49 protein-coding genes and 1 tRNA gene (2 of these 50 running past the window's edge) are annotated in these 57019 nt (G+C 71.3%); 25 read left to right on the top strand and 25 right to left on the bottom strand.

The features are described 5' to 3' along the window. The 3 genes in view from ACFC1J_RS14315 to ACFC1J_RS14305 are tightly spaced (each overlapping or abutting the next) and all read right to left on the bottom strand, a layout consistent with a single transcriptional unit that may run on beyond the window. On the bottom strand, nt 1-753 hold the 5' portion of the coding sequence (locus tag ACFC1J_RS14315) for an Mrp/NBP35 family ATP-binding protein (protein WP_375907275.1). 375 nt of this gene lie to the left of the window's left edge; 753 of the gene's 1128 nt are visible here — the first part of the coding sequence; it begins with the start codon at nt 751-753; its stop codon lies off the left edge, out of view. Continuing rightward, nucleotides 750-1274 (bottom strand): DUF1003 domain-containing protein, encoded by a 525-nt coding sequence (locus ACFC1J_RS14310; protein ID WP_375907749.1) that lies wholly within the window; start codon nt 1272-1274, stop codon nt 750-752. The genes ACFC1J_RS14315 and ACFC1J_RS14310 overlap by 4 nt, the downstream gene beginning before the upstream one ends. Further along, nucleotides 1274-2560, bottom strand: a complete 1287-nt coding sequence (locus tag ACFC1J_RS14305) for a magnesium transporter (RefSeq protein WP_375907272.1) — start codon at nt 2558-2560, stop codon at nt 1274-1276. Before ACFC1J_RS14305 ends, ACFC1J_RS14310 begins: the two co-directional genes overlap by 1 nt. An 88-nt stretch (nt 2561-2648) precedes the next feature. On the opposite strand from ACFC1J_RS14305, the gene ACFC1J_RS14300 reads away from it, so the two are divergent. Genes ACFC1J_RS14300 through ACFC1J_RS14290 form a run of 3 tightly spaced genes read left to right on the top strand, consistent with a single transcriptional unit; the run spans nt 2649 to nt 5316 of the window. Then, nucleotides 2649-3389 (top strand): general stress protein, encoded by a 741-nt coding sequence (locus ACFC1J_RS14300; protein WP_375907270.1) that lies wholly within the window; start codon nt 2649-2651, stop codon nt 3387-3389. Then, a complete protein-coding gene (locus ACFC1J_RS14295) occupies nt 3386-4141 on the top strand; it encodes an alpha/beta family hydrolase (protein ID WP_375907267.1) in 756 nt (251 codons plus the stop codon). Before ACFC1J_RS14300 ends, ACFC1J_RS14295 begins: the two co-directional genes overlap by 4 nt. Beyond that, nucleotides 4138-5316 carry a MalY/PatB family protein gene (locus ACFC1J_RS14290; RefSeq protein ID WP_375907264.1) on the top strand — a complete coding sequence of 393 codons (1179 nt, stop codon included), beginning with the start codon at nt 4138-4140 and terminating at the stop codon, nt 5314-5316. The genes ACFC1J_RS14295 and ACFC1J_RS14290 overlap by 4 nt, the downstream gene beginning before the upstream one ends. 133 nt (nt 5317-5449) lie before the next feature. Here ACFC1J_RS14290 and ACFC1J_RS14285 read toward each other — a convergent pair whose 3' ends face one another. Beyond that, the gene (locus tag ACFC1J_RS14285; protein WP_375907261.1) at nt 5450-6880 is read right to left on the bottom strand and encodes an aminopeptidase P family protein; all 1431 of its coding nucleotides are present in this window, start codon (nt 6878-6880) and stop codon (nt 5450-5452) included. Nucleotides 6881-6990: 110 nt separating this feature from the next. Then, nucleotides 6991-8493 carry a S8 family serine peptidase gene (locus ACFC1J_RS14280; RefSeq protein WP_375907258.1) on the bottom strand — a complete coding sequence of 501 codons (1503 nt, stop codon included), beginning with the start codon at nt 8491-8493 and terminating at the stop codon, nt 6991-6993. A 187-nt stretch (nt 8494-8680) separates the two neighbouring features. On the opposite strand from ACFC1J_RS14280, the gene ACFC1J_RS14275 reads away from it, so the two are divergent. Continuing rightward, the gene (locus ACFC1J_RS14275; RefSeq protein ID WP_375907256.1) at nt 8681-9076 is read left to right on the top strand and encodes a DUF3054 domain-containing protein; all 396 of its coding nucleotides are present in this window, start codon (nt 8681-8683) and stop codon (nt 9074-9076) included. 34 nt (nt 9077-9110) lie between these two features. On the opposite strand, the gene ACFC1J_RS14270 is transcribed toward ACFC1J_RS14275, so the two are convergent. Then, entirely contained in the window at nt 9111-10145 is a 1035-nt protein-coding gene (locus ACFC1J_RS14270; protein WP_375907253.1) for an endonuclease/exonuclease/phosphatase family protein, read from the bottom strand. Between the two features lie 120 nt (nt 10146-10265). Between ACFC1J_RS14270 and ACFC1J_RS14265 the strand changes: the two genes are divergently transcribed. Next, nucleotides 10266-11156: a PHP domain-containing protein gene (locus tag ACFC1J_RS14265; protein ID WP_375907250.1), complete on the top strand. Its 891-nt coding sequence runs from the start codon at nt 10266-10268 to the stop codon at nt 11154-11156. Between the two features lie 117 nt (nt 11157-11273). On the opposite strand, the gene ACFC1J_RS14260 is transcribed toward ACFC1J_RS14265, so the two are convergent. Further along, a complete protein-coding gene (locus ACFC1J_RS14260; protein ID WP_375907247.1) occupies nt 11274-12797 on the bottom strand; it encodes a DEAD/DEAH box helicase in 1524 nt (507 codons plus the stop codon). Nucleotides 12798-13008: 211 nt separating this feature from the next. On the opposite strand from ACFC1J_RS14260, the gene ACFC1J_RS14255 reads away from it, so the two are divergent. After that, nucleotides 13009-13722 (top strand): ferritin-like fold-containing protein, encoded by a 714-nt coding sequence (locus tag ACFC1J_RS14255; protein ID WP_375907244.1) that lies wholly within the window; start codon nt 13009-13011, stop codon nt 13720-13722. Nucleotides 13723-13752: 30 nt separating this feature from the next. Here ACFC1J_RS14255 and ACFC1J_RS14250 read toward each other — a convergent pair whose 3' ends face one another. Beyond that, complete coding sequence (locus ACFC1J_RS14250) at nt 13753-15453, bottom strand: FAD-dependent oxidoreductase (protein ID WP_375907241.1); 1701 nt, start codon at nt 15451-15453, stop codon at nt 13753-13755. Next, nucleotides 15450-15635: a hypothetical protein gene (locus tag ACFC1J_RS14245; protein WP_375907238.1), complete on the bottom strand. Its 186-nt coding sequence runs from the start codon at nt 15633-15635 to the stop codon at nt 15450-15452. The genes ACFC1J_RS14250 and ACFC1J_RS14245 overlap by 4 nt, the downstream gene beginning before the upstream one ends. A 79-nt stretch (nt 15636-15714) precedes the next feature. On the opposite strand from ACFC1J_RS14245, the gene ACFC1J_RS14240 reads away from it, so the two are divergent. Then, nucleotides 15715-16029, top strand: coding sequence for a metal-sensitive transcriptional regulator (locus ACFC1J_RS14240; protein ID WP_375907235.1), 315 nt, complete (start codon nt 15715-15717; stop codon nt 16027-16029). Nucleotides 16030-16066: 37 nt separating this feature from the next. Here the strand turns inward: ACFC1J_RS14240 and ACFC1J_RS14235 are convergent, their stop codons facing one another. The 3 genes from ACFC1J_RS14235 to ACFC1J_RS14225 are packed head-to-tail and all read right to left on the bottom strand — an operon-like array spanning nt 16067 to nt 16732. Further along, a complete protein-coding gene (locus ACFC1J_RS14235) occupies nt 16067-16198 on the bottom strand; it encodes a hypothetical protein (RefSeq protein WP_375907232.1) in 132 nt (43 codons plus the stop codon). Between the two features lie 6 nt (nt 16199-16204). Next, nucleotides 16205-16492 carry a hypothetical protein gene (locus ACFC1J_RS14230; RefSeq protein ID WP_375907229.1) on the bottom strand — a complete coding sequence of 96 codons (288 nt, stop codon included), beginning with the start codon at nt 16490-16492 and terminating at the stop codon, nt 16205-16207. A 15-nt stretch (nt 16493-16507) separates the two neighbouring features. Continuing rightward, on the bottom strand, nt 16508-16732 hold the full coding sequence (locus ACFC1J_RS14225; protein ID WP_292723510.1) for a DUF3107 domain-containing protein: 225 nt from the start codon (nt 16730-16732) through the stop codon (nt 16508-16510). Nucleotides 16733-17045: 313 nt separating this feature from the next. On the opposite strand from ACFC1J_RS14225, the gene ACFC1J_RS14220 reads away from it, so the two are divergent. Next, on the top strand, nt 17046-20270 hold the full coding sequence (locus ACFC1J_RS14220; RefSeq protein WP_375907225.1) for an ATP-dependent helicase: 3225 nt from the start codon (nt 17046-17048) through the stop codon (nt 20268-20270). Further along, on the top strand, nt 20234-23830 hold the full coding sequence (locus tag ACFC1J_RS14215; protein ID WP_375907222.1) for an ATP-dependent DNA helicase: 3597 nt from the start codon (nt 20234-20236) through the stop codon (nt 23828-23830). Before ACFC1J_RS14220 ends, ACFC1J_RS14215 begins: the two co-directional genes overlap by 37 nt. On the opposite strand, the gene ACFC1J_RS14210 is transcribed toward ACFC1J_RS14215, so the two are convergent. Then, the gene (locus ACFC1J_RS14210) at nt 23776-25218 is read right to left on the bottom strand and encodes a phosphotransferase (RefSeq protein WP_375907219.1); all 1443 of its coding nucleotides are present in this window, start codon (nt 25216-25218) and stop codon (nt 23776-23778) included. The genes ACFC1J_RS14215 and ACFC1J_RS14210 overlap by 55 nt on opposite strands. Nucleotides 25219-25286: 68 nt before the next feature. Here ACFC1J_RS14210 and nudC point away from each other — a divergent pair, with 68 nt between their 5' ends. Continuing rightward, entirely contained in the window at nt 25287-26210 is a 924-nt protein-coding gene (nudC, locus tag ACFC1J_RS14205) for an NAD(+) diphosphatase (RefSeq protein WP_375907216.1), read from the top strand. Continuing rightward, nucleotides 26207-27934 carry an ATP-dependent helicase gene (locus ACFC1J_RS14200; RefSeq protein WP_375907213.1) on the top strand — a complete coding sequence of 576 codons (1728 nt, stop codon included), beginning with the start codon at nt 26207-26209 and terminating at the stop codon, nt 27932-27934. The genes nudC and ACFC1J_RS14200 overlap by 4 nt, the downstream gene beginning before the upstream one ends. Nucleotides 27935-28689: 755 nt before the next feature. Here ACFC1J_RS14200 and ACFC1J_RS14195 read toward each other — a convergent pair. After that, the gene (locus ACFC1J_RS14195; RefSeq protein WP_375907210.1) at nt 28690-30105 is read right to left on the bottom strand and encodes a zinc-dependent metalloprotease; all 1416 of its coding nucleotides are present in this window, start codon (nt 30103-30105) and stop codon (nt 28690-28692) included. A 139-nt stretch (nt 30106-30244) separates the two neighbouring features. Between ACFC1J_RS14195 and ACFC1J_RS14190 the strand changes: the two genes are divergently transcribed. The 3 genes from ACFC1J_RS14190 to ACFC1J_RS14180 all read left to right on the top strand — a co-directional run bounded on the left by ACFC1J_RS14190 (nt 30245) and on the right by ACFC1J_RS14180 (nt 34512). Continuing rightward, nucleotides 30245-31408 carry a PDZ domain-containing protein gene (locus tag ACFC1J_RS14190; protein WP_375907746.1) on the top strand — a complete coding sequence of 388 codons (1164 nt, stop codon included), beginning with the start codon at nt 30245-30247 and terminating at the stop codon, nt 31406-31408. Between the two features lie 75 nt (nt 31409-31483). Then, nucleotides 31484-34390, top strand: a complete 2907-nt coding sequence (locus ACFC1J_RS14185) for a UPF0182 family protein (RefSeq protein WP_375907207.1) — start codon at nt 31484-31486, stop codon at nt 34388-34390. A gap of 48 nt (nt 34391-34438) precedes the next feature. After that, nucleotides 34439-34512: transfer RNA gene (locus ACFC1J_RS14180), tRNA-Met, on the top strand. 111 nt (nt 34513-34623) lie between these two features. Here ACFC1J_RS14180 and ACFC1J_RS14175 read toward each other — a convergent pair. The 4 genes from ACFC1J_RS14175 to ACFC1J_RS14160 form a co-directional block, all read right to left on the bottom strand. Next, the gene (locus tag ACFC1J_RS14175; RefSeq protein ID WP_375907743.1) at nt 34624-35691 is read right to left on the bottom strand and encodes an IS1249 family transposase; all 1068 of its coding nucleotides are present in this window, start codon (nt 35689-35691) and stop codon (nt 34624-34626) included. 123 nt (nt 35692-35814) lie between these two features. Then, on the bottom strand, nt 35815-36258 hold the full coding sequence (locus tag ACFC1J_RS14170) for an SRPBCC family protein (protein ID WP_375907204.1): 444 nt from the start codon (nt 36256-36258) through the stop codon (nt 35815-35817). Between the two features lie 5 nt (nt 36259-36263). Beyond that, nucleotides 36264-36587: a YciI family protein gene (locus ACFC1J_RS14165; protein ID WP_375907201.1), complete on the bottom strand. Its 324-nt coding sequence runs from the start codon at nt 36585-36587 to the stop codon at nt 36264-36266. Between the two features lie 199 nt (nt 36588-36786). After that, nucleotides 36787-37575 carry an SPFH domain-containing protein gene (locus ACFC1J_RS14160; protein WP_375907198.1) on the bottom strand — a complete coding sequence of 263 codons (789 nt, stop codon included), beginning with the start codon at nt 37573-37575 and terminating at the stop codon, nt 36787-36789. 145 nt (nt 37576-37720) lie between these two features. Between ACFC1J_RS14160 and ACFC1J_RS14155 the strand changes: the two genes are divergently transcribed. Further along, on the top strand, nt 37721-38524 hold the full coding sequence (locus tag ACFC1J_RS14155) for a carbon-nitrogen hydrolase family protein (RefSeq protein WP_375907195.1): 804 nt from the start codon (nt 37721-37723) through the stop codon (nt 38522-38524). Nucleotides 38525-38530: 6 nt separating this feature from the next. Here the strand turns inward: ACFC1J_RS14155 and ACFC1J_RS14150 are convergent, their stop codons facing one another. Further along, nucleotides 38531-39739 (bottom strand): aminotransferase class I/II-fold pyridoxal phosphate-dependent enzyme, encoded by a 1209-nt coding sequence (locus tag ACFC1J_RS14150; RefSeq protein WP_375907192.1) that lies wholly within the window; start codon nt 39737-39739, stop codon nt 38531-38533. Between the two features lie 98 nt (nt 39740-39837). Between ACFC1J_RS14150 and ACFC1J_RS14145 the strand changes: the two genes are divergently transcribed. The 3 genes from ACFC1J_RS14145 to ACFC1J_RS14135 all read left to right on the top strand — a co-directional run bounded on the left by ACFC1J_RS14145 (nt 39838) and on the right by ACFC1J_RS14135 (nt 44159). Next, on the top strand, nt 39838-41316 hold the full coding sequence (locus ACFC1J_RS14145) for a S1C family serine protease (protein ID WP_375907189.1): 1479 nt from the start codon (nt 39838-39840) through the stop codon (nt 41314-41316). A gap of 108 nt (nt 41317-41424) precedes the next feature. Beyond that, a complete protein-coding gene (locus ACFC1J_RS14140; RefSeq protein WP_375907186.1) occupies nt 41425-42708 on the top strand; it encodes a CDP-glycerol glycerophosphotransferase family protein in 1284 nt (427 codons plus the stop codon). After that, on the top strand, nt 42705-44159 hold the full coding sequence (locus ACFC1J_RS14135) for a CDP-glycerol glycerophosphotransferase family protein (RefSeq protein WP_375907184.1): 1455 nt from the start codon (nt 42705-42707) through the stop codon (nt 44157-44159). The genes ACFC1J_RS14140 and ACFC1J_RS14135 overlap by 4 nt, the downstream gene beginning before the upstream one ends. Before the next feature lie 19 nt (nt 44160-44178). On the opposite strand, the gene ACFC1J_RS14130 is transcribed toward ACFC1J_RS14135, so the two are convergent. From ACFC1J_RS14130 to ACFC1J_RS14110, 5 genes are all read right to left on the bottom strand, one after another. Then, nucleotides 44179-45216 carry a glycosyltransferase gene (locus ACFC1J_RS14130; protein ID WP_375907740.1) on the bottom strand — a complete coding sequence of 346 codons (1038 nt, stop codon included), beginning with the start codon at nt 45214-45216 and terminating at the stop codon, nt 44179-44181. A gap of 130 nt (nt 45217-45346) precedes the next feature. Then, nucleotides 45347-46786 (bottom strand): sugar porter family MFS transporter, encoded by a 1440-nt coding sequence (locus tag ACFC1J_RS14125; protein ID WP_375907737.1) that lies wholly within the window; start codon nt 46784-46786, stop codon nt 45347-45349. A 7-nt stretch (nt 46787-46793) separates the two neighbouring features. Further along, nucleotides 46794-47099: a hypothetical protein gene (locus ACFC1J_RS14120; protein WP_375907181.1), complete on the bottom strand. Its 306-nt coding sequence runs from the start codon at nt 47097-47099 to the stop codon at nt 46794-46796. A gap of 102 nt (nt 47100-47201) precedes the next feature. Then, nucleotides 47202-48191, bottom strand: coding sequence for a hypothetical protein (locus ACFC1J_RS14115; protein ID WP_375907178.1), 990 nt, complete (start codon nt 48189-48191; stop codon nt 47202-47204). A gap of 101 nt (nt 48192-48292) precedes the next feature. After that, nucleotides 48293-48985 carry an NTP transferase domain-containing protein gene (locus ACFC1J_RS14110; RefSeq protein WP_375907175.1) on the bottom strand — a complete coding sequence of 231 codons (693 nt, stop codon included), beginning with the start codon at nt 48983-48985 and terminating at the stop codon, nt 48293-48295. A 240-nt stretch (nt 48986-49225) separates the two neighbouring features. On the opposite strand from ACFC1J_RS14110, the gene ACFC1J_RS14105 reads away from it, so the two are divergent. The 3 genes from ACFC1J_RS14105 to ACFC1J_RS14095 are packed head-to-tail and all read left to right on the top strand — an operon-like array spanning nt 49226 to nt 52857. Further along, nucleotides 49226-50992 carry an ABC transporter ATP-binding protein gene (locus tag ACFC1J_RS14105; protein WP_375907172.1) on the top strand — a complete coding sequence of 589 codons (1767 nt, stop codon included), beginning with the start codon at nt 49226-49228 and terminating at the stop codon, nt 50990-50992. After that, a complete protein-coding gene (locus tag ACFC1J_RS14100) occupies nt 50968-52536 on the top strand; it encodes a hypothetical protein (protein WP_375907169.1) in 1569 nt (522 codons plus the stop codon). The genes ACFC1J_RS14105 and ACFC1J_RS14100 overlap by 25 nt, the downstream gene beginning before the upstream one ends. Before the next feature lie 54 nt (nt 52537-52590). Beyond that, nucleotides 52591-52857 (top strand): DUF3039 domain-containing protein, encoded by a 267-nt coding sequence (locus ACFC1J_RS14095; RefSeq protein ID WP_045272272.1) that lies wholly within the window; start codon nt 52591-52593, stop codon nt 52855-52857. 87 nt (nt 52858-52944) lie between these two features. Here ACFC1J_RS14095 and ACFC1J_RS14090 read toward each other — a convergent pair whose 3' ends face one another. After that, nucleotides 52945-54267, bottom strand: a complete 1323-nt coding sequence (locus ACFC1J_RS14090; RefSeq protein WP_375907166.1) for a nicotinate phosphoribosyltransferase — start codon at nt 54265-54267, stop codon at nt 52945-52947. A 69-nt stretch (nt 54268-54336) separates the two neighbouring features. Here ACFC1J_RS14090 and murI point away from each other — a divergent pair, with 69 nt between their 5' ends. From murI to ACFC1J_RS14070, 4 genes are all read left to right on the top strand, one after another. Next, nucleotides 54337-55170 (top strand): glutamate racemase, encoded by an 834-nt coding sequence (gene murI / locus ACFC1J_RS14085; protein ID WP_375907163.1) that lies wholly within the window; start codon nt 54337-54339, stop codon nt 55168-55170. Then, a complete protein-coding gene (gene rph / locus ACFC1J_RS14080) occupies nt 55167-55925 on the top strand; it encodes a ribonuclease PH (protein WP_375907160.1) in 759 nt (252 codons plus the stop codon). The genes murI and rph overlap by 4 nt, the downstream gene beginning before the upstream one ends. Further along, nucleotides 55925-56515, top strand: coding sequence for an RdgB/HAM1 family non-canonical purine NTP pyrophosphatase (rdgB, locus tag ACFC1J_RS14075; protein ID WP_375907157.1), 591 nt, complete (start codon nt 55925-55927; stop codon nt 56513-56515). Before rph ends, rdgB begins: the two co-directional genes overlap by 1 nt. A 73-nt stretch (nt 56516-56588) precedes the next feature. After that, nucleotides 56589-57019: the beginning of a S41 family peptidase gene (locus ACFC1J_RS14070; RefSeq protein WP_375907155.1), read on the top strand. 559 nt of this gene lie beyond the right edge of the window; the window shows 431 of its 990 coding nt (coding positions 1-431); its start codon is at nt 56589-56591; its stop codon lies off the right edge, out of view.

Genomic DNA, 57019 nt, shown 5'->3' with positions numbered 1-57019 from the left:
GACGACGAGCACCTCGGCATGGGGCAGGAGCTGGCCGAGCGTGATCGCGATGTCGCCCGTGCCGGGCGGCATATCGATGAGCAGCACGTCCAGATCGCCGAAGAACACGTCGGTGAGGAACTGCTGGACGGTGCGGTGCAGCATGGGTCCGCGCCACGCGACGACGGATTCGCCCTCGCGCAGGAACATCCCGATCGAGATCGCCTTCACGTCGTGCGCGACTGGGGGCAGCATGAGGTCGTCGATCCGGGTGGGCTGGGTGCCGGGGGCGATTCCGAGCAGGCCGGGGATCGAGAACCCGTGCACGTCGGCGTCGATCAGGCCGACCCTGCGGCCCCGGGCGGCCAGCGCGACCGCGAGGTTGGCGGTGAGCGTGGACTTGCCGACCCCGCCCTTGCCGCTCGTGACGGCGATCACGCGGGTGAGCGAGTTCGGGCCGAACGGCATCTGCCGGGGCGGCCTGCCGTCGCGCAGGCGCTCGGTGAGCGCGCGGCGCTCCTCGGGCGTCATCACGCCGACCGCGACCTCGACGGCCTCGATCCCGGGGACGGCGGACGCGGCCGCGTGCACGTCGGACTCGATCCGCGTGGCCGCGGGGCAGCCCACGATGGTCAGTGCGATCCCGACGTGCGCGACCGTGCCGTCCACCGTGATGTCGCGGAGCATGTCGAGGTCGGCCAGCGGACGGCGCAGCTCGGGATCGGTGACGGCGCCGACCGCATGACGGACCGCATCGGCGAGGTCGCCGGTCACGGAGTCTGCTCCGCCGGATCCTCGTCGCGCAGCTCAGCCAGCATCGCCCTGAGCTCGGCGCGCAGCACTTCCCGGGTGATGCCCTGGGCCGAGCGCTCCTCGAGCGCCATGCGCAGCGCGACGATCTCCCGGGCCAGGTATTCGGTGTCGGCGAGATTGCGTTCGGCGCGCTGCCGGTCCTGCTCGATCTGCACGCGGTCGCGGTCATCCTGTCGGTTCTGCGCGAGCAGGATCAGGGGGGCGGCGTACGAGGCCTGCAGCGAGAGGATCAGCGTGAGCAGTGTGAAGTTCGTCGCGGCGGGGTCGAACTGCCACTCCTCGGGCATCGCGATGTTCCACCACAGCCAGACCAGGACGAACACCGACATCCCGATGAGGAATCCGGAGGTTCCCATGGCCCGCGCGAACGCCTCGGAGAACCGCCCGAAGGTGTCGCTCGACGGCGTCGAGGAGGAGCCGCGGCCGAGCATGCCGGAGCGGCCGCGGGGCAGATCCAGCCCGCGACGGCCCGACTTCGCCATCATCCCGCCGCTCCCTGCGTCGGGACGGAGCGCGCGGATCCGCTGTGGTCATCGGCGTCGTGCGATCGCCAGTCGTCGGGGAGCAGATAGTCGAGCACGTCGTCGACGCTGATCGCGCCGACGAGCCGGTGCGCCTGATCCACGACGGGGAGCGAGACGAGGTCGTAGCTGGCGAGCATGCGCGCCACCTCGGCCGCGGAAGCGGTCGCGGGCACGGGTTCGAGCGTGTCGTCGACGATCGCGCCCAGCCGTTCGTGCGGGGGATAGCGCAGCATGCGCTGGAAGTGCACGACGCCGAGCAGGCGTCCGGTGGGCGTCTCGAACGGCGGCAGCGTGATGAACACCGCGGCGGCCAGAGCGGGATGCAGCTCGTGCCGGCGGATCAGGGCCAGGGCCTCTGCGACCGTGGCATCGGCGGAGAGGATGATCGGCTCCGGGGTCATCAGACCGCCCGCGGTGTCGGGGCTGTAGCGCAGCAGCATGCGCACGTCCTCCGCCTCCTCCGGCTCCATGAGCTCGAGGAGGTGCTCCAGGCGGCCCTGCGGCAGCTGCGCGAGCAGGTCGGCGGCGTCGTCCGGCTCCATCTGGTCGAGGATGTCCGCGGCGCGCTCATCGCCGAGGCGATCCAGGATGTCCATCTGGTCGTCCTCCGGCATCTCCTCGAGGGCGTCGGCGAGCCGCTCGTCCGGCAGCTCCTCCGCGACTTCGATACGGCGCTGCTGGGGCAGGTCGAGCAGGGTGTTCGCGAGGTCGGCGGGGTGCATCTCGGAGTAGGTGGCGACGAGCTGCTCCGCCGACTGCGCCTCACCAGGACGGTTGTGCTCGTGCACCTCGTTCCACGTCGCGAACGTGGTCGGCCCCTTCGCGAACGGCGAGGCGCTGGTCTTGGGCTTGCGCAGGAACAGCTGGCTCACGGACCACTCGCCCAGCCGGTTCGGCTCGATCGCGACGTCCTCGATCACCGCGGTGCCGGACGCGTCGGAGAAGTCGACCCGTCGGCCGACGAGTTCGGCCATGATGCGCACCTCGCCGTTGCGCGGCTTGAACCGGCGCACGTTCATCAACCCGGACGTGATGACCTGTCCGGTGCTGATCGAGCCGACGCGTCCGATCGAGAGGAACACCTGCCGACGGCCGGGGATCTCGCACACCAGGCCGATCACGCGCGGGGCCGCGCTACTTCGGTACACGACGACGACATCTCGGACTTTCCCGATCCGGTCGCCGGCGGGGTCGAACACGGCGCACCCGGCCAGGCGCGCGACGAAAACCCGCTGTGTGCTCATGGTTCCAGCGTACTGTCCGCGACCCTGGGATCCGGGGCGGGTGACGGCTTCTGGCGGCCAGGACGCGACCGCATGGAAGAATGGACCGATGAGCATGCTCAACACGTCAGGCCCCGCGGGCGAGATCGGCGAGACGGTCGCCACGGTGACCGAGTACGAGGCCGCGCAGAAGCTCGTCTCGCAACTGATCGCGGGGGAGATCCCGGCCAGGGCGATCGCCATCGTCGGGGTCGGCGTGCAGACCGTGGAGCGGGTCACCGGCCGCCTCGGCTATGCGAACGCCGCGCGCTCCGGCGCGGTCAACGGCGTGCTCATCGGGCTCTTCCTCTCGGCGATCTTCGTGCTGGGGAATCCCTCCGTGCCGATGCAGGCCTTCATCGGGATCCTCTTCGTCGGCGTCGCGATCGGCATGATCCTGAGTCTCATCACGTACGCGATCGTGCGCCGCCGCCGCGACTACGCGAGCGTCATGCAGCTCAAGGCCGACCACTACGAGGTGACCGTGCTGCCGGATTCCGTCGGCAAGGCGCGCCAGGTGCTCGGCCGCGCCGTGACACCCGTCCCGCCGTCCGGACAGGCCGCCGCCCCGGCCGCCGGCCCCCTCGCAGGTCCCGCGGCCGCGCCTCCGCAGTACGGCGAGCGGATCGAGGAGCCGCCGCGCTACGGAGAGCGCATCGCGCCGCAGCGCCCTCCGTTGCCGCCCGCTCCGCCGGTCGCCCCGGTCGCCCCGGTGCAGCCGGTGGAAAGTGCGGCCGTCGAGGACGAGCCGGCCGAGGGCGCGAACCCCGCCGAGCGCGAGAACCCGGCGGGCGACGGCGCCGCGCGATGACCGTGCTCCCCGAGGAGCGGTTCCGTCTTCCGGTCCCTCTCCCCGCCGGGACGGTCGAGGTCTCTGCGGTGTTCGGCCCCGCGCGCGGCGACATCGACGCGACGGCCGGCGCGCCGCTCGTGGTGATCGCGCACGGGGCGGGGGCGGGCATGGACCATCCGTTCCTCACCGGCTTCTCCGCCGCGCTGCGGGCCGCGGGCCTGCACACGCTGCGGTTCACCTTCCCGTACCTCGAGGCGGGGCGGCGCATGCCGGGCCCCGCCGCGCACGCGATCCTCACCTGGCGTGCCGCGATCGCCGCGGCGCGTGAGCGCGGATCCGGATCCGTCGTCGCCTGCGGCAAGTCCTATGGCGGGCGGATGGCGTCGATGGCCGCCGCCGACGAGGCCGGCCTCGACGCGGACGCGCTGGTCTACCTGGGCTACCCGCTGCATCAGCCGGGCAAGCCGGAGAAGCCCCGGATCGAGCACCTGCCGGCCGTCATGCAGCCGCAGCTCTTCGTCGAGGGCACGAGCGACCCGTTCGTGCAGCCGCTGTCGCAGCTCGAGGAAGCCGTCGCGTCCTGCCGGGATGCGCGGATCCTCTGGATCGACGGCGGCGGGCACTCGTTCGAGGTGAAGGGCCGCAAGCGCCCGACCGAGGAGATCGGGGCGGAGCTGGCGCCGCTCGTCGCCGATTTCGCGCGGTCGGGCTTCATGATCGACGCGTCCGTGCCGGACGCATCCGGGAAGGACGCAGAGGGAGACGCATGAGCACGGCGGAGGAGCTGGACGCGATCGGGATCGACAGGCTGCGCGAGATCGGCAGCCTGAAGTGGTCGGTGTTCCCCGAGGCGATCGGCGCGTTCGTCGCCGAGATGGACTTCCCGCCCGCCCCGGCGATCGCCGCCGCCATGAAGGGCGCGATCGACGACGGGCTGACCGGGTACCTGCCGGCAGCCGTGCGGACGCGCATGACCGAGGCGACCGCGCGGTGGCAGAGGGACCGCTACGGCTGGGACGTGCCGGCGGAGCGGATCCGCCCCGTGCCCGATGTGCTCACCGCGCTGCGCGCGACGATCGACTTCTTCACCGCGCCCGGCTCGAAGATCGTGCTGCCCACGCCCGCGTACATGCCGTTCCTGACGATCCCGGCGATGCACGATCGCGAGATCATCGAGGTGCCGATGCTCGTCGAGGACGGGCGCCACGTCTACGACCTGGACGGCATCGACCGGGCGTTCGCGGACGGCGGTGGCCTGCTGATCCTGTGCAACCCGTACAACCCGCTCGGGCGCGTGTTCGAGCGGGCCGAGCTCGAAGCGGTCGCGAAGGTCGTCGCACGGCACGGCGCGCGCGTGTTCTCGGACGAGATCCACGCGCCGCTCGTCTTCGCGCCCCATCGGCAAGTGCCCTATGCGAGCATCGGCGCGGTCGCCGCGGGACACACGATCACCGCCGTGAGCGCCTCGAAGGCGTTCAACCTGCCGGGCCTCAAGGCGGCCCAGGTGATCCTGACGAACGACGCGGACGCCGAGACGTGGGCGCGGCCCGAGGTCGCCTGGGCCGAGCACGGCACGGCGAACCTCGGCGTCATCGCGACCACGGCCGCCTTCGACGAGAGCCGGGAGTGGCTCGACGGGACGCTCGACTACCTCGACGGCAACCGCCGGATGCTGGGGGAGCTCCTCGCGGAGCACATCCCGGACATGGGCTATCGCGCTCCCGAGGGCACCTACATCGCGTGGCTGGATGCGCGCGGGCTCGGCATCGAGGGCTCGCCCGCCGCCTTCTTCCGCGAACATGCGGGTGTCGCCATGACGGACGGAATCGCCTGCGGCGTCGCGGGGGAGGGCTACCTGCGTTTCATCCTCGCGACGCCCCGTCCCGTGATCGAGCAGGCCGTGCGCCAGATGGCCGAAGCGCTGCGCGAGCACGCCGCGCGCTGAGCCCCTCGGGCGGGCCGTCTTCCGTCGAGGCCCCCTCGCAGCGCCGAAGCCCCCTCGCAGTTGCGCAACTGCGAGGGGGCTTCGGCACTCAGAGGGGGCCTCGACGCCGGTGGGCGTCAGCGTCTGCCGGCTGTCAGGACGCGGATCCCTGCACGCGGGCGATCCAGGCCTCGACCTCGGCGGAGGTGCGGGGGATGGCGGAGGAGAGGTTCACGGGGCCGTCGGCGGTGATCAGGATGTCGTCCTCGATGCGCACGCCGATGCCGCGGTACTCCTCCGGCACGGTCAGGTCGTCGATCTGGAAGTACAGACCGGGCTCGATCGTGAACACCATGCCGGGCTCGATCCTGCCGTCGTAGTACATCTCGCGGCGGGCCTGGGCGCAGTCGTGCACGTCGATGCCGAGGTGATGGCTCGTGCCGTGCACCATGTAGCGGCGGTGCTGGCCGCCGTTGTCGGCGTCGAGCGCCTCCTCGGCGGTGACCGGCAGCAGACCCCATTCGGCGGTGCGACGCGCGATCACGTCCATCGCGGCCGCATGCACCTCGCGGAACAGCACGCCGACCTTCGCGGCGGCGAAGGCGGCGTCCGCGGCTTCGACCACGGTGTCGTAGATCCGGCGCTGCACGTCGCTGAACGTGCCGCTCACCGGGAGCGTGCGGGTGATGTCGGCGGTGTAGAGGCTGTCGGCCTCGGCTCCGGCGTCGACCAGGATCAGGTCGCCCGGCAGCACGGCGCCGTCGTTGCGGGTCCAGTGCAGGTAGCAGGCATGCGGGCCGGACGCGGCGATCGTGTCGTAGCCCTCCCAGTTGCCGTCGCTGCGGGCGCGCTGGTGGAAGACGCCCTCGACGATGCGCTCGCCGCGCGGGTGCGCGATCGCGCGCGGGAGGTCGCGGATGATGTCGTCGAAGCCGTTCGCAGTGATCTCCACGGCGCGGCGCATCTCGGCGATCTCGTAGGCGTCCTTGACGAGGCGCAGCTCGGAGACGAACTGGGTGAGCTCGCCGTCCTCGTCGACCACGAGGTCGTGATCGCCCGCCGCGAAGTCGTCGAGGTGCGCGGTCGCCACGCCCAGATCGGCGGCGACGCCGGCGAGCGCGGGACGCGGCCCGATCCAGAACTCGCCGATCGTGGCGTCGGAGTAGAACTCGCTCGTGGTGCGGTCGGCGCGCTCGCGGAAGTACAGGGTCACGTCGTGACCGTCCGCGGTGGGCTCGAAGACGAGGAGGGAGTCGGGCTCGGAGTCGGCGGCCCACCCGGTGAGGTGCGCGAACGCCGAGTGCGCGCGGAACGGGTAGTCGGTGTCGTTGCTGCGCTGCGCGAGGGATCCGGCCGGGATCACGAGGCGCTTGCCGGGGAAGGCCGCGGAGACGGCCGCCCTCCGCGCTGCGGCGTACGGCGCCTGCGCGCGCGGAGCGGGCAGGGACTCCGGGCGCTCGGCCCAGCCCGTGGAGATGGTGTCGAGGAAGCCCTGGGGGAAGGGCTGGCGGCGGTTGGTGGTCGTCGAGGTGGTCGCGGCGGCGGCATCGCCCTGCTGCTCGATCGTGTCGTGCTCGGAGGTCATGGATCCATCCTCTCACCGGCCGGTGCGAGAAGGATCCCGGGCGGGAGGCGACGGAGGGGCCCGGACCGCCGTTTCGGCGATCCGGGCCCCTCCGGTCGATCCGGTTCAGATCACTGCACGGCCTTGAGCGCGTTCACGATGCCGTGGCCGTAGTAGCTGTTCAGCTCAGGAGTGCCCACGCACGCGGCTCCCTCGTCGTACTGCGGAGCCGAGCACGCGGTCGGCGTCGCGTCGTCCTCGAGCTTCTGCACCATCTGCGCGGGTGTCAGCTCGGGGTGCGCGGACTTCATCAGGGCGAGCACGCCGGCGACGTGCGGGGACGCCATCGAGGTGCCGCTCTTGAGGCCGTACTTCGCGCCGGGGATCGTGGAGAGGATCCGGGATCCGGGCGCCGCCACGTCGATCTCGCCGAGACCGCGGTTGGAGAAGTACGACAGCTGACCGGTCTGCGTGAGCGAGGAGACCGTCACGACGCCGGGGACCTGCGCGGGGATGTCCTTGCAGCCCTGGTTGATCGTGCGCGGAGTCGGCTCGGCGGCGTCGTCCGGGCTGCCCTCGTCGCGGGTGTTCACCGTCAGGTCGAGACCGGAGTTGCCGGCCGCCGCAGCGCTCACCACGCCCTGGGAGTTGGACCAGTTCACGGCACGGGCCACGGCCTCGCGGACCGCCGCCTGGTCTGGCTGGTCATCGCACCAGAACTCGAAGGGATCGATGTAGTAGCTGTTGTTCGTCACGTCCATCCCGCGCTGCGCGGCCCACATGAAGCCGCAGACCGCATACTCGGGGTAGATGAACCCGTCGTCGTTCACGACCTTCACCGACGCCAGACGCACGTTCGGGGCGACGCCGACGATGCCCACGTCGTTGCGGGCCGCCGCGATCGTGCCCGCGACGTGCGTGCCGTGGTCGGAGGTGGTCGGGTACCAGCCGCCCTCGGCCTGGTCGGGCCGTCCGCCGGCGGTGCAGTTGACGGAGTCCGCGACGTCGATGTTCGCCTGCAGGTCGGGGTGCGTCGGGTCGATGCCGGAGTCCAGCACGCCCACGAGGACGTTGCGGTTGCCGTCGGTCACCTGGTGCGCCTGATCCGCCTGGATCATGGTCATGTCCCACTGCTGGGATTCGAGGGAATCGGACGCGGCCGCGGGCACCGGCTCGGTGGGCTCGTCGCCGTTGACAGGCTTGTTCTTGCCCTGCTTCCAGCCGGAGGAGCCAGGTCCCCACGGCGCCTGCGGGCCGGTGACCTTGTCCTTGACCTCGACCGTGCGCGTCGCGCCGACGGAGGCGACGACGTTCTTGCCCTTGGCCTTCACGGTGTCGCGGAACGCCGCGCGGTCGGACTGCGCGACGATGACGCCGATCTCGGGCCAGCTCTGCACGACGACGCCGCCGGCCTCGGTCACGGCCTTCTCCGCCTTGCGGGTCTGGCCGGGGTTCGCCTGGCCGATGTTGACCACGTAGCTCATCACGGTGCCGTCCGGCGGAGTGATCGGGACGGGCGTGGACGGCTCGTTGGTGGCCGCGGTGGCGCTGACGGAGCCCGCCAGGACCAGTCCCAGCGCTGCGACGGTGCAGGCGATGGTGCGGAACGAGCGGTGGGCGTTTGGCATCCTCATCAGTGAGGGTCCTCTCGTGGGGGTGGGTGCCGACCAGGTCGGCGCGGGCGGATGGCCCTGCAACGTTTCTACTTGCCTCTCCCAGCCATTTCAATGCTTGCTGATAGCCGGATATCAGGGTAGGAGCGGATCCGGATCCTGAAGCTCCCGCACCACGGCGCATCGGCCGCCGGGCTAGCGTGGAGGCATGACCGAAGCCGTCCCTGCTCGCCGATCCGCCCTGTCCTGGCCGTGGGCGGTGGGGATCGATGCCGTGCTCGTGATCGTCTTCGCCGCCATCGGGCGCGCGAGCCACGAGCACGGCATCGACGCGCTGGGCGTGCGGGAGACGGCCTGGCCGTTCCTCGTCGGGCTCGCGGTCGGCTGGCTCGTGCTGCGGGCCTGGAGGGCGCCCGCCGCGCCTCTGCGCACCGGGGTGGCGCTGGTCGTGATCACCGTCGTGCTGGGGATGACCCTGCGGGTGGTGAGCGGCGGCACGACCGCGGTCGCGTTCATCATCGTCGCCACCGTGACGCTGCTGATGTTCCTCGTGGGCTGGCGGGGGATCGCCGCGCTCGTCGCCCGGGGGCGCGCTCGCCGCTGAGCGGTTCAGACCCGTGCCGGCTCCAGCGCCGGCGTCAGGGGGTCGCGCGCTCCAACTGCGTGATGAGGGCGCGGTGGTCGCTGCCGCCCGAGCCGGCGGGAAGGACCGCGGATCCGGTCGCCCGCCAGTGGGACGTGGCCATGACGTGGTCGATCGGAGCGCCCAGGAGCACCGGCACCGATGTCGGCCAGGTGCCGACGCCGCCGGAGCCGGAGCGCGATGCGACGTCGCGGCAGGCGCCGAGGTCGCCGCCGTCGGTGCCGAGCCCGCCCATGTGATCCAGGGTCGCGTTGAAGTCGCCGGCGAGGATCACGTTCTTGCCGGCGGGGCACTGGTCGGCGACCCAGCGCAGATCCTGCGTCCAGTCCGTCATCTCCTGCGGGCGCGGCGCGACGGTGTGCACCGCGACGACGGTGGGGCCGTCGCCCTCGACCGGCATCACGACGGCGCTCGGCACCGAGGACGTGTTGCTGGATCCGTCGGCGGAGGAGGGGATGACCGAGTAGTCGCCGAGCGCGGGCGAGATGAGCACCGTGGTCTGCCACGAGTCCGGCCCCTGGGTGACCTCGGGGCGGTACTGCACGTGATGCACCCACATCGGGTGCCCCGCCTCGCGCAGCGTGAGCGCGATCTCCTCGCCCACGGCCTCCGTCATCTCCGGCAGCGCCACGATGTCGGCCTTCTGAGCGACGATCGTGTTCGCGATGTCGCCGGCCGAGACGGCCTCTCCTGCGGTGTTCCAGGCGAGCACGCGCACGCTCGTCGCGGTCTTCTCCGGAAGGGCGTCGGCGGTGTCGACGCCGCGCAGCGCGAGGATGGCCGCAGACGCGCCGCCGCCGAGCAGCGCCACGAGCGCGATCGACGCCGCGAAGCCGCGAAGCGGGCGGGCCAGGAGGAGCAGGAGCGCCAGCACCAGGATCGCGCCGAACGCGAGCACGAGCACCGCGCGCGAGGCCACGATCTGCGTGATCGGGAACGTCTGCTCGAGGTGGAAGAACTGCGGCCAGGTCACGACCGCGGTGGCGATCGCGAAGAGGACGGTGAGGAGGATCCCGATCAGTCGAAACATCGCCTTCGAGCCTAGGCGAGCGGATCTGTGAGGGTTCTGGTGCTCGGCCCTGGATCCGCACAGGACGAGCGCGGCGGCGCGGGACGGTCTCCGGGCGCAGGGGATCGCTACGCTCGGAGGATGACCGATGCCGATCCGACGTCACGCCCCGCCCTGTTCGACGGGCCGATCGATCTGCATCTGCATTCGAACCGCTCCGACGGCACGGAGGATCCCGCGACCCTCGTCGAGCGCGCCGTGCAGGAGGGGCTGGGCACGATCGCGCTCACCGACCACGACACGACGGCCGGATGGGTGGACGCGGCCGAGGCCGCGACGGCGCACGGCATGACGTTCATCCCGGGTATGGAGCTGTCCGCCAAGGACGGCTGGCGGAGCGTGCACGTCCTGGCCTACCTGTTCGACCCGACGGATCCGGATCTCGCCGCCGAGACCGCCCGGATCCGCGAGGACCGCATCGGCAGGGCCGAGCGCATCGTGAAGGGCATCGCGCGCGACTATCCGCTGCGCTGGGAGGACGTGCTGGAGCAGACGGATCCGGGGGCGACCGTGGGACGGCCGCACATCGCAGACGCGCTGGTCGCCCGCGGGATCGTGCGCGACCGCGGGGAGGCGTTCGACGGGATCCTGCACCCGCGTCAGGGGTACTACGAGGCCCACTACGCGCCGGATCCGCTCACGGCGATCGAACTCGTCGTCGGGGCCGGGGGAGTGCCGGTGATCGCGCACCCGGCGGGGCGCGAGCGCATGACGGATGCGACTCTGCGGCGTCTCATCGACGCGGGCCTGGCCGGGCTCGAGATCGATCACCGCGAGAATACGGCGGAGGGGCGCGCTTGGCTGCGCGGCATCGCCGCCGAGAACGACCTCATCGTGACCGGATCCAGCGACTACCACGGTGCGGGCAAGCCGAACGTCCCCGGTGAGAACACCACGGATCCGGCGATGCTGCAGCGCATCATCGACAGCGGATTCGGATCCGCCCCGGTCTACCCGATCCGGGCCCGGTAACTGCCCGCGAGACTTCAAATGGGCGACGAGACTGCACCTGTGAAGTGCAGTCTCGTCGCCCAGATGGAGTCTCGCGGTCAGAGATGAGCGCGGATCGGGCGCAGGCGCGGGGCGGGGTCAGGCCCCGGGCTGCGGGGCGCTGCCGCCGGCGGCGCCGCCCGAGGGGCGACGGCGACGCCGGCGACGGCGCTGTGCGGCCGGCTTGCCGTCGTGGTGCTCCGCACCCTGACCGTCGTGCGTTCCGGATCCCTCGGCGGCGCGATCGGCGTCACCGGATCCGGAGGGCTTGGCGGCGGGAGCCTCTGCACCCTCGGCGAACGTGGATCCGACCTCGTCCTCCGCGTTGCGGCGACGACGGCGGCGGCGCGTGGCTCCGTCACTCGTGCCCTCCGCGGCCGCGTCGGCGGCACGCTGCGGCTCGCGCTGCTTGCGGGCGGGCTTCTCGGACACCGGCGCGGTGACCAGGCGGCCCTTGGTGCCCGCCGGGATGTTCAGGTCCTCGTAGAGGTGCGGGCTCGACGAGTATGTCTCGATGGGCTCGGGCTGGCCGAACTCGAGCGCGCGATTGATCAGGGCCCACTTGTGCAGGTCCTCCCAGTCCACGAACGTGACCGCGATGCCGGTCTTGCCCGCGCGGCCGGTGCGGCCCGCGCGGTGCAGGTACGTCTTGTCCTCGTCCGGGATCGTGTGGTTGATCACGTGGGTGACGTCGTCGACGTCGATGCCGCGGGCGGCGACGTCGGTCGCGACGAGCACGTCCCTCTTGCCCGCCTTGAACGCGGCCATCGAGCGTTCGCGCTGATCCTGGCCCATGTCGCCGTGCACGCCGCCGACGTTGAAGCCGCGGTCGCTCAGCTCGTCGACCAGCCGCTGCGCCGCGCGCTTGGTGCGCGTGAAGATCACCGTCTTGCCGCGGCCCTCGGCCTGGAGGATGCGGGCGATGACCTCGTCCTTGTCGAGCGAGTGCGCCCGGTAGACGAGGTGCTTGATGTTCGCCTGGGTGAGACCCTCGTCGGGGTCGTTCGCGCGGATGTGGATCGGGTTCGTCATGAACCGGCGCGCCAGCGCCACGATCGGCCCCGGCATGGTCGCCGAGAAGAGCTGCGTGTGGCGCACCGCGGGGACCTTGGAGAAGATCTTCTCGATGTCGGCGAGGAAGCCGAGGTCGAGCATCTTGTCGGCCTCGTCGAGCACGACCTCGGTCGCATGCGAGAGGTCGAGCAGGCGCTGGTTGGCGAGGTCGATGAGACGGCCGGGGGTGCCGACGACGATCTGCGCGCCGGCCTTGAGCTGGTCGATCTGGCCCTCGTAGGCCTTGCCGCCGTAGATCGCCACCACGCTCGTCGAGCGGTTGCCGGTCAGCAGATCCATGTCCTCGTACACCTGCACCGCGAGCTCGCGGGTCGGCACGACGATGAGCGCCTTGACGCCGTGCTCCGGGTCGAGGCCCAGGCGCTGCACCACGGGGATGCCGAAGCCGAAGGTCTTTCCGGTGCCCGTCTTGGCCTGTCCGATGATGTCCTGGCCGGGAAGGCCCAGCGGGATGGTCTGCTCCTGGATCGGGAAGGCGTCGACGATGCCCTTCGCCGCGAGGGCGTCCACGATGTCCTGATCGATGCCGAGTTCGGCGAAAGAAGTCACAGTCTTTGATTGCCTGTCCGGCGGGCCTTGCGATTCGCGGCGCCGCCTCGTTGATGGGGTCCACGCCGAATCCGTATGCACAGGCGCGGGGCTCCGATCCGTCGCCGGAGCGGGTTCCAGCCTACCGGAGCGGGCCCGCGTCCTCGGGATCGGATCACGCGGGGCGCGCGCCGCCCCCGTCACGGCCGAGGGGCTCCACTAGGCTGGGCGCGTGGTGAGGTGGTTCTGGCAGCGCGACAAGGCGCCCCGACGCACCCTGGTGCTCCGCTCCCGGGGCGACGTGGGCGACGCGACCCGCGTCGACTTCGCCGAGCTGGCGCCCGAGCTGAACACGTTCCTCGGGCAGGCCGCGTATCTGCAGCTGGGCTACTTCGAGACGCTCACCCGTCTCATCCGCGCCACCGACGATCTCGCGGAGAAGGAGATCCTCTCCCGCGCCGCAGGCGCCGCCCTCGCCAAGCACCACGCGATCGTCGCGATCATCGCTGCGCACGGCGATCGGCCGACCGAGGTGATGCTGCCGTTCCGGGAGCAGCTGGACGCGTTCCGGCGCAAGACCCTCGGGCCGCGCATCGCGGAGACCATGCTCGCGGTGTACCTGACCGCCGGCATGCTCGACGACTTCTACATCGCACTCGCGTCCAGCTACGGGGAGATCGGAGCGGAGGTCGCCCGGATCCTCTCTGAGGCCGACGACCGGCACGAGATCATCGGGATCGTGCAGGCCACGATCGCGAGCGACGAGCAATGGCGCTCGCTGCTGTCGATGTGGGGACGACGGCTCGTCGGCGACACGATCCTGGTCGCCAGGACGGCGCTGCGCCCGCACCTCCCCGGCGCGGAGAACGACCGGCTCGAGCCCGTGTTCACCGAGCTGATGGGCGCGCACGCCCGCCGCATGGACGCGATGGGTCTCGCGTCGTAGCGACGGGCGCGCCACGACCAGCCGTGGCGGTCAGGACACGAGGACGTCGTCGCCGAGCACCGCGCGCGCGGTGAGCATCCCGCCCGAGAGCGATGCCGAGTCGAAACCCGACTGCACGAGCAGGCGGTGCGCGATGTGGGAGCGCACGCCGGATCCGCACAGGACGCGGACGGGGCGACCCGCCGCGGCCTCGCGCACCTCGTCGAGGCGATCGCGGAGCTCGGTGTGCGGGATGTGCAGCGCGCCGGGGAGATGCCCCGCGGCGTACTCCGCCGCACTGCGCACGTCGAGGATCAGTGCCTCAGGGCGAAGACGCTCCCAGTCCTGCGCGTACCAGAGCGCGAGCGTGCCGTCGAGGACGTTGGCCCCGACCATGCCGGCGAGATTCACCGGATCCTTCGCGCTGCCGTATACGGGGGAGTAGGCGAGGTCGAGGTCGATGAGATCGGCCGCCGTGAATCCCGCCCTGATCGCCGTGGCCAGCACGTCGATCCGCTTGTCGACCCCGTCGCGGCCGACGGCCTGAGCGCCGAGCAGGAGCCCGTCCCCGCGGCGGATGTGCACCAGGAGCGCCATCTGCGCGGCGCCGGGGAAGTACCCCGCGTGCTGCGTGGGGTGCAGATGCAGCGTGTCCGCCTCGATGCCGGCGGCGCTCAAGGCTGCACTGTTCGCTCCGGTGAGGGCGGCCGTGAGTTCGCCGACGCGGACGATCGCCGTGCCCACGGGCGCGGGGAGGGGTCTCGCCGAGTCCGGACGGAGGATGTGGTCCGCGATCCCGCGTCCCGCCCGGTTCGCGGGACCGGCCAGGGCGACCGGTCGGCGCAGCCCGGTGACGGCATCCACGGAGAGCACCGCGTCGCCTGCGGCGTAGACGTCCGGCAGGTTCGTGCGTCCGTGCTCGTCGACGAGGATCGCTCCGCGCTCGCAGGCGACCCCGGCCGCCTCGAAGGCCGCGGTGTCGGGGTGCACGCCGACCGAGAGGAGGACGGCATCGGCCTCGAGGCGCTCCCCGTTCGCGAGCACGACGACGTCGTGGTCCTCGTGATGCTCGACCGATCCGGCGGCGATCCCGGCATGCAGCCGGATGCCCAGGCGTCGCAGCTCGGCGGCGACCGGCGTCGCGATCTCGGCCTCGAGCGGTGGCAGCACGTGGGATGCCAGCCCGACGAGATCGACCTCCAACCCCTGTCGGCGCAGGGCCTCGGCCGCCTCCACGCCGATGAACCCGGCGCCGAGCACGACCGCGCGCCGAACGGACGCCATGGCGCCGTCCTCGATGCGCTCGCGCAACCGCACCGCATCCTCGACGGTGCGCAGAGTGCTCACGCGCGGCGAGTCGAGTCCGGGCAGCGGGGGACGCACCGCGATCGCGCCCGGAGCCAGGACGAGCGCGTCGTAGGCCAGCTGCTCCTCGCGCTCGGGGCCGCGGACGGTCACGCTCCTGGTGGCGGCGTCGAGCGCGGTCACCTCGTGATGCACGCGGACATCGAGATCGAGTGCGGCCTGCAGGGTCGCCGGCGTCTGCACGAGCAGGCTGCCCCGGTCCTCGATCTCGCCGCCCACGTAGTACGGCAGACCGCAGTTGGCGAAGGAGACGTGCGCACCGCGCTCCAGCACGACGATCTCCGCCTGCTCGTCCAGACGCCGGGCGCGCGCGGCCGCGCTCATCCCGGCCGCCACGCCGCCGACGATCACGATGCGCCGCGGGCGGTCCGTCCCGGGGGCGCTCATCGCCCGAAGATCCGGGACAGCAGCCCGCCCTTGGCGGGGGCGGCGGCATCGATCTCGGCCTGGGTGTGCCGGCCCTCGCACCACTGCGCCGCCGGCACCGCGCGCTTGACGTCGGACACGTGCTGGCCGCATCCCGCCCAGGTGGTCTTCCCGCAGGTCTTGCAGGTCACTGCACGGCACATCTCTGCTCCTCGTCCCGGGCGGTCTCGGATACCCCGGGGAGTATCACCGTAACATACTCCCCGGGGTATACTTGCCGGCATGAGCAGCACCGACACGACCCAGGGGATCGCCGAGGACGGGCCGCGCATCGCAACGCACGACCCGGAGGCGACGAGGAAGATCGCGAACCGTCTGCGGCGTGCCCACGGGCAGCTGGCGGCCGTGATCGGCGCCGTGGAATCCGGAGAGGACTGCCGCACGGTCGTACAGCAGCTCTCGGCGGTCACGAAAGCGCTGGACCGCGCCGGCTTCCTGGTGATCTCGACGGCGCTGCGCGAGTGCCTGACGGATCCGGGCGCCGAGGGTTCGCCGAACCCGGAGGAGCTGGAGAAGCTCTTCCTCTCGCTCGCCTGATCCGGGACGCTCTGGCGCCGGTCGGGCGTTGCGACGCTCAGCGGACGTCGAGGGTCGTCCGTTCGAGCCGCCGGGTCAGCCGCCAGGCGATCGCGACGGGGATCACGCCGAGGCAGATCCGGATGCCGCGCAGCGTGCGCGCACGTTCACCGCCGGAGGAGGCGGCCACCTCGGCTCAGACGCCGAGCTCGGCGCGGCGCACGGCGTCGCCGTGGCGGCGCGCCCGCGTGAGGATCATGCCGACGGCCGCGGAGACCACGACGGCGCCGCCCAGGGCGAGCAGCCACAGCCACACGCTCGACTCCTTCAGCCCGGCCCACTGGCCGAGCGCATAGGCGGCGGCCGCGACGGCGGTGGCGACTGCAGGGACGAGGGCCACTCCGCGGAGATCCCGGTGGGGGATCGCGTAGTGCACCACGACGCCGAGAGCGCAGGCGGCGATCAGCGCGAGCAGGATGTACACGCGGCCGGCCTCGGGTCAGGCCACGAAGCCGACGCGGCGGGACTCCTCGGTCCCGAGCTCCACGTAGCCGAGGTTCGCGGTCGGCACGATGTAGGAGTTGCCCTTGGTGTCGCTCAGCGACACGTGGCTCGCGCCCTGGTCGAGGGCGCCGGCGATCTGCGCGCGCACCTCGTCCGCGGAGGCCGAGGTCTCGAAGCTGAGCTCACGGCCGGTGTTGATGATGCCGATGCGGATCTCCACGGGAATGCTCCTTGAAAGGTTGAGGTCTCGTCACTCTATCGCGGGGTCCGCGGGGGAGGACCGCGTGCGCGGCGGTGTTCGCCGAGGGCGATGCGAGGCCGGATCGGATCCTCAGGAGGGGCGTCGGACGCGCGCCGCCCGGTCATGTCTGGAGGACGTTTGCAACTTCCGAGGGCGGATCCGTGCCGAATCTCCTGCAGAGGTGCATTTCTCCTGCGGAACGCGTCGCCGGGCGGGGCACGGATCGGCCGGCTGCCCTGACCCACCGCCGGGTGCGGAGGGCGATGTCGGTCGCGCCGGATAGCGTGGGAGCATGCCCGCACAGCCCGCCCCCACCCCTGCGCAGGCGGCGGTGATCGACGCACCCTCGGCTGCGGTCGGCACGGTGATCGGCGCCCCGGGCACCGGCAAGACGCACGCGCTCGTGGAGCGCGTCGCGGCGCTCATCGAGCGCGGCCTCGCCCCCGAGCAGGTGCTCGCGCTGACCCCGAACAGGCAGGCCGCCACCGCGCTGCGCGACCGGATCGGTGTGCGCGTGCGCGTCGCGACGCCGGGCCCGCTCGCCCGGTCGCTGGGGTCGTTCGCGTTCCAGCTGGTGCGCGGGACGATGGTGCACGCGGGGCAGGAGCCGCCCGCCCTGCTGACCGGTGCGGATCAGGACCGCATCATCGCGGATCTGCTCGCGGGCGAGGCGGAGGACGAGGGCGAGGGGATACGCAGCCGCTGGCCGGAGAACCTCGGCGCCGCGGTGCGCTCGTCGCGGGCGTTCCGTTCCGAGCTGCGCGCGTTCCTCGCCGAGTGCACCGAGCTCGGCGTCACCCCGGCCGAGCTGGAGCGCTCCGAGCGTCCGGCCTGGCGCGCGGTCGGGTCCTTCGCCCTGTCGTACCGGAGCGTGCTCGACCGCGCCCGCGCCGCGCACCGCGACGCCGCGGACCTGCTGGCCGAGGCCGCTGCGATCCTGCGTACCGCGGAGCCGGAGATGCTGGGACCGCTCGGCCGGCTGCGCGCGGTGCTCATCGACGACGCGCAGGAGCTGACCGCGGGTGGGGTGGCCCTGGTCGCGGCGCTCCGCAGCCGTGGGATCTCCGTCCTCGCGTTCGGGGATCCGGACATCTCCTCCGGGGCGTTCCGCGGTGCAGGGCCCGAACTGTTCGCGAGCCTCGTGTCCATGCTCGGCGACGTGCACGTGCTCGACGAGGCGCACCGGCAGGATCCGCCGCTCACCGCCCTCACCCGCACCGTGGTGCAGACGATCGGAGCCTCGGGCCGGATCGAGCACCGCCGCGCCCCTGGTTCCGCGGCGGCCGATGCCCCCGGGGACGCGGTGCAGGCCTTCATCGCGCCGTCGCCGCACGAGGAGCACGACCTCATCGCCCGCACGCTGCGGGAGTGGCACCTGCTCCACGGCGTCGGCTGGGAGCGCATGGCCGTGATCGCGCACGACACCCGCCAGGTCGCGGCGCTCGAGGCCGAGCTCGCGGCGCGCGAGGTGCCCACCCGTGCGGCGGGCGTGCAGCGCCCGCTCGGCAGCGAGACGGTCGTCCGCGACATCGTGGGGATCGTGCGACTGGCCCTCGCCGAGCCGGCGGAGCGGGATCCGCAGCTGCTCGCGGAGGTGCTGCGCACGCCGTTCGGCGGGCTGGACGGCGTGGGACTGCGGCGGCTGCGCGCGCGGCTGCGGCACCTTGAGCTCGAGGCCGGCGGATCCGCCCCGGCACGACTTCTGCTGCGCGACGGCATCGCGGAACCTGCCAGGTTCGCCCGGCTGGACACCGCCGAGGCGCGCATCGCCGACCGGTTCGGTACCGTGCTGCACGAGGTGCGCGAGGCCGGGCTGCGCGGGGAGACGATCCACGAGCTGCTCTGGCGGGTATGGGACTCGTCGCGCGCCGCCGACGGCCGGCGCCTCGCGCTCTCCTGGCAGGAGAGCGCGAGCTCGCCCTCCGGCGCCGAGACCGCGCGCGCCCTCGACGCCCTGGTCGCCCTGTTCGACGCGGCCAAGCGCTCGGTCGAGCGTGCGCCGGAGAAGGGGCCGGAGGCGTTCATCCATGACATCCTCGACAGCGAGGTGCCGGAGGACTCCCTGTCCGCTCCCGAGCGTCCGGCCACGGTCACGCTGATGACGCCGGCGACCGCGCTCGGCACCGAGTTCGACGCCGTCGTGATCGCGGGCGTGCAGGACGGGGTCTGGCCGAACGTGCGGCTGCGCGGCGGGCTGCTGGAGACCTGGCGGCTCGGCGAGGCGGTCAACGCCGCCCGCTCCGGCGAGCCGGAGCACGAGCACTCCACGCTCGACCGGCGTCGGGCGGCGCTGCACGACGAGCTGCGGCTCTTCGTGCGGGCGCTCTCCCGCGCCCGCCACCGGCTCCTGGTCACGGCGGTCGACGACGACGACCAGAGCCCGAGCGCGTTCTTCGGCTTCCTGCCGGATCCGCTGCCGCCTCAGGAGCGGCACGCGCATCCGCTGACGCTGCGCGGCCTCGTCGCGAAGCACCGCAGGGTGCTGACGACGTCGACGGATCCGGGGGCGCGATCCGAGGCGGCGGGCCAGCTGCGTCTGCTGGCCGAGGCCGACGTCCCCGGTGCGGATCCGGACGAGTGGTTCGGCGTGCGCCCGCCGTCCGACGAGCGGCCGCTGCGCGACCTCGAGACCGGATCCGTGCCGGTCTCGCCCTCGCGACTCGAGGCCTTCGAGGAGTGCGGGGTGAACTGGGTCGTGTCCGCGCTCGGCGGCGACACCGTGGCACCGCCGTCGGCCGGGATCGGCACGATCGTGCACGCCGCGATGGAGCACGTGCCCGACGGCGATCTCGAGGCCATGCGCCGCATCCTCGAGGAGCGCTGGGGCGAGCTCGACTTCGAGACGCCGTGGATCGACGCCAAGGAGCGCCGCAGGGCCGACCTCTACCTGCAGCGCCTGCACGACTATCTGGCCGAGGTGCGGCGCGAGGGCGGGCGGGTGGTCGCCTCAGAGGGCGGATTCCGGTTCGCCGTCGACCTCGCCGCGGAGCCCGCGGCGCACCCCGTCGATGCCGAGAAGCCCGCCCAGCAGGCCATCGTCAGCGGCTACATCGACCGTGTCGAGGCGTATCCGGCGGGCGGCGGGGAGCACGAGGCGGCCCGCGGGCGCACCTGGAGCACGATGGCGGACGGCGTCGGCGGAGAGCGCGTGGTGGTGGTGGATCTGAAGACGGGCAAGTACGAGCCGGGGACGGAGGCGCTGGTGGCGGAGCACGCCCAGCTGGCCGCGTATCAGCTCGCGGTCGAGCAGGGGCAGGTCGAGGACGCGGATCCCGCCGCACTCGCCGGGGCGCGCCTCGTTCTCGTCGCGCAGACCATCGGGCAGAGCCCCTACCGCGTCGCGCACCAGCACCGGCTGGGCGACGAGGCGCGGGCCGCCTTCCTGGAGCGCGTGGCCGAGGCAGGACGCGGCATGGCCGCGTCGAGCTTCACGGCTCAGGTCGAGGCGCACTGCGCCGACACCCAGGTGCGGATCAGCCCGTGTCGGATCCACACGATCCCGGCGGTGAGCGCATGAGCGGCGCGGCGGAGCAGGTGATCGAGGCCGCCTCCACGGTCGGCGACCGCAGCATCGACGCCTGGGAGGGCGGGCACGGCATCGCCGCCACCGACATCTCCGCGGCACTCGGGCTGCCCACGCCGACCCTGGCGCAGCAGCGCGTGATCGAAGCGCCTCCCACCCCGGCGCTCGTCGTGGCCGGCGCGGGCAGCGGCAAGACCGAGACCATGTCGGGCCGCGTGGTCTGGCTCGTCGCGAACGGCCATGTCGAGCGGGACGAGATCCTCGGTCTCACCTTCACCCGCAAGGCCGCCGGCGAGCTGGCGGAGCGGATCGCGCTGCGCCTCGACCGCATCGACGAATACGGCCGCCGCGGCCTGCTGCCCCATCTTCCCGAGATCGTCCGCACCGGTGCGCTCGACCGGGTCTCCGCGGCGACCGGTCCCGCACAGCGTGCGGCGGTGCAGCGCGAGGTGCTGGACGAGCTGGCCGTGCGGTTCGACACCGGGTGGGATCCCTCGGCGCCCCGCGCTGCGGAGGACCTCATCATCCGGCCCCGCGTGTCGACCTACAACGCGTTCGCGGACGGCATCGTGCGCGAGCACGCGGCGCACATCGGCCGGGATCCCGACTCCGCGATGCTCAGCCAGTCGGCATCGTGGCTCATCGCCCGTGCCGTCGTGCTCCGCGCGGATCTTCCGGGGCTCGACGAGGTGGACCGCTCGCTGAACGGCGTGATCGACGCCGTGCAGCGTCTCGCCGGCGACGTGCTCGATCATCGCGTCGATCTGGACGCGATGGTCCGCATCGCGGTCGAGCAGGCTGACGACTTCGAGCCCTACCGCGGCAACGCCGACGTGGCCAAGGCCGCGGAGAACCTCCGCACGATGCCGATCCTCGCGGATCTGGTGCGCGAATACATCGCCGAGAAGGGGCGACGCGGCGTTCTCGACTTCGCCGACCAGGTCGGCGGAGCGTTCGACATCGTGCAGGCCTCCGCCGACGTGCGTGCGGAGCTGCGCGCACAGCATCGGGTCGTGCTGCTCGACGAGTACCAGGACACCTCCGTGATCCAGACCCGGTTCCTGGCGGCGCTGTTCCGCGACGGTGCCGTGATGGCGGTGGGGGATCCGCACCAGTCGATCTACGGGTGGCGCGGCGCGAGCGCCGACAATCTGTACGCGTTCGGGCGCACGTTCGCCGAGGAGCGGACCGCCGAGACGTACAGCCTGATGACCAGCTGGCGCAATGACGAGCGGATCCTCGACGTCGCCAACCGTCTGCTGCTCCCGCTGCAGCGCCCTGGGCTCGACGTCCCGGCCCTCGAGCCGCGGCCCGGATCGGGGGCGGGGCGGGTGCAGGTGCAGTACGGCGAGACCGCGGACGACGAGGCTGCGGCGGTCGCCACCTGGTTCGCGCAGCGCCGCGCCGCGCACGACGAGGCGCAGGCGGGAAGCCCGCACGATGCTCGACAGCACACGGGCGCGATCCTCTTCCGCTCCAAGCGGCACATGCAGACGTTCGCGGGAGCCCTCGCCGCGCAGGGGATCCCGCACCGCATCCTCGGCCTCGGCGGGCTCCTGGCGACGCCCGAGGTCGTCGACGTGGTCTCGGCGCTGCGGGTGATCCACGACCCGACCGCGGGATCCGCGCTGATCCGGCTCCTCGTCGGGCCGCGGTTCGCGATCGGGGTCGCCGACATGGCGGCGCTCTACGACCTGGCGCGCGAGCTCGCCGTGCGGGACGGCTCGCTCGCGCCGCTGGCCGACGAGCTGAAGCAGCGCCTGCGGTCCTCGCGCGGCGCCGACGAGGCGGTCTCGATCGTCGACGCCGTCGACTTCGTCCGCTCCGCCCGCGACGACTACCGGCTGCTGGAGCGGATCAGCCCCACCGGGCGCGCGAGACTGCGCGCGGCGGGGGAGATGCTGGAGCGACTGCGCCGCGCGGCCGGGCAGCCGATCCTTGAGCTCATCCGCACGATCGAGTCGGAGCTGCGGCTGGACATCGAGCTGGCCGTCAACGAGACACGGGGACCGGCCAGGGTCGCGGCGACCCAGCTGCGCGCCTTCGGCGACGAGGTGCGCGCCTTCCTGGTCGCGGACGACCGCGGCACGATCTCGAGCCTGCTCGCCTGGCTGGACAAGGCCGAGATGACGGACGAGCTCATGCCCCGCACCGAGCCGCCGGAGCCCGGCGTGGTGCAGCTGCTCACGATCCACGGCTCCAAGGGGCTCGAGTGGGACGCGGTCGCGGTGGTGCGGCTCGTCGAGGACGAGCTGCCGGGACGGATCTCCGACGCGCAGGGCTGGTTCGGCTTCGGCGTGGTGCCGTTCGCCTTGCGCGGCGACAGCGATGCGCTGCCGCGGTTCACGTGGGATCCGCAGGCCGCCAGGGACGCGGCCGACGACGATCCCCGCAAGCGCGAGAAGGCGGCTCTCGACTCGCTCGCCGCGGGCGTCACCAAGGCGTACCCGCACGGCGGCGCGCTCCGCCGGTTCAAGGACGACTACCGCGACTACCAGCGCGCCGAGGAGCGCCGACTCGCCTACGTCGCGGTCACCAGGGCGCGCACGGATCTACTGCTGACCGGCTCGCACTGGTCGGGGCAGAAGAACATGCGCAAGCCGAGCCCCTATCTGCTCGAGGCGATCGAGGAGCTCGGGCTCGACCCGCTTCCCGCCCCGGAGTCCGAGGACAACCCCTATGAGGGGGCGGCCCGCACGAGCGTGTGGCCGATGGATCCGCTCGGCGGCCGCCGCGAGCGGGTCGCGGGAGCCGCCGAGGACGTGCGCCGGGCGATGGCGGATCCGGCGGCGCCCGCGCCGAGCGAGGAGCTCGAGAGGCTGCTCGCCGAGCGGGCGGCACGACAGCGCGGCACGATCGCCGACGCGCCCACGCGCGTGCCCGCGTCGCGCTTCAAGGACTACGTCACCGACTACGGCGGCACGATCCGCACGATCGCCCGCCCCATGCCGGAGCGCCCCTACCGGCAGACCAGGCTCGGCACGCTCTTCCACGCCTGGGTCGAGCACCGCTCGGGATCCGTCGGGGTCGGAACGTCTCTGGACGACGCGCTGTGGGATCTGGACGACGATCTCGCCTCGTTGCCCGGGGGAGACGCGAGTCCTGTCGGCGACGACGGGGACGAGATCGCCCGCGCGGATGCCGAAGATCTCGCGCGCCTGCGGGAGATCTTCGAGCGCAGCGAATGGGCGCCCCTCCAGCCGATCGCCGTGGAGACCGAGATCGACTTCGCCCTGCCCGTCGGCGAGGGCGAGCCGGCGCGCATCGTGATCTGCAAACTCGACGCCGTCTACCGTCGCGAGGACAGGGGAGGGCGGATCGAGATCGTCGACTGGAAGACCGGCCGGCCCCCGGTGACGGCGGCCGAGCGCGAGGAGCGCATGCTGCAGCTGGCCCTGTACCGGCTGGCCTACCACCGCCGGTTCGGCGTGCCCCTGGACGAGATCGATGTGGCGCTGTTCTACGTCGCCGACGACCTCGTGCTGCGGGGCGACACCGTCTACTCGGAGGAGGCGCTGGTCCAGCGCTGGAACGCGGCCCGCGCCGCGCGGTGAGCCTCGGCGACATCGGAGTCCGAACCCGCGATGCCGCCCTCGCTCGGCAGCAGCGTGCCGGGGCGGGTCGGGCGATCCTCGTCGTCCTCCTCGTCCGCGAGGCTCTCCTGGGGGCCGCTGTCCGTGGAGGAGAGGGACTCGCGCAGGGCGCCGAGATCCTCGGTGGCGTTCGGATCCAGGTCCTCGATCGCGCCGGTCGCCGTCAGATCCTCTCGCGCGGCATCGTCCGGTGCGTGATCCTGCTCACCCCGCTGCGCGGCCTCCTCGTCGGCCTCGGCCGCCGCGCGTGCGGCGCTTCGGGGGCCGAAGGCGGAGGTGTCGTCCATCGAGATCCCGGCGAACGCGCTCGCGTCGTAGGTGTCGGTCTGCATCGAGGTGTCGATCCGGGTCGCGCCGGTGGCCGGCACCCGGTCGAGTGCGGACATCGCCTCATCCACGCCGGCACCGGCTCCCGCACGCGGGGCCAGGTCGTCGTGGATGCCGTCGGCGAGGGCGTCCAGCAGCTGCGCGGCATCGTCGACGATGTCGGCGCGGTGCGTGTCGTGTCCGTGCAGAAGCCAGCGCGCCAGCTCGAGCTCGGCGAGCAGCCGCGCGCGGGTGGAGAGGCCCGCGTCGGGGGCGCGCAGCGTGGCCGACGCGTACGCGTCGAGCACATCGGAGCGCGCGTCGGCGGCCATGGTCAGCCAGGCGAGGTCGACGGCGGGGTCGCCGATCGACAGCGCATGCCATCCCACGATGCCCGTGACCCGCGGGCCGCGCTCGTCGTCATCCGCGAACAGGAACGACTCCGCGTGCGCACCGCCCAGGGTGACCGCGGATTCGAAGCGCCACAGGTCGTCGGCCTCGACGGCCTCGCGCCACCGCACCGTGAGACGCGCCGAGACACGCCCGGTGGCGGCGGCACGATCGATCAGGACGCGCACATCGTCGCGCGCTTCGGCCGGGGTCCGCTCGGCGAGGCCGGCGTTGCGCACGACCGACACCGGAAGGGCGTGCACGCCGGCGATCGCCTTGCCGATCGCGACGGCGGCGCCGGGGCCGGACGGCACGTCCGCGGCGTCGATCTGGAAGCCGGGCAGGAGCGTGGTGACCAGCGCGCGCGTGTCGCCGACGCGTCCGTCGCCGAGGTGCTCGGGGGCGGAGAAGCGCAGCATCGAGCGCGCGCCGGGCGTGAGCGCGCGCAGCGCCAGACTCTCCTTGGCGAGTTCGGAGGCGGTGTCGTCGTCGTTCGACGCGCGGATCGCGACCTCGGTGCCGTCCGCCAGCGTCGCCACGGCGGAGTCGAAACGGGCGTCGCCGTCGGACGAGAGGGCGCGGGCGCCGACGACATCGGCTCCGGGCACCGCCGCCGTGACCGCCGCGGCTAGAGTGAAGGGTGAGCGAGCCATGTCACCAGGGTAGGTCGAGCCTCGTCCGCACAGGGCCCGCCACGCCTGTGAGAAGGGGAGTCGAGACCGTGCCGGAGACCGTCCCCGAACCGAACGCCGACAGCGCCACTGTCCTCGATGCCGCCGTGCTCGACCGGGCGGCGGAATGGCGCGTCGATCCCCAGATGATCGACCGGCTCCGCGCCGACGCCCGCACCGGGGTGCTCGTGGTGCGCGAGCGCCGTGTACCCCTGGGCGACGGCCTGATCGTCCTGCGCGCGGGGGACCCTGTGCTTGCCCGCACCCGCGAATGGGCGCTGCTCGGACGCCGTCCCGACGGCACCGGTCTGCTCCTCGCGCTGCAGGATCCGGAGGACGATACCGACGCGGACGGATCCTGGGCGCCGCGCTGGAGCGACCTGCGCGAGGCGCTTCCCGTGGTCGACGCGGCCGACGCCGAACTGGTCGTCGCCGCGATCGCCCTGGCCGGCTGGCTGCGCGATGCGGGGTTCTGCCCCGCCTGCGGCAACCCGGCCGAGCTGCGGCAGAGCGGCTGGTCCCGGCACTGCGGCTCGTGCGGGCGGGAGCACTTCCCGCGCACGGATCCCGCGGTGATCGTGGCGGTGCAGAGCGCCGACGGCGAGCGCCTGCTGCTCGGCGCCAACGCGCAGTGGAAGGGCCGTTTCCACTCCTGCTTCGCCGGATTCGTCGAGGCGGGAGAGGCGCTGGAGACCACGGTGCACCGCGAGCTGTTCGAAGAGGCGGGCGTGCGCGTACGAGACCTCGCGTACTTCTCCTCCCAGCCGTGGCCGTTCCCGCGCTCGCTCATGGTCGGCTTCCACGCCACCGCCGTCGACGAGGACGAGGCGCGCGGAGACGGCGAGGAGATCATCGACGTGCGCTGGCTCACCCGCGCCGAGATCGGATCCTCTCTCGCCGGGAACGGGCCCGTCGGGCTTCCCGGAGAGGCGTCCATCGCGCACCGCCTCATCGTCGACTGGTATCGGCGGTGAGCGCGCTCGACGGCCTCGACGAACGCCAGCGGGAGGCCGCATCCGTGCTGCGCGGACCGGTGGCGGTGCTGGCCGGGGCCGGGACCGGCAAGACCCGGGTGATCACGCACCGGATCGCGCACGGCGTCGAGACCGGTGCGTACACGCCGTCGCGGGTCCTGGCCGTGACGTTCACCGCGAAGGCCGCGGGGGAGCTGCGCGGCCGGCTGCGCGCGCTCGGCGTGCAGGGCGTCGCGGCGCGCACCTTCCACGCCGCCGCCCTCTCCCAGCTCGGTTTCTTCTGGCCGCAGTTGGCCGGATCCCCGGCTCCCGCGATCGTGGACAACAAGGTGCGGCTGCTCGCGCAGGCCGCGGACATGCTGCGTCTGCGGCCCGACACGGCGACGCTGCGAGACCTGGCCTCGGCGATCGAGTGGCGCAAGGTCTCCATGATGTCGATCGAGGAGGCGGCCCGGCGAGGGCGGTCCATCGGGCGTCTGGACGCCGGGCAGGTGGCCGAGCTCTCCGGCGCCTACGAGACGCTCAAGGACGACCGGCATCAGCTCGACTTCGAGGACGTGCTGCTCGCGTGCGCGGGCATGCTCGAGGCGGAACCCAGGGTCGCCACCGCCGTGCACGAGCAGTACCGGCATTTCACCGTCGACGAGTTCCAGGACGTCTCACCACTGCAGCACCGCCTGCTCGAGCTGTGGCTCGGCGACCGCGGCGACCTGTGCGTGGTCGGCGACGCCTCGCAGACCATCTACTCCTTCGCCGGTGCCGACCAGCACTTCCTGCTCGACTTCGAGCGCCGCCATGCGGATGCGACCGTGGTGCGGCTCGAGACCAACTACCGCTCGGCCGCGGGGGTGCTGGGAGTCGCGAACGCGCTCATGAAGGGCCGTCCCGGCGCGCTCGAGCTCGTCCCCGCCGCGGCTCCGGCTGTCGCCGAGCCACCCGCCGTCACCGCGCCGGGTCCCGTCGTGGTGGCGTTCGACGACGATGCTGAGGAGGCCAGAGGCGTCGCCGCGGCGATCGCCGCGCGCATCGCCGCGGGCGCATCGCCCGAGGAGATCGCGGTGCTCTACCGCGCCCATTCGCAGTCGGCGGCCGTGCTGCAGGCGCTCGCCGGGGCCGGAATCGCCGCCACGGTACTGGGCGGCAAGCGCTTCTTCGACCTGCCGGAGGTGCGCCAGGCCGTGCAGGCGCTGCGCGCCTCCGCGGTCGCCCCGCAGCAGCACTCGTTCCTCGGCGCCGTGCGCGACGTGCTGCGGGGACTCGGCTACACGGACGATCCGCCCGAGGCAGGGGGCGCGCTGCGCGACGCCTGGGAGGCGCGCCGTGCGGTGCTGCGCCTGGCCGAGGACGCGCCCGCGGGCACCACCATGCGCGACTTCGCCGACGACCTCTTCGCGCGCGCCAAGGATCAGCACGAGCCCGTGCTGCGGACCGTAACCCTGTCGACGCTGCACGCCGCGAAGGGCCTGGAGTGGCCGCACGTCTACCTCATCGGCTGTTCGGAGGGGCTGCTGCCGATCTCGTATGCGACCGGCTTCGAGCAGATCGACGAGGAGCGGCGCCTGGCGTATGTCGGGGTCACGCGGGCCGCGAGAACGCTGACGATGACGTGGTCCAGAGACGTCGATCGTGCAGGACGGCGTCCGTCGCGCTTCCTTGCGGAGATCGGCAGAGGCAGTCTGAGTGAAATCCGGCCGTCCGCGATGATCGCCGCCCCGCAGGGCTGATCCGGATCATCCGGCCGGATCCGTCGCGCACCGCCTCGCGCCGCGCGGCGAGCAGATCGGCGATCGCCTGAGCGGCCGCCGCGATCCCGCCCAGCGGGATCCGGCCGGGATCCCGCTCGAGCAGCTGCACGTGCAATGCCGCCCAGGCCGGATCGCGGTCGCGATCGTGGGAGTCGCGGCAGGACAGGCACGGTGTGCGCCCCGGCGTCACCAGGGGACCGACCGTCGATCCGCCGGCGTCGAAGGCCACGGGCAGGTGCACTCTGTCGGCGGAGAGCAGCGCCGTGGCGTCCCGCGCGGGCACGGCGCTGTGCCGGACGATCACCGCGACCGCATCGGGGCGATCCACGACGTCGACCCCGGCATCGGCGAGCGCCTCCTCGAGGCGGAGCAGCGTGCGGGCGCCGACGACGGGGGACGGGAGCAACCGCGCCGTGTGCCGGGGGAGGACCTCGACGAGCACGGGCGCGAGCTGAGCGCGCAGCCGGCGGGCGGCGGGCAGCGGGGCGCCGATCCCGTGCGCGACGACCTCGAAGGCTCGTGCGGGGATCCCCCGCGCGAGCTCCTGCAGCATGAGGGGGATCCAGGGGGCGCGGACGGGCAGCGTCAGGACCGCGTCGGCTCCGAGCTGCACGGTGTCGGCGTCGCGCCACAGCACGGGGTGCGCGGGATCGAGTCGGATCGTGGGCATGCCCGATCATGACCGGATCCGCGCCCCGCTCGGGAGCGCGATCCGGAATCGGTGGAGAACTCGCTCAGACCGGCTTCTCGCCGGACCCGTCGCCCGCCCCGCCGGCTTCGCCCGGATCGGCTTCGTCGGGACTGCCTTCGGCGGTGCTGTCCGTATCGTCCGACTCGCCGAAGTCCTCGCCGCTGAGCAGCCGCTCGAGCGCCTCGTCCATCTCGTCCGGTGCGGGCTGCTCGCCGCGGGCACGCGCCTGCAGCCGCGCCACGAGTGCGGCCGGATCGTCGATGTCCGAGGCGTCCGGCATCAGATCCGGGTAGTCCCACAGGGCGTCGCGGGCCTCCACGCCGACCGCGTCGGTGACGGCACGCCACATCGCGGCGGCCTCGCGCAGTCGACGCGGACGGATCTTCAGCCCGACCAGGGCGCCCAGCGCGTCCTCGGCCGGCCCGCCCGCGGCGCGGCGACGGCGTGCCGCCTCCGCGATGCGCACGCTGTCCGGCAGCCGCGAGGTGGCCTGCGTGGTGACCACGTCGACCCATCCGTCGATCGTCGCGATGAGATTCTCCAGCCGCTCCAGCGCCTCGCGCTGCGCGTCCGACAGCTCCGGAAGGAGCGCCCCGCCCTCGATCGCCTCGCGGAGCTCCTCGGGGTTGGACGGATCCAGCCGGCCCGCGACGTCCTCGAGCTTGTCGACGTCGACCGTCACGCCCTTCGCGAACTCGGTGATCTGGGTCATCACGTGCAGGTGCAGCCAGCGCGCGTGCCGGTACAGCCGCGCGTACGCGATCTCCCGCGCGGCCAGGTACAGCGCGATCTGGTCCTCGGGGATCTCCAGCCCTTCGCCGAACGCGGCGAGGTTCTGCGGGATGACGGCGGCGGTGCCCGCCGGGAGCACGGGGATGCCGACATCGCCGCCGGAGACGACCTCGAGCGAGAGGTTGCCCAGCACATGCCCGAACTGCATCGCGAACACCGAGCTGCCGATCCCGCGCATGAGGCGTCCCGCGCCCTGCACCATGCCCTGCATGTCCTCGGGAGTCTGCCCCTCGAGGGCGCTCATCAGCGCGTCGGCGATGCTCGTGGAGACGGGTGCGGCGACCTCCTTCCAGATCGGAAAGGTCTGCTCGACCCACTCGCCGCGCGTGAGGGGCCGCGGCGCCGAGCCGAGCTCGGAGATCGTCGTCGCCTCGCCCACCCACAGGTCCGCGAGGGCGAAGGCGTCCGCGATCGAGGAGCGGGAACCCGTGTCGATGCCGAGCCCGTCGCGGTTGGCGATGTGCAGCGCCTGCCGGAGCGCGGTCTCCCAGGGGTCGCCGCTCATGGCGTTCTGCATCTGCTGCATCATCTGCTGCATCATCGCGGGGTCGAGGTTCAGGCCCTCCATGCCCTGCAGGGCACTCAGGTCGAAGTCCTCCGCGGATCCGCCGAGCATGCGGCGGAGGAACTGCAGGAAGTCGTCGGAGTTCGGGTCGTTCTCAGCCATCGGAAGCCCTCTCAGCACGTGTATAGCCCGTCCTGACTACGCTAGTTGCACCACCACAGGATGCGCCGGGAACGGACCGCTCCGCTGTACGCCGCTCGCGAACGAGCATCCGATACCCCGCCCTGGAGGCCCTGTGACGATCAGTCCCGCGTCGAGCGGTCCCGAGCAGACCGGGCACGAGGTCCCCGATGCGTTCGCGTCCAGGGCCGCGCGGCGCGCCTCCCGCCGGACCAGGATCGGGCTGATCGCGTTCATCGCCTCGCTCGCCGCCCTGCTGGTGCTGACCTTCCTTCCGCTGCCGTACGTGATCGAGCAGCCCGGCCCGGTCTTCAACACGCTCGGCGAGGTCAAGGACGCGAAGGGCAAGGGCGTTCCGCTGATCTCGGTCACCGGAGCGGAGACGTATCCGACCAAGGGCGCGCTGGACCTCACCACCGTGCAGGTCGTGGGAAACCGGGAGAACCCGCCGTCGTGGATGCAGCTCGTGCTGGCGTGGTTCGAGCCGTCCAAGGCCGTGGTCCCGGTGGACGCGGTGTTCCCGCAGGGCGTCACCTCGACGCAGCGCGACCAGGCCAACCAGCTGATGATGGTCGACTCGCAACAGGAGGCCACGGCGGCCGCGCTGCGCGAGCTCGGTCACGACGTCCCGGTCACGATCCAGGTGGCATCGGTGACGGATGACGGAGCGGCGCACGGGATCCTCAAGGCCGGCGACACGGTGATCGCGGTGAACGGGGCGAATCCGGCGGACACGGACGCGATGCGCGCCGAGATCCAGCAGTCGGCAGGATCGCCGGTCACGCTCACGATCGAGCGCGACGGCACGCAGCAGGAGGTGTCGGTCACCCCGAAGGAGCAGACCGAGAGCGGGAACAGCCGGTGGCTGCTCGGCATCACGCTGCAGCAGAAGTACCACTTCCCGATCGACGTGAAGCTGCAGCTGGACGACGTGGGCGGTCCGAGCGCCGGCATGATGTTCGCGCTCGGCATCATCGACACGCTCACGCCGGGCGCGCTCAACGGCGGCAAGCAGGTCGCCGGCACCGGCACCATCACCGGCGATGGCACGGTCGGCCCGATCGGCGGCATCCGGCAGAAGCTCTACGGCGCGCGCGCGGCGGGCGCGGACTACTTCCTCGCCCCCGGATCCAACTGCGATGAGGTGTACGGGCACGTCCCCTCCGGCCTCACCGTGGTGCGCACCGACGACCTGACGCAGTCGCTGGACGCGTTGAAGGTCATCGCGGACGGGGGAGACGTCGCGGCGCTGCCGACCTGCACCGCCGCCGACGTGAAGAAATAGCGCGCGTTCGCGACGGGCGAAGCCGGGAACCGCCCGGCTCAGGATCCCGCGAAGGGCCCGACCTAGGATGGGACGGTGACCACCTCACCTGCACCGGCCGCGCCCCGTACTGCCCGACGCATCGTCCTCGCGACGGTGGTGATCCTCGCCGTGCTCATCGCCGCGTTCTTCGTGTTCGCGTCCATGTACACCGATTTCCTCTGGTACGACCAGTTGAACTTCGCGCCGGTGCTCACCACCCGCTGGATCGCGACGGCCACGATGTTCGTCATCGGGTTCCTCGGCATGGCGGTGCCGATGTTCATCGCCATCCAGCTCGCGTACCGGATGCGGCCCGTCTACGTGCGGCTGAGCTCGCAGCTGGACCGGTACCAGGAGGTCGTGGAGCCGCTGCGCCGCCTGGCGATGTGGGGGATGCCCGTCTTCTTCGGCCTGTTCTCCGGCTTCGCCGCCGGCGGGCAGTGGGAGACCGTGTGGCAGTGGGCCAACGGCACGGCGACCGGCCAGAAGGACGCGCAATTCCACCTGGACACCGGCTTCTACCTGTTCGACCTGCCCTTCTACGAGGCGCTCCTCGGTTTCATCTCCGCCGTGCTGATCCTGTGCCTGCTCGTGTCGGCGCTCGTGCTCTACCTGTACGGCTCGGTGCGGATCGGCCAGGGCGAGCTGCGGATCTCCAAGGCGGCGCGCGTGCAGCTGGCCGTGATCGCCGGCGTCTACCTGCTCACACAGGCCGTGAGCCTGTGGGTCGACCGGTACAAGACCCTCACCACGACCGAGGACAAGATCACGGGCGCGGCCTACACGGGCGCGAACGCCGTGATTCCCGGCCTGTCGATCCTCGCGATCATCGCCGCGCTCGTGGCCGTGCTGTTCTTCGTCACGGCCGTGATCGGGCACTGGCGCTTCCCGCTGGCGGCCACCGCGCTGCTCATCGTCGCAGCCCTCGTGCTCGGCATCGCCTATCCGTGGGCGGTGACCACGTTCCAGGTGAAGCCGAACCAGAACCAGCTGCAGGCGCAGTACTACGAGCGCAACCTCAAGGCGACCAAGACGGCGTACGGCATCGACGGCGTCGACACCACGCCGTTCAAGGCGCAGACCACGGCCGAGACGGGGCAGCTGCGCAGCGACGCCGACACCACCGCGTCGATCCGGATCATGGATCCGAACGTGATCGGCCCGACGTTCCAGCAGCTCGAGCAGTACCGCAGCTACTACAAGTTCCCCTCGAAGCTCGATGTCGACCGCTACACGATCGACGGCAAGACCCAGGACGCCGTCGTCGCGGTGCGCGAGATCGACACGAACCGCATCGGCAGCCAGACCTGGAACAACAACACCCTCGTCTACACGCACGGCTACGGCCTGGTCGCCGCGGCCGGCAACAAGCGCACCGACGACGGGGAGCCGGTCTTCCTGGAGCGCGGCATCCCCACCTCCGGCGTGCTGACCGATGGCCAGAAGTTCGAGCCGAGGGTCTACTTCGGCGAGAACTCGCCGGACTACTCGATCGTCGGAGCGCCCAAGGGCACCTCGCCGATCGAGATCGACTACCCCCGTGGCACGGACTCCAGTGAGAATCAGACGAAGACCACGTTCACGGGCGACGGGGGACCGCGCGTCGGCAACTTCTTCACGAAGCTGCTCTATGCGCTGAAGTTCCAGTCCGAGCAGATCCTCTTCTCCGAGAGCGTCAACCAGGACTCCCAGATCCTCTACGACCGCGACCCGGCGCTGCGGGTGCAGAAGGCGGCGCCATACCTGACGCTGGACAGCGACCCGTACCCGAGCATCGTGGACGGGCGGATCGTGTGGATCGTGGACGGCTACACCACGAGCTCGAGCTACCCGTACTCGTCCACGGTCAACCTGCCCAAGGCGATCAGCGACTCCGTGAACACGCAGCCCGGCTTCGTGACGGATGACATCAACTACATCCGGAACTCGGTCAAGGCGACCGTCGACGCCTACGACGGCAAGGTCACCCTGTACGCGTGGGATCCGGCCGACCCGGTGCTGAAGACCTGGCAGAAGATCTACCCGGGGACCCTGAAGGCGATCAGCGACATGTCGGGGCAGCTCATGAGCCACGTGCGCTACCCGACCGACCTGTTCAAGGTGCAGCGCGCGATGCTCGGCACGTACCACGTCAACGACGCGGCCTCGTTCGCCCGGCAGGACAACCTCTGGGAGACCCCGAACGACCCGCAGAGCGATTCGGCCAACCCCGAGCTGCAGCCGCCGTACTACCTGACCATGAAGATGCCGGGGCAGGAACAGTCCCAGTTCTCCATGTACACGAGCTTCATCCCCGCCTCGCAGGGCTCGAACAGCCGGAACGTGCTGATGGGCTATCTCTCGGTCGACGCCGATGCCGGCTCGACCGCGGGGAAGAAGTCCGACTCCTACGGCAAGCTGCGGATGCTGGAGATCGATGCCGACACCACGGTGCCGGGCCCGGGCCAGGTGCAGAACTCGTTCGACTCGGATCCGACGGTCGGCCAGCAGCTCAACCTGCTCAAGCAGGGCCAGTCGAAGGTGACCCACGGTAACCTCTTGACCCTGCCGGTCGGCGGCGGATTCCTCTACGTGCAGCCCGTGTTCGTGCAGTCGTCGGGTGGCACCCAGGTGCCGCGCCTGCAGAAGATCCTCGTCGCCTTCGGCGACAAGATCGCGTTCGCCGACACGCTGACCGAGGCGCTGGATCAGTTGTTCGGCGGCGACTCCGGTGCGGCCGGCGGCGACAACAACATCACGCCCACCCCGAACCCGACGCCGACCCCCGGCACCGGGACCACGCCGCCCACGGGCGACGCGGCGTTCCAGGCGGCTCTGGCCGACGCCAAGGCGGCCATGCTCGCCCGCGATGCGGCGCTGAAGGCCGGGAACCTGACGGAGTTCGCCGCGCAGGACCAGAAGCTCACCGACGCCGTGAATCGGCTGCTCGCGCTCGAGGGGAGCGGCAGCACCACCAAGTAGTGCTCGATTCGCGCCGTGCGAAATCCCGTGTTAGGCTATCTCTTGTGCCGCGGGGTGGAGCAGTTCGGTAGCTCGCCGGGCTCATAACCCGGAGGTCGCAGGTTCAAATCCTGTCCCCGCAACAAGAGAAGGCCCCCTGATCAGGAGAAATCCTGATCAGGGGGCCTTCGCCTTTCCCGATGTCGACGTCTACGGGGGCTTATAGGCCAAAACGTGTGGATGGCTCGGGTGTGTCATCGGTTGCGGAGCGATCCGGTGCGGTGCCAGAGGCCTTCGTTGGCGTCGAGGCCGTTGTCGTAGAGGGCCGGGCCGATCGGTTCGTCGGTCTCGTTGAGCGTGGGTGCGGGTGTGGGCTTTGCTGTGTGGCGGTGAGCGTGGTCGATGGGGATCTCGTGTAGCAGGAGGAACCACTCAACGGCGCGGCGGCGGTGTTCGATCGGCATGCCGCGGTGGTTTCGGAGCAGGTGTCGGATCTGGCTGTTCAGGCCTTCCAACCGTGATGTTGTTCTCGGGTTCTCGTGCTGCAGATTCGTGAACACGTGTCCGGTTTCGGCGGCGCGGTGCAGGACGGCCCAGGCTTTGCGGAGCCGGTCGTGGGTGAAACCCCATTGCCCGTTCGGATACATGGTCCGCTGTCGGGTGAGGTGTCCGTGTGCCTGCCACCAGGCTTCGAGGGTGAGCCTCCAGGTGATGGCGTCATCGATCGTTGTCACGGTGCTCAGAGCGAGGGCGACCTGTCGGAGGTCTTTGCCGGCCCGTGTGCGCGGGTTCCGTGTGAGTTCGCGGGTGACGTTCAGTTGCAGGTGGAAGATGCAGCGTTGGATCGCTGTGTCCGGCCAGCAGGATGCGAGCGCGGAACGGATCCCGGACCCTCCGTCGGTCACGACCACGGTCGGCGGCGGGATTTGTTCGAACAGGGCCGTCCAGGCTGCGGTCGATTCACGGGCCGCCCATTGCCAGGCGATCACGTTCCCGGTGTCTGACTGCGCGATCAACAGACACCAGGATCCGATCCAGACTCCGTCGACCAGCACGACCTCGTGGACCTCGCCGGTGACCGGCATGCGCGGCTCGAGCTCCCAGCACCAGGCGGTGTCTCGGCGAAACGAGCGGCCGGTGTTGCCTGTCGCCTCGATCTGCGACGCCTTGCCCGTCAGCCATCTCAGGAAGCGTCGCAGCTGCTCCCGCTCCGTCACGTCTCGGCGCTCACGTACCGACGAAGCACCACAGCCCGGGCACCGCCACCGTTGCGTGCCCGCGGCGGTCTTGCCGTTCTTCACGAGTCGAGCCGCGCATATCACGCAAAGGGCCTGATTCGGGTGAAGGTCCACGCCTAAGCGTCGCGGACCATACGCATCCCCATCTCACCGCATCATTCCGCGGCTAGATCGACATCCCATCCACACGTTCTGGCCTATAACCCTCTACGGGGTCGGCGTCTCTTCCAGGATTCGTTTGGCGGTCATGAGCTGCGCCACTTCGGCGGCCATGGTCTTGCGGATCGTCCGCGTCATGAGCCTCATGAACCCCGTGGGCTCAGCGGTGAGTGCGAAGGTCACCACGGAGGAGGCGCCGCTCGTCAACACCGAATACACGCCGCGGGGCCGCAACGGGCCCGCGATGACCTCGAACTCGAGCCGTCCAGGCCGATCCGATCTGGTGATCCGGTAATCTCCCGGGATGCTGCGTCCCCCGGGGCCGACGAGCTGCTGGGCGTACTCGGCGCCCACCTGCCCTCCGACGCCGGAGCGGAGGGAGATCGATCGAACTCCGGTCCGCCATTCCGGTGCGTTCGACCCGTCGGCGAGGAAGTCGAACACCACGTGCGCCGGCCTGTCGATCCGAACGGTGCGTTCCGTGCTCAGCACCGGGCTCAGCCCAGACCGGGGATGCTCAGCAGCTCGAGCACCTCGATCGTTCCTCCCCACGCGAGGTGCGGGTGGCCCTCGAAGAGGGCGTCGAGTGCTGCGAGCGAGTCGGCCTCGACGATCGAGTATCCGCCGATGAATGACGACGCGCTCGGGTCCGCGCCGTCCACGGTCTGCGTCGGCGTCCCGAGATCGACGATCGCGTCTCCTGCCTTCTGCGCCCAGTCCATCCACGCCTTCATGCCGTCGGCCGCGGCTTCCGCGTCCGGGTTCTGCATCTGCTCAGCGGCGGACACCGTCGAGCGGTAAAGCACCAGATACTTCCCCATGTGATTTCTCCCCAATGCGATCTCGCCGCACGGTCGTCCCGTGCCGCGGGCGACCAACGTCCCCGCCACGGATCGTGGGGCACGAACCTATGAGCTAGCTCTGTATTCGCGCGTACCCCGTTCGATCGCAGAAATAGTGGAGAAGTCGCGTCATGGAACGGCGCGATCCGCGTCTCAGGAGCCGTCGGTCAGGCGGCGCTCAGTGCGCGCGCATCTGCGCGACGGCGGCCTCCCTGTCGATCAGGTTCATCACATCGCCGATCGAACTCACGAGCGGTGCGGGGGCGATCACCAGCGTGTTCTTGTCCACGCCGATCTCGACGAGCGTCTGCAGCGTGCGCAGCTGAAGCGCGAGCGGATGCGACATCATCGTGTCGGACGCCGCGCCCAGCTGGGCGGCGGCGAGCGCCTCACCCTCCGCGGCGATGATCTTGGCCCTCTTCTCGCGCTCCGCCTCGGCCTGCTTCGCCATCGCGCGCTTCATCGTGTCGGGCAGCAGGATGTCCTTGAGTTCGACGAGGGTCACCTCGACACCCCACTCGACCGTGGTGACATCGAGGATCTCGCGGATGTTGGCGTTCAGCGCGGCGGTGTCGGAGAGGATCTCGTCGAGGTGGTGCTGTCCGACGACCCGGCGCAGCGTGGTCTGCGCGATCTGATCGATCGCGGCGCGGACGTTCTCGATCGCGATGACCGACTTCACCGGATCCTGGATCCGGTAGTAGGCGACCGCGGAGACGCCGACGGTCACGTTGTCCTTCGTGATGATGCCCTGCGACTGGATCGGCATCGTCACGATCCGCAGCGAAACCGGGATGAGGACGTCGACGATCGGGAAGATGAACCGGATCCCCGGCTCGCGCACGTTGTGCAGCCGTCCGAAGCGCAGCACCACACCGCGCTCGTACTGCCGCACGATCCGCGCGGACATGAAGAACAGGATGATCGCGAGGAGCACCACGACGATCAGGGTGACGAGCGGGATCATGGGAACCGCCTCCTCCGGCTCCGGTGACGTGCCGCGGGCCAGTGCTTCCATTGTCCTCCGATCGGCCGGGCGTATCGCGGGATCCGGAGGATCCGTTCGAGCCGGTCCGATCGTCCAGGCGGACGGGGTGCGGGATGATGGAGCCATGACCACCGCAACCGTGTCCGTCGCCGTGTGCCAGTTCGCGCCCGTCGGCGACCGCGCGGCGAACAGGGAGCGGATCGGCGACCTCGTCGCGCGGTCTGCGGAGCGCGGCGCACGGCTCGTCGTGCTGCCGGAGTACTCCAGCTACTTCGTCGATCCGATGGACGAGACGCTCGCCGCGAATGCGGAGGAACTGGACGACGCCTTCACGGCGCGGCTGCGGGAGCTGGCGGAGCGGCACGGGGTGGTGATCGTCGCGGGCCTGGTCGAGCGCGCGGACGCCGGCCGGATCCGCAACGCCCTCGTCGCCGTGGACGGGACGGGCCTGCTCGCCGTCTACCGCAAGCAGCACCTGTACGACGCCTTCGGACAGTCCGAGTCGCGCTGGATCGAGGCGGGCGAGATCGGCGAAGCGGCGACCTTCACCGTCGACGGGATGACGTTCGGGCTGATGACCTGCTACGACCTGCGTTTTCCCGAGGTCGCCCGCACGCTCGTCGACGCGGGCGCGGACGCTCTCGTGGTGCCCGCGGAGTGGGTCCGCGGCCCGCTCAAGGAGCACCACTGGACCACCCTGCTCGCAGCGCGCGCGATCGAGAGCACCGCCTACGTGGTCGCGGCAGACCACCCGGCCCCGCTCGGCGTGGGGCACTCGGCCGTGATCGACCCGCAGGGCGTCGCGATCGCCGGCGTCGGCACGGGGGAGGGGATCGCGGTCGCCGAGCTCGACGCCGCGGCCGTCGCCCGCGTGCGCGAGATCAACCCGGTGCTGCGGCTGCGCCGCTACCGCGTCGTACCCCGCTGATCTCCCTCACACACCGGCGCGCAGGCCGGCCAGGCGCCCGGCCGCCTCGGCGATCACGTCGGGGCGCTTGCACGCGGCGAAGCGCACGAGGCCGCGGTACGCGTCGCGGTGCTCGGGACGCACGAACGCCGTGAGCGGGATCGCCGCGACGCCGATCCGCTCCGGAAGCGACCGGCAGAACGCGTCGGCATCCGCTCCGCCGAGGGGCGAGGCGTCCGCGACCGTGAAGTAGCCGCCGTCCGGGCGGTGCACCTCGAAGTCCGCCGCCTCGAGGCCCGCCGCGAGCTGGTCGTGCTTCGCGCGCAGACGTTCGGCCGCATCCGCGAAGAACGCGTCGGGAAGGCGCAGGCCGACGGCGACCGCGGGCTGGAACGGCCCGCCGCTGACGTAGGTGAGGAACTGCTTGACGCTGAGCACCGCGGTGATGAGCTCGGCCGGTCCATGGATCCAGCCGATCTTCCACCCGGTCACCGAGAACGTCTTGCCCGCCGAGGAGATCGTGAGGGTGCGCTCCGCAGCGCCGGGAAGGGTCGCGATCGGCACATGCGGCGCCGAGAACGAGAGGTGCTCGTACACCTCGTCGGTGACGATGACCGCATCGTGCTGGTGCGCCAGCCGCACGATCTCGGCGCGGATCGCCTCGCTCAGCACCGCGCCGGTGGGGTTGTGCGGATCGTTCACGAGGATCACCCGGCAGCGATCGGTGACCGCGGCGGCGAGCTCCTCCGGATCGGGCTGGAAGTCGGGCAGGCGCAACGGCACCGTGCGTAGTGTGGCGCCGCTGAGGGCGGCGATGGCGGCATAGGAGTCGTAGTACGGCTCGAACACCACGATCTCGTCCTCCGGGCCGTCCACGAGCGCGAGGAGGGCTGCGGCGATGGCCTCGGTCGCGCCCGCGGTCACGACGATCTCGCGGTCGGGATCCACGTCGAGCCCGTAGAAGCGGCGCTGATGCTCGGAGACCGCCCGCAGCAGGTCGGGCACGCCGCGCCCGGGCGGATACTGGTTGGCGCCGCCGAGGATTGCGGCACGGGCGGCCTCCAGCACCTCGGCCGGGCCGTCCTCGTCGGGAAAGCCCTGCCCGAGGTTGATCGCCCCCGTGCGGCCCGCGAGGGCGGAGATCTCGGCGAAGATGGTAGGGGCGACCTCGCCGGCTGCGGAGAGCAGCCCGGCACCGGCCGCCGTACGGCGCCAGGCGCCCGGCAGGATTCCCATGCCGCCCAGGGTAACGCCATAGCGGAATCTCCCAGCGGGCATAAGAAAAACACAGAAATGGCCGTCAGTCTGTAAGGGCAAGGTTCAAAGGAGCAGACATGAACGAGCAGACGCCTCACCCCGACGCCGGGCACTCCGTGCCCCCGGCGTTCTCGTCCACCCCCGTCCCCTCGGGCGCCCCCGCGGCGGAGGGCGCCACCGCCCCCACGACTCCGATCCCGCCCACCGGCGGCTACGCAGTCCCGGGCCAGGCGCACCCGACCCTGCCCCTGGACCCGGGGCAGCCGGGCGCGCACACCGGCGCCGCGTTCGGTGCCGCGGCGACGGCGGCCCCGAACACGGAGCGCAAGACCAAGAACGGCGTCGGTGGCGGCAAGATCGCCGCGATCATCATCGCCGCAGCCCTCGTCGGCGGCCTCGCCGGCGTCGGCGGAGCCGTCGGCTACGGGGCGTTGACCTCGTCGAACTCCTCCTCGACCAAGACCGGCACCGGACCGAGCACCGTCACCGTGAACAACCCGGAGTCGGTGTCGGAGGCGACGGCGATCGCCGCGAAGGCCGTGCCCTCGGTCGTCACGATCGAGGTCTCCGGATCCAGCGCGGCCGGCTCCGGATCGGGCATCGTGCTCGACAAGGAAGGCCACATCCTCACCAACGCGCACGTGGTGACCCTGGACGGCGAGGTCTCGAATCCGACCATCCGGGTGACCACCTCGGACGGCCGCATCCTCGACGCCACCGTCGTCGGAGTCGACGCGACCTACGACATGGCCGTGATCCAGGTGAAGGACGGCTCGAGCCTCACCCCGATGGAGTTCGCCGACTCGTCCAAGCTCAACGTCGGGTCGATGACCGTCGCGGTCGGGGCTCCGCTGGGCCTCGCCAACTCGGTCACCACCGGAATCGTCAGCGCGCTCAACCGCAGCATCCAGATCCAGTCCTCCGCCGCGCCGTCGCAGGGCTCCAACGGGGACCAGCAGCAGAGCCCGAACCCGGACGGCTCCCAGCAGCCGTTCCAGTTCGACATCCCCGGTCGCGGATCCGGATCCCAGAACGCGGCGGCGACGATCTCGATCTCGGTCATCCAGACCGACGCCGCGATCAACCCCGGAAACTCCGGCGGCGCGCTCGTCGACAGCGACGGCAAGCTCATCGGCGTGAACGTCGCGATCGCGAGCGCGGGATCCTCGTCCTCCTCGTCGGGGCAAACGGGCAACATCGGCGTCGGCTTCGCGATCCCGTCGAACGTCGCCAAGCGCATCGCGAACGACATCATCGCCGATGGCAAGGCCACGCACGGCCTGCTCGGGGCGACGGTGCAGGACGCGAGCGGCCAGAAGGGTGCCACGGTCGTGGGCGCGGCCATCGCCTCCGTCTCCAGCGGAGGGGCCGCGGCCAACGCGGGCATCCAGGCCGGCGACGTGGTCACCGGCTTCAACGGCGACCCGGTCACCGATGCCAGCGACCTCACCGCGCAGGTGCGCTCGGTCGCGGGCGGCAGCACCGCGACGCTCACGGTCAACCGCAACGGGCAGTCGCAGGACATCAAGGTCACCCTGGGCACGCTCGCCCAGTGACCCACCGCTCCTGAACCCTGCATCTGACGAAGGACGCCACCTCGCGACGCGATCGCGAGGTGGCGTCCTTCTTTCCTCGCCTGCTCCGCCGACCGGTAGGCTCGCGGGGTGGCGTCCTTCTCCTTCCGCGCGGGCAACGCCGGCAAGCTCCTGAGGATCCCGCTGTACCTGCTCGGGCGACTGGGGACTCTGATCGTCCCGCGCGGGCGCGGCTGGGTGATCGGCTGCGGAGCAGGAATCGGGGACGGCGCCCTCGCCCTCTGGCAGGCGGCGGTCGATGCGGGGCTCGATCCGCTCTGGCTGACCGGATCCGCCCGCGAACAGAGCGACGCCTCCGCCCTCGGCATCCGCGCCGTCCCGAAGAACGGCCTCCGCGGCTGGTGGGCCACCGCCCGAGCCCGCGTGGTCGTGGTCACGCACGGCTTCGGCGATGTCAACCGCTACGCGACCTCGGGCGCCTACCTCGTGCAGCTCTGGCACGGCATCCCGCTCAAGCGCATCGGCCTCGACTCGCCGGCCACCGTGCAGAGCGCGTTCCTGCCCGGCTTCGTCCCGCTGCAGAAGCTGCTCGGCCTGCTCTACCGGGCCCAGACCCGGCGCATCGACGTGCTGCCCGCCGCCTCGGATCGCTCGCGCGGCCGCCTCGAGTCGGCGTTCGGGCTCGGCGTGCAGCAGGTCCTCGTGACCGGTGAGCCCCGCGTCGACGTGCTGTCGGCAGGGGCCTCCTCCTCACGCCGGTCGCAGGCGTCCGCGCTGCGCGACGCGGCGGTGGGGGCGATCCCGGACGGCGCGCGTGTGGTGCTGTACGCGCCCACCTGGCGCGACGGAGCACCGGACCCGGCCGTTCCGGACGACGCGGAATGGGCGCGGATCCTCGATGTCCTGGATCGGACCAACAGCGTGCTGCTCGTGCGCTCGCATCCTCTCGGGGAGGGGGAGTACCGTCCTCCCGTCCCCACGGAACGGGTGCGCGCGATCGGGTCCGCCGTGGTGCCCGACATCACGCCGGTGCTTCCGGCGATCGACGTGCTCGTCACCGACTACTCGTCGATGGCCTACGACGTCGGGCTGCTCGCGATGCCGGTGATCTATCTCGCCCCCGACCCCGCCGAGTACGCCCGCACGCGCGGGTTCTACGGCGACTACGCCGAAGTCTCCGGCCCGGATCCCGCCGCCGACTGGACCGCCGCGTCCGCGCAGCTGCAGACGGCGCTCGAGGACCATGAGGAGTTCGAGCGGCGTGCCGGGCTCTCCCGCGAACTCAGCGCCCGCATGCACGCGCACCGCGACGGCCGGAACACCGCGCGCGTGCTCGCCGCGATCCTCGCCCGCACGGGCGCCGCCGCGCCGCACCCCGCATCCCCCGCCCCCGCTCCGAAGGGAACCGAATGACGACCCCCCGCGTCAGCTCCGTCCGCGTCGACGAGGAGCAGCAGACGCTGCTGATCGCGGGTAAGGGATCCGCTCCCGCCGAGGTCGAGCTCGCCGGTCGCCGCGCTGTGGCGGTCGGGCGCATCGTCGAGGACGGGCCTGACGCGTGGAACGCGGTGCTGCCGCTGCGCGCCTCGCGCTGGGGCGGTGCGGAGCTGCCCCTGCCGAGCGGGGACTACGCGCTCGCCGTGGACGGCGCCCCGGTCGGCGACCTGGCGATCGAGACCGTGCTGCTCGCCGGTCTCCGCGTCAGCGCGTCGGACCGCACGGTCCGGATCGCGCCTCCGGTCGATCCCGTCTACGAGACCGCCGAGGGAAGGCTCGCACTCGAGGGCCGCTATGCGGCGCTGCCGGGCGCACAGGAGAACGCCGTGTTCTTCGAGTCGTTCTACGGCCAGTCCAGCGGGTGCAATCCGGGCGCGATCGACCGGGAGCTCGCGCGGCGCGCTCCCGGAGTGACCCGCTACTGGAGCGTCGTGGACCTCTCCGTCCCGGTTCCTGAGGGCGCCGTCGCGGTCGTCGAGGGATCGCCCGAATGGTGGCGTGCACGCGCCGACGCGCGGCTCCTCGTCGTGAACGACTGGCTGCGCCGCCGCTTCGACCGCAAGCCGGGACAGCGCGTGCTGCAGACCTGGCACGGCACCCCGCTCAAGCGCCTCGCGCTGCATCGCCCGGGACTGCACCCGCGGCGGTGGCTCGCGGTCGTGCGCGAGTCCCGGCGCTGGGACGTCCTGCTCGCCCAGAACCCCTATGCCGAGCGCGTGCTGCGCAAGGCCTACGCGTTCCTGCGCAAGCCCATCTGGGTCGACGGCTATCCGCGCAACGACGTGCTCACGACCGGGGACGCGGCGCGCGTCCGCACCGCTCTCGGGGTCGGCGAGGGCGAGCGCGTGCTGCTGTATGCGCCGACCTGGCGCGACGACCGCTCGGAGATGGTCGACTTCGTGGATCCGAACGCGCTCGCCGCGGACACCGACTCCGTCGTGCTCGTGCGCGGGCATTCCCGCACGATCCGACCAGGGCGGGACCAGGCCGGATCCCGCGTCATCGACGTGACCGGCTACCCGGACACCGCGGAGCTGCTGCTGGTCGCGGACGCGCTCGTGACCGACTACTCCTCGGTCATGTTCGACTTCAGCGCCACGGGCAAGCCCATGTACTTCCTCGTGCCAGACCTCGAGCATTATCGGGGCAAGCTGCGCGGCTTCTACTTCGACCTCGCGACCCGGGCGCCGGGTCCGCTGCTGCGCACCCAGGAGGAACTGGTGGCGGCTCTCTCCGACATGTCCGCGGTCGCCGAGCACGCGCCGAAGTACGTGGCCTGGCAGGCCCAGTTCAACGGTCGTGACGACGGCTCCGCCTCGGCGCGCGTGGTCGACAGGATCCTGGACCTCGGCTGGCTGGACGGCTGACACCCGTCGGCGACGCCGGTCAGGGCAGGGGCGTGTTCCGGGTGCCGAGCCGCGAGGTGTCGACCGTGTCATGCGCCCCGCGCAGGACGCCCATGAGGAAGCCCAGCCCCCACGAGAGGTGCATGGTCGGCAGGACGGCGAGCGTCCACAACCGCTCCCGGGGGCTGCGCGGCGGATCCGATGGGCGAGCCGGGATCAGAGCCATGGCGATGACCAGCGCCGCGTAGGCGACGAGCGGCAGATACACGGCCGAGGCGATCACGGAGCCGATGCCGGAGAGCACCCCGGTCAGCTGCAGGACGCCGACGACGACCGCGAGCGCCAGGATCACCAGCAGCCCGGGCGGAGCGAAGAAGCGCACGCCGTTGCTGCGGCCGTAACGGCGCACCAGTTCGCCGCGCCAGGCGCCGGTGGAGCGGAACTGGCGTGCGAGCCGGGTCCAGCTCTCGCGTGGCCAGTAGGTGACGGCGAGCTGCGGATCGAACCACACGGTGTGCCCCGCCTGGCGGATCCGGAGGTTCAGCTCCCAGTCCTCACCGCGACGGATGGACTCGTCGAACAGGCCGACCTCTTCGAGCACGGTGCGACGCATGACGCCGAGGTAGGCGGACTCCGCCCTGCCCTCCCGAGTGCCGCCGTGATAGCTGCCGCCGCCGAGGCCGACCGGGGAGTTGTACGCGCGCGCGACCGCGGCCTGGAACGGCGTGCGCCCGTCGGCGCGCATGACGCCGCCGACGTTCGCCGCTCCGGTGCGTTCGAGCGTGGCCAGGGCGCGGGCGGCGTATCCCGGTGAGAGCTCGGAATGCGCGTCCACGCGGATGACGGTCGGATACCTGCTGGCCCGGATCGCGGCGTTCAGACCGACAGGGATGTCCGCGGCCGGGTTGTGCACGATCCGCAGCCGCGGCTCCTGGGCGGCCAGGCGCTCGGCGAGCGCGGTGGTGCCGTCGGAGGAGGGGCCGAGCGCCAGCACGAGCTCGGTCGGGCCGTCCACGTCCTGCGCCAGAGCCGACGCCACGGCGTGCTCGAGGTATGCGCGTTCGTTGAGCACCGGCATCACGAACGACACGCCCGCGCCGGACAGCGGAGCGCCCGCGTCCGGGGAGAGCTGTTCGCGATGGTTCACCCGTCGATCCTTTCACGTCGCACCTGCGCGCCCCCAGGGTGCACGGGCCGGGCGCGCCGGATTACCAGCGTCCGCCGTTCTTCCAGTACGTCCCGATGTCCTCGAGCGGACGGCCCTTGGTCTCGGGCGCCAGCCAGACCACGAAGAAGAACGCCAGGATCGCGATCACACCGAAGACGGCGAAGGCGCCGGCGCCGCCCAGGGCGTTCAGTATCGTGAGGAAGAACGCTCCGACGATGACGTTGGCGACGAGGTCGCTCGTCAGCATGACGCTCGCCCCGAGCGAGCGCAGGTGCGCGGGCATCGCCTCGCCGGCGTACACCCAGACCAGGGATCCGAACCCGAACGTGAAGCCGGCGGTGAACAGCACGAGGCCGATGAATCCGGCGATCGTGAGGGCGCCGTCGAAGTCACCGCCGCCGATCACGAACACGATGACGAGCAGCAGGTTGGCGAGCACCATCGTGCCGATGCCGATGAGCAGCACGAGACGGCGGCCCATCCTGTCGATCACGACCAGGGCGATGAAGACCGCGACGAGGCCGGCGACCTGCACCAGGGCGGAGAGACCGAGCTTGACGATGTCGTCGGTGAAGCCCATGGCCTCGAAGATGCGCGGACTGTAATACACGATCGCGTTGATGCCGGTGAGCTGCACGAAGAAGCCGAGACCCACGACGAACAGCGTCGCGCGGAGGAAGGGCTTGCGCAGCAGATCGCGCCAGGACGAGGTGTGCGCGGACGCGAAGCCCGCCGTGATCGTCTCGATCTCGGCATCGACGTCGACCTCCGGGCCTTCGATCCTGGCGAGGGTCGTACGGGCCTCCTCGGTGCGGCCCTTCATCACGTACCAGCGCGCGGTGTCGGGCAGCCGGAGCAGCAGGACCGTGATGATCACGCCGGGGATCGCCGCGAGCCCGAGCATCCAGCGCCAGCTCTCGGTGGGAGCGAGCGCCATCGCCACGAGATAGCCGAGGATGATGCCGGAGACGGTGGCGACCTGGTAGAGCACGAGGAATGCGCCGCGCGAGCGGGTGGGCGCCGACTCTGCCACGAAGACCGGCACGACCACCACGGAGATGCCGATCGTCAGGCCGAGCAGGAACCGTGCGATCACGAGCACCGACAGCGAGGGAGCAAGGCCGGAGAGGAGCGAGAACAGCGCGAAGCACGATGCGACGGCGACCATCGTCGGCTTTCGGCCGATCCTGTTCGCCAGCGCCCCGCCGAACAGGGCGCCGAGGATTTCGCCGACGACGACCGTCGTGGTGACCCACGACTGCGCGGCGGCGTCGAGGTGGAAGTCCTTCGCGAGATACAGCATCGCGCCGCCGATGTTCGACGAGTCGTAGCCGTAGATGATGCCGACGGTCGCGGCCGCGACGCCGACGAGGATCGCCAGGCGGGTCGTGCGCCGGGTGCCGGTCAGTGCCGAGCTCATGGTCCGGTCCTTCTGTTCAGGTTTCTCCCAGGGAGGGCATTCGAGCGTACACCGGGGGATCCGCGTCTCAGACGACGAACCGCCACACGTACTCCAGCCCGTCCTCGGGGCGGAACCAGGCGAGGGTGATCACGATGTCGTCGACATCCGCATCGCAGAGGCACACCTCCATCTGGTCGCCCCCGCGCACATGCCCCCAGAGCTGAGTGCGACCCGGATCCGAGGATGCTCGGGCGAAGACGCGGACGAAGCGGATCTCTCCGCCGCCGTTGGTGATCATCGGGTGCGTCCTGTCGCGCCGATCGACGACCCAGGGAACCGGATACGCCGGCTCGGGGCGTCGTGCCGAGGGCGGGTCGGGGGAGCGGTTCATGTCCCCACGCTAGGAGCGGGCGCCGACGATCGCGGGGACAGAGCCCTCGCCGCGACGAGGGCTGTGCAGAGCTTCCTCGCTCGGGGAATTGTGCGGATCGAATCAGAGCTGCTCGCCGGGCGGCGAGGGGTGCAGTTCGGGGCCGGGGCCTTCCGGGGCGGAGATCGGGACGGGCTTGCGGCGCACGACGCCGGCGGCTTTCCGGCCGACGATGCCGACGCCGCGCGCGGCGCTGCCGGCGGCTCCGGCCACCGCGGTTCCCGCCAGCTGCGCGCCGCGCGCGATCCGGCTCTCGATGCGCTGCGCGCCCGGCACCGGTTCGAGCTCGGCGGGCAGAGACTGGGGAGGAAGGCCGAAGGCGCGACGCGAGCTGGTCAGCACGCGCCGGCCGAGCACGTGATTCCCCGCACCCCCGATCACGGCACCGACGCCGAACGGCAGCGCCTTGCCCAGGAGGGACGCGCCGCCCACGCCGGCGAACTGCTTGATCAGCATGCTCTTCAGTCTGTCGGCGAGCGGCCCCACGGCGGCGCGCGGCAGCGACTTCGTCACGAGCTCACCCCAGTAGGCGGATCTGCCCAGGCCCTTGCCGCCCGCCTGGCCCGCGAGCTGGCGGATCAGGTCGACGCCCTCCTTGCCGAGCATCAGGGTCATCACGAGGGCCCTGGCCCGGTCGGGGTCGGTCACGGTGACGCCGTGGACCTCCGCGATCGACTGAGCGAACAGCGCCGTGGTCTCGACGAAGCCGGCGGTCTCGACGCCGGACAGAGCGAGTGTCACTCCGGTGCCGATCCCCGGGATCACCGCCGTCGCTCCGACGGCCGCACCCCCGGTCGTGACGGCGGCGAGGTAGCGGCGCTCCAGCAGCGCGATCACCTGCGCCGGGGTGGCATCGGGGTGGCGCAGGCGGATGCTGCGGATGTGCGCGAGCACGAGCGGCCGCTGCACGGCCAGGACGCGATCGAGACCGCGGATGTGCATCGGGTGCTCCGAGGATCCGGCCGGCGGGACTCCGCCCGCCCACGGCGCATCGTCGGGCAGGGAGTGGATCCGGTGGATGGCCTTGTCGTCCTTGCCTTCTTTTCGCCCCATGGAGCAGAGCCTATGTCCGCCGCGCTGCGAGAACGCCTGCAACGCAGAGAGCCCGTGCGCGCGACGGGCGCGGCACGGGCTCTCTGCGTTGCAGGGGAGGGTCAGACGAACAGGTTCGCCCGCTCGAGGTCCTCGGCGAAGTCGACCTCGACCGCATACAGGTCGGAGATGTCCATCGGCTCCAGCAGCAGACCGTTCTCCACGATCGCGAGTTCGAGACCGCGCTCGAAGTAGTCCTGATCGTCCACGCGCTGCAGCTGGCGCATGAACGCCTGCTTGTCGCGCGAAGAGATGTAGTTGATGCCGACGGCCTCGCCGATGCCGCCCTTGACGGTCTTGGAGAGCTCCTTGATGTAGCCCTCGGCATCGACGGTGTACTTGACCTCTTCGTCGCTCACCTTGGCGGTGTTGACGGTGACGAAGGACTGGTCGCGCTCGATGAAGGGGATCGCGCGACCGAGGATGCGCGGGTCGAAGACGACGTCGCCGTTCATCCAGAGCACGCCCTTGCGGCCGGTGGCGGCGAGGCCGCGCAGCAGGCTCTTCGACGTGTTGGTCTCGTCGTAGCGCTCGTTGTGCACGTAGTTCACATCGGGGAACGCCTCGATGATCGTCTCGGCGCGGTAGCCGACGATCGTCGTGATGCGCACGTCGTCGCCGAACGCGGCGTGGATGTTGTCGTGCTGCTGCCGCATGATCGAACGCCCGTCGTTGAGCTCGGTCAGCGGCTTCGGGAGGGAGCGCCCGAGGCGCGAGCCCATCCCGGCAGCGAGAATGATGGTCTGAAGAGTCACAGAAATGCTCCTGTTACTTGTGTTCACGGTTACGTCACCGATGGGACACTTCCTCGTGCCGGAGTTCATGCTATCGACCGACCCTGGGCGGATCATGGTCAGATCGACCGCGATGCCATTCCGTTATCGAGTGCTCGGGTCATTCCCAGGTTCACCGGAGGCGACATCACGTGCTTCGGATCCCGTCACTTCGGGTCGTCGTCAGGGTTCGCGGGCTCCTCGGTTGATACCGTGAAGGGCATGACCGGAGCACCCAATGACCCCCGCGCGCCCAAGGACTCTTCCCCACCCACGAAGGCCCGTCGTCCCGCGTCCGCCAGTCCTCGGACGACGGCTGCGCAGACGGCGCGCGTGAAGGCCGAGGGGCAGGCATCGGCGGCGCGAGCCGCGGCGGCCAAGCGCACGGCCGCCAGGACGAGCGCGGCACGCACGGCGGCGGCGAAGGCCGCGGCGGAGAAGGCCGGCGCCGCGAAGGCGGAGGCGGCCGCGGAGGACGCGAAGGAATCCGCCGCCAAGGTCGCCGCGGTCAAGGCCGCCGCACCGCGCACCGCACGCGCGCCGCGGGCGGCTAAGACCGCCACGACGACGAAGCGCACAGCGGCGGCGGCGAAGAGAGAGACCGCCGCTACGGGCACCGAGGCGTCGGGGGGCGTCAAGGACTCGGAAGCGAGCGAGTCCGCGCCGAAGCGCACGACGACCGCCCGGACCGCGCGCACGGCGGCGGCGAAGACCGCGGCCGCGAAGACGACCACGGCGAAGGCCGCCACGGCGAAGGCCGCCGCGGAGAAGACGACGGCTGCGAAGAACACCGCGCCGAAGACGACGGCCACGAAGCGTGCTCCGCGGGCGAAGGCCGCAGGGGGAGCGCGGACGGCACCCGCTGCCGTCGCCGCGCAGGCCGCCGCTGCCGTCGCGGAGGTGGTGAACCCGCCGATCGTCGCTGAAGCCGCGATCGAACCGACCGAGGACTCGGGCGCAAAGGTCTCCCCACAGCCCGCCGTCACGGGGCATGATGCTCCTGTGGACAGCGAATCGGGGGCGGCGGGATCCGTCACGACCGGAGCCGCGGAGGTCGAGCCGATCGCCGCGGAGGTCGTCGAGATCGAAGCCGTCCCGTCCACGGTCGCCGTCATCGAGAACGAGGATGTCGCGACCGTAGAGGTCGAGGCCGAGACCGCACCTGCGGCGGCCACGACGGATGTCGAGGATGCCGCCGCCGTCGCGCCGGATCCTGACGCCGATGCCGACGGGCAGGCGCTCGTCGTGCGCGGCCTCGTCAAGCGCTTCGGCGACGCCGTGGCGGTGGCGAGCATCGATCTGACGGTCCCCGCCGGCTCCTTCTACGGGATCGTCGGCCCCAACGGCGCCGGAAAGACCACGACGCTGTCGATCATCGCCGGCCTGCTGCGTCCCGACGAGGGAACCGTGCGGATCAGCGGGATCGACCAGACCGCCGATCCGGCTGCCGCGAAGCGGGCGCTCGGCGTGCTGCCCGATCGCCTGCGCACCTTCGACCGGCTCACCGGGCGTCAGCTGCTGCACTACTACGGACTGCTGCGGGGCCTTCCCTCGGATGTCGTCGAGAAGCGCGTCGCGGATCTGGCGAGGGCGTTCGATCTGACCGGCGCGCTCAGCCGCGTCGTCTCGGACTATTCCGCCGGAATGACCAAGAAGATCATGCTCGCCGGCGCGATGATCCACTCGCCGCGCGTGCTGGTCCTGGACGAGCCGTTCGAGTCGGTGGATCCGGTGTCCTCGGGAGTGATCCTGGACATCCTGCGCGCCTACGTCGCGCACGGCGGCACCGTCATCCTCTCCAGCCATGGCATGGATCTGGTCGAGCAGGTGTGCGCCCGGATCGCGATCATCGTCGGCGGCGAGGTCCTCGCCGAGGGCACGGTCGACGAGGTGCGGGCGGGGCAGACCCTGGAACAGCGCTTCGTGGAGCTGTCCGGCGCGGGCGCCGAGGTGGAGGGGCTCGAGTGGTTGCACACGTTCTCCGACTGAGGCTCATGCTCGCGCTCGGCGCGCTGCGCGGCGACCGGAGTCGGGTGGTACGCACCGTCGTGGCGCTGCTGCTCACCGCGGCGGCGACGACGGTGGCGGTCGTCGCCATCCGCAGCCTCGCGCAGACCTCAGGAGCCGCCGCGCACACGGTCATCGTGCTGGGCAGCTCCGCCGTTGTCCTGGGTTTCTTCGTGGCGCCGATCCTGGCGGGATCCGTCGACCAGCTGGATCCGCGACGTTTCGTGGTCTTCGGCGTCGATGAGCGTCGGCTTCCCCTGGTCCTCACCCTCGCGGCCTTCGTGAGCGTGCCGAGCCTGGCGCTGCTCGTGGTGGAGGCGGCCGTGGTGAGCGTGGCGATCACGTTCGGGGTTCCCTGGATCCTCGCGGTGCTCTCAGGGCTGCTGACCCTCGGGACGGCCGTGCTGGCCGCACGGGTCGGGATGGCGTTGAGCGCGCGGCTGCTGCCGGAGCGGCGCTCCCGCGAGCTCACGTCGCTCTTCGCGCTCGCCGTGATCGTCATCGCCGTGCCGGTGTGCGTGTTCGTGGCCTCGCTGGGCTGGGCGGGAGCGGTTCCGCCGGTCCTGCACACCGTCGCGGGAGTGCTCGGCTTCACGCCGCTCGGCGCCTCCGCCGCGATGCCCTTCCTCGCCCTGTCGGATCACGCCGGCGGAGCGTGGGTCGCGGCGATCGTCGCCGTGGCGACGGCTGTCGTCGTCACGGCAGGCTGGCTGGTGCTCGCGCGACGGGCGCTGAGCACCACCGAGCGGCCGACCACGGTGCGCGAGCGGCCGGGACTCGGCTGGTTCGCTCTGCTGCCGTCGAACGCCTTCGGCGCCGTGGCGGCACGAAGCCTCGTCTACTGGCTGCGCGACCGCCGCTACATCATGAACTTCGTGATCGTGCCGATCGCGGGCGTGCTCACGGTCGTCCCGCTCCTCGTCGCCGGTGTGCCGCTCGAGATCGCGGCGGCGCTGCCGGTCGCCGTGATGGCGCTGTTCTTCGGCTGGCTGCCGCACAACGACGTCGCCTACGACTCGACCGCGTTCTGGATCCACGTCGCGAGCGGAGTGAGGGGAGTGCCGGACCGGCTGGGCCGTCTCATCCCCGTGCTCCTGATCGCCGTGCCGACCCTCGCCGTGGCGATCCCGATCACGCTCGCCGTGATCGGGCGGTGGACGCTGCTGCCGCTGTTCGTCGGCGTGGTCGCGAGCCTGCTGCTGTCGGGCCTCGGCCTGTCCAGCGTCCTGTCGGCGGTCGCGCCCTACGCGGTCTCGCGTCCGGGCGACAGCCCGTTCCAGCAGCCGCAGCGCGCCCGCGGCGGCCTGCTGGGGCAGGCGGGGACGCTCCTCGGCGCGGTCGTTCTGAGCCTTCCGGCACTGCTTCTGGCCTGGCCCGCGCTGGCGGATGACACGGTCTCCACGGCGCCGGTGCTCTGGACGGGACTGCTGATGGGTGCCGCGGTGCTGTTCCTCGGCGTCCAGATCGGAGGCCGGACGTTCGAGCGCCGCGGGGCGCAGCTGATGGAGTTCGTCGAGACGGTGTGAGAGATCCGCGTGATCGCGGCGCCGGTGCGCCTGCGCACGATTAGACTCGCGGTCATGAGTACCCCGCTGGATGCCCCGGACCAGGGCGGCGTCGCCACCCTCGATCGCGAACTCGAGCAGCTCCTCAACGAGGAGCTCCAGGAGCCGGGAGACCACGAGCGGTTCTCCCATTATGTGAAGAAGGAGAAGATCCTCGAGTCCGCTCTGACCGGCAAGCCCGTGCGGGCGCTGTGCGGCAAGAAGTGGACTCCGGGACGGGATCCGGAGAAGTTCCCGGTGTGCCCGACATGCAAGGAGATCTACGAGTCGATGGTCGGCTGACCCCCGAAAGAGTCAGAAACCGACCTCAGGCGACGTCGACGTCCTTCGTCTCGTCGCTCCGCTCCTCGCTCAGGAACCGAGTCGGTCCTAGCGGACGTCTTCAAAAAGGGTCGGGATCGCCGGATCCGATTTGCTGAGCGCGAGGGCGCGCACCGGCAGCTCCTCGCGCACTTTGAGGTGGTGCTCGCGCGCCGCGACGGTTCCGACTGGTCCCTCGTACGCGGTGTCGATCTCGCCGCCCTCGACGAGTGTCACCTGGAGGGCCCGCCCATCCGAGCTCTCCTGGACGCCGAGTTCCTCGAAGCCGTCCGCGACGAGCACGCGCTCGGACCGGGCGACCCCGTTCTCGAGGATCCGGAACGCGGCCTTGCGGCCGCCCTTCGAGGCCTTGTCCGCCGACGCCTTGGCCACGGCGACCCAGCCGCCGTCGGATCCCTGGCGCGCCACGAGCTTGTAGACCATGCTCGCGGTCGGGTAGCCGGATCCGGTCACGACGGACGTGCCGACGCCGTACGCGTCCACCGGGGAGGCGGCGAGCGCGGCGATCGCATACTCGTCCAGATCGCTCGTCACGGTGATCTTCGTGCCGGTCGCGCCGAGCTCGTCGAGCTGCGCGCGCACCTCGGCGGCCATGATCGGGAGGTCGCCGGAGTCGATGCGCACGCCGCCCAGCTCCGTGCCTGCCACGCGGATCGCCGTCTCGACCCCGCGCCGGATGTCGTAGGTGTCCACGAGCAGCGTGGTGCCGGTGCCGAGGGCGTCGATCTGGGCGCGGAAGGCGTCCTCCTCGCTGTCGTGCAGGAGCGTCCAGGAGTGCGCGGCGGTGCCCATGGTCGGGATGCCCCAGGTGCGGCCGGCCTCGAGGTTGCTGGTGGCGCCGAACCCTGCGATGAAGGCGGCGCGGGCGGCGGCGACCGCGGAGTCCTCGGCCGCGCGTCGCGACCCCATCTCGGCCAGCGGGCGCTCTCCGGCGGCGATGCTCATGCGACTGGCAGCGGTCGCGACCGCGGAGTCGTGGTTGAGCACGCTGAGCGCCAGGGTCTCCAGGATCACCGCGTCGGCGAACGTGCCCTCGACCGTGAGGATCGGGGATCCGGGGAAGTAGAGCTCGCCCTCGCGATAGCCGCGGATCGTCCCGGTGAAGCGGTAGCCCTCGAGGTAGCGGTGCGTCGCGGCGTCCACGACCTTCGCATCGCGCAGGTAGCGCAGCTCATCCTCGCCGAAGCGGAAATCGCGCAGCAGGGAGAGCAGGCGCCCGGTGCCGGCCACGACGCCGAACCGTCGGCCGCCGGACAGGCGGCGGGAGAACAGCTCGAACACGCTCTGGCGCGCGGCGGTGCCGTCGCGCAGCGCGGCCTCCAGCATCGTGAGCTCGTAACGATCGGTCTTCAGGGCGCTGGACGCGGTCATGGCGATCAGCATACGGGCGACGGCCCGTGCGGAGCGCGCTGACTCGTGCGCCGACTAGGCTGGAGCATCATGAACGACGCGCCGATCGGGATCTTCGACTCCGGGGTCGGCGGGCTCACCGTCGCGAGGGCGATCAGGGCGCAGCTGCCCAGGGAGTCGTTCGTCTACATCGGCGACACCGCGCATTCGCCCTACGGGCCGAAGCCCATCGCCGACGTGCGGCGCTATTCGCTCGAGGTGCTCGACACCCTCGTCGATCAGGGCGTGAAGATGCTCGTGATCGCCTGCAACACGGCGTCCTCTGCGATGCTGCGCGACGCGCGCGAGCGCTACGACGTGCCCGTCGTCGAGGTGATCGGACCCGCCGTCCGCCGGGCGATCTCGACCACCCGCAACGGCCGGATCGGCGTGATCGGCACGGTCGGCACGATCGGTTCCCGCGCCTACCAGGACATGCTCGAGGTGAACGAGAACCTCGCGGTGTTCACGGCGGCATGCCCGCGCTTCGTCGAGTTCGTGGAGGCCGGCATCACCGACACCCCTGAGGTGCTCCGGGTCGCCGAGGAGTACCTGGCGCCGCTGCGCGACGCGGACGTCGACACCCTCGTGCTGGGCTGCACGCACTATCCGTTCCTGCGCGGAGCGATCGGCTACGTCATGGGGGAGGGCGTCTCGCTCGTCTCCAGCGACGACGAGACCGCGGGCGACGTCTACCGCCAACTCGTGCGCGGCGACCTCCTCGCCACCGCCGATGCCCGCCCCCGCTACGTGTACGAGGCGACCGGTGCGTCCGCGGACGACTTCACCGCCCTCGCCAACCGACTGATGGGCCAGGAGGTGCGGGGCGTCCGGCTCGTGCAGACCGGTGTCATCGACCTTCCCCACCTCAAGGAGATCCCATGACCGAGTCCACCATCCGCAAGGACGGCCGCACCGTCGACCAGCTCCGCCCGATCACGATCGAACGCGGCTGGAGTGCCCAGGCGGAGGGATCCGCGCTGATCAGCTTCGGGAACACCAAGGTGCTGTGCACGGCGTCGTTCACGAACGGCGTGCCCCGCTGGCTCACGGGCAAGGGCAAGGGCTGGGTCACCGCCGAGTACGCGATGCTGCCGCGGGCCACGAACGACCGCAACGACCGGGAGAGCGTGAAGGGCCGCATCGGCGGGCGCACGCACGAGATCTCGCGCCTGATCGGCCGGGCTCTCCGCGCGGTCGTCGACACCAAGGCGCTCGGCGAGAACACGATCGTGATCGACTGCGACGTGCTGCAGGCTGACGGCGGCACCCGCACCGCGGCGATCACCGGCGCCTACGTCGCGCTCGCGGACGCGATCGAGTGGGGCCGGCGCAAGAAGTTCATCGGCCAGAAGGCCCAGGTCCTTCGTGACTCCGTCGCTGCGGTCTCGGTCGGCATCATCGACGGCGAGCCCATGCTCGACCTGGCCTACGTCGAGGACGTGCGCGCCGAGACCGACATGAACGTGGTGGTCACCGGCCGCGGTCTGTTCGTCGAGGTGCAGGGCACGGCCGAGGGCGCGCCCTTCGACAAGCGCGAGCTCGACGCGCTGCTCGAGCTCGGCGTCAACGGCTGCGCCGATCTGCGCGACCGCCAGCTCGCGGTGCTCGCCCCTTCGACGGGCTCAGGGACCGAGTGATGAGGATCGTCCTCGCCACCCACAACGCGCACAAGATCGCGGAGTTCGGGCAGATCGTGGCGGCCACACGCCCCGATCTCGAGGTCGTCGGCTACGAGGGGCCGGAACCGGTCGAAGACGGCGTGACGTTCGAGGAGAACGCGCTCATCAAGGCGCGCGCCGCGGCCGCGCACACCGGTCTCGCGGCGCTCGCGGATGACTCCGGCATCGCGGTGGACGTGCTGGGCGGCTCGCCCGGGGTCTTCTCCGCCTACTGGGCGGGCCAGAAGAAGGACGACGTCGCGAACCGGGAACTGCTGCTGGACCAGCTGCGCGACATCGCGGATCCGCGTCGCGCGGCGCACTACGTCAGCGTCATCGCGCTCGTCCTCCCGGACGGACGCGAGTGGACGGTCCGCGGCGAGTGGCCGGGCCGTCTCGCGCACGCCGCCGTCGGCGACGGCGGCTTCGGCTACGACCCCGTGTTCCTGCCGGAGGGGCAGACCGGCCTCGAGCGCACGGTCGGTGAGTTCACGGCCGAGGAGAAGCAGGCGCAGTCGCACCGTGCCCGCGCCTTCGTGGCGCTGGTGCCGCTGCTCGCCGAGCTCTGAGGCTCGGCCGCCTCGGGAGCGAAGTCTGGCGGTCTTGGTTGACCCGTGCTGACGGTCTTGACAGGATCGCAGCATGAATCCGCGGGCCGCTCATCCGTTGCAGCGGTGCGTTGTTTCGGTCTTCTCGGGGCTGGTGCTCGTGGGCCTTTTGGCTGCTTCAGGATGCTCGGCACCCGTAGCGCCTACTGCGACAGTCTCGCCCAGCTCCAGTTCTCTTGATGGGTATGTCGACTCGGCCCTCGCCGTCATGGACGAACGTGGCCTGTATCGAGACTCCGATCAATGGCGCGACGAACTCGCACGCGCGCGGGACCGAGCAGGTGATATCGATTCGCCGTCGGCTGCCTATGCGTTGCTGCGCGAGGCCGTCCGCAAGGCAGGCGGTGTGCATTCGTTCTTCTTGACGCCTGGTGAGAGCGCACCAGCCCCGGCTTCTGAAGAACCGATTGCGGTGCCGAACGTCGAAACGCAGGACGGAATCTCGGTCCTGCATCTTCCCGCCCT

Origin of the sequence: Microbacterium sp. NPDC056052, assembly GCF_042266785.1 — a bacterium.
In the GTDB taxonomy this organism is placed as follows: domain Bacteria; phylum Actinomycetota; class Actinomycetes; order Actinomycetales; family Microbacteriaceae; genus Microbacterium.
This window is presented reverse-complemented; position numbering and strand designations above follow the sequence as displayed.

Coding starts and splice junctions, on each gene's coding strand:
- ACFC1J_RS14310 (WP_375907749.1), bottom strand. CDS start 1,274: ATGGCGAAGTCGGGCCGTCGCGGGCTGGATCTGCCCCGCGGCCGCTCC.
- ACFC1J_RS14305 (WP_375907272.1), bottom strand. CDS start 2,560: ATGAGCACACAGCGGGTTTTCGTCGCGCGCCTGGCCGGGTGCGCCGTG.
- ACFC1J_RS14300 (WP_375907270.1), top strand. CDS start 2,649: ATGAGCATGCTCAACACGTCAGGCCCCGCGGGCGAGATCGGCGAGACG.
- ACFC1J_RS14295 (WP_375907267.1), top strand. CDS start 3,386: ATGACCGTGCTCCCCGAGGAGCGGTTCCGTCTTCCGGTCCCTCTCCCC.
- ACFC1J_RS14290 (WP_375907264.1), top strand. CDS start 4,138: ATGAGCACGGCGGAGGAGCTGGACGCGATCGGGATCGACAGGCTGCGC.
- ACFC1J_RS14285 (WP_375907261.1), bottom strand. CDS start 6,880: ATGACCTCCGAGCACGACACGATCGAGCAGCAGGGCGATGCCGCCGCC.
- ACFC1J_RS14280 (WP_375907258.1), bottom strand. CDS start 8,493: ATGAGGATGCCAAACGCCCACCGCTCGTTCCGCACCATCGCCTGCACC.
- ACFC1J_RS14275 (WP_375907256.1), top strand. CDS start 8,681: ATGACCGAAGCCGTCCCTGCTCGCCGATCCGCCCTGTCCTGGCCGTGG.
- ACFC1J_RS14270 (WP_375907253.1), bottom strand. CDS start 10,145: ATGTTTCGACTGATCGGGATCCTCCTCACCGTCCTCTTCGCGATCGCC.
- ACFC1J_RS14265 (WP_375907250.1), top strand. CDS start 10,266: ATGACCGATGCCGATCCGACGTCACGCCCCGCCCTGTTCGACGGGCCG.
- ACFC1J_RS14250 (WP_375907241.1), bottom strand. CDS start 15,453: ATGAGCGCCCCCGGGACGGACCGCCCGCGGCGCATCGTGATCGTCGGC.
- ACFC1J_RS14245 (WP_375907238.1), bottom strand. CDS start 15,635: ATGTGCCGTGCAGTGACCTGCAAGACCTGCGGGAAGACCACCTGGGCG.
- ACFC1J_RS14240 (WP_375907235.1), top strand. CDS start 15,715: ATGAGCAGCACCGACACGACCCAGGGGATCGCCGAGGACGGGCCGCGC.
- ACFC1J_RS14220 (WP_375907225.1), top strand. CDS start 17,046: ATGCCCGCACAGCCCGCCCCCACCCCTGCGCAGGCGGCGGTGATCGAC.
- ACFC1J_RS14210 (WP_375907219.1), bottom strand. CDS start 25,218: ATGGCTCGCTCACCCTTCACTCTAGCCGCGGCGGTCACGGCGGCGGTG.
- ACFC1J_RS14195 (WP_375907210.1), bottom strand. CDS start 30,105: ATGGCTGAGAACGACCCGAACTCCGACGACTTCCTGCAGTTCCTCCGC.
- ACFC1J_RS14165 (WP_375907201.1), bottom strand. CDS start 36,587: ATGGGGAAGTATCTGGTGCTTTACCGCTCGACGGTGTCCGCCGCTGAG.
- ACFC1J_RS14160 (WP_375907198.1), bottom strand. CDS start 37,575: ATGATCCCGCTCGTCACCCTGATCGTCGTGGTGCTCCTCGCGATCATC.
- ACFC1J_RS14155 (WP_375907195.1), top strand. CDS start 37,721: ATGACCACCGCAACCGTGTCCGTCGCCGTGTGCCAGTTCGCGCCCGTC.
- ACFC1J_RS14150 (WP_375907192.1), bottom strand. CDS start 39,739: ATGGGAATCCTGCCGGGCGCCTGGCGCCGTACGGCGGCCGGTGCCGGG.
- ACFC1J_RS14145 (WP_375907189.1), top strand. CDS start 39,838: ATGAACGAGCAGACGCCTCACCCCGACGCCGGGCACTCCGTGCCCCCG.
- ACFC1J_RS14135 (WP_375907184.1), top strand. CDS start 42,705: ATGACGACCCCCCGCGTCAGCTCCGTCCGCGTCGACGAGGAGCAGCAG.
- ACFC1J_RS14130 (WP_375907740.1), bottom strand. CDS start 45,216: ATGCCGGTGCTCAACGAACGCGCATACCTCGAGCACGCCGTGGCGTCG.
- ACFC1J_RS14120 (WP_375907181.1), bottom strand. CDS start 47,099: ATGAACCGCTCCCCCGACCCGCCCTCGGCACGACGCCCCGAGCCGGCG.
- ACFC1J_RS14115 (WP_375907178.1), bottom strand. CDS start 48,191: ATGGGGCGAAAAGAAGGCAAGGACGACAAGGCCATCCACCGGATCCAC.
- ACFC1J_RS14105 (WP_375907172.1), top strand. CDS start 49,226: ATGACCGGAGCACCCAATGACCCCCGCGCGCCCAAGGACTCTTCCCCA.
- ACFC1J_RS14095 (WP_045272272.1), top strand. CDS start 52,591: ATGAGTACCCCGCTGGATGCCCCGGACCAGGGCGGCGTCGCCACCCTC.
- ACFC1J_RS14090 (WP_375907166.1), bottom strand. CDS start 54,267: ATGACCGCGTCCAGCGCCCTGAAGACCGATCGTTACGAGCTCACGATG.
- murI (WP_375907163.1), top strand. CDS start 54,337: ATGAACGACGCGCCGATCGGGATCTTCGACTCCGGGGTCGGCGGGCTC.
- rph (WP_375907160.1), top strand. CDS start 55,167: ATGACCGAGTCCACCATCCGCAAGGACGGCCGCACCGTCGACCAGCTC.
- rdgB (WP_375907157.1), top strand. CDS start 55,925: ATGAGGATCGTCCTCGCCACCCACAACGCGCACAAGATCGCGGAGTTC.